The organism is Aquabacterium sp. (genome assembly GCF_044226965.1).
Lineage (GTDB): Bacteria > Pseudomonadota > Gammaproteobacteria > Burkholderiales > Burkholderiaceae_C > Pseudaquabacterium.
Genome location: NZ_JBGAGA010000051.1, coordinates 1 through 41,654, shown reverse-complemented (window position 1 = coordinate 41,654; position 41,654 = coordinate 1). Strand labels below are relative to the sequence as shown.

At 69.5% G+C, this 41,654-nt stretch carries 36 protein-coding genes and 2 pseudogenes; 19 read left to right on the top strand and 19 right to left on the bottom strand.

Going from position 1 to position 41,654, the window contains the following annotated elements:
* The 3 genes from ACILR4_RS20240 to ACILR4_RS20230 form a co-directional block, all read right to left on the bottom strand.
* A partial coding sequence (locus ACILR4_RS20240; protein ID WP_395702679.1) for a PAS domain S-box protein occupies positions 1–2,192 on the bottom strand: 2,192 nt, incomplete at its 3' end.
* Positions 2,193–2,198: 6 nt separating this feature from the next.
* Positions 2,199–2,957 (bottom strand): response regulator, encoded by a 759-nt coding sequence (locus ACILR4_RS20235; RefSeq protein ID WP_395702678.1) that lies wholly within the window; start codon positions 2,955–2,957, stop codon positions 2,199–2,201.
* 184 nt (positions 2,958–3,141) lie between these two features.
* Positions 3,142–3,408 carry a hypothetical protein gene (locus ACILR4_RS20230; protein ID WP_395702677.1) on the bottom strand — a complete coding sequence of 89 codons (267 nt, stop codon included), beginning with the start codon at positions 3,406–3,408 and terminating at the stop codon, positions 3,142–3,144.
* 238 nt (positions 3,409–3,646) lie between these two features.
* On the opposite strand from ACILR4_RS20230, the gene ACILR4_RS20225 reads away from it, so the two are divergent.
* On the top strand, positions 3,647–4,666 hold the full coding sequence (locus tag ACILR4_RS20225) for an AAA family ATPase (RefSeq protein ID WP_395702676.1): 1,020 nt from the start codon (positions 3,647–3,649) through the stop codon (positions 4,664–4,666).
* Positions 4,667–4,673: 7 nt separating this feature from the next.
* On the opposite strand, the gene ACILR4_RS20220 is transcribed toward ACILR4_RS20225, so the two are convergent.
* Both ACILR4_RS20220 and ACILR4_RS20215 read right to left on the bottom strand, forming a co-directional pair.
* Positions 4,674–5,201 (bottom strand): hypothetical protein, encoded by a 528-nt coding sequence (locus ACILR4_RS20220; protein WP_395702675.1) that lies wholly within the window; start codon positions 5,199–5,201, stop codon positions 4,674–4,676.
* Between the two features lie 23 nt (positions 5,202–5,224).
* Positions 5,225–6,145, bottom strand: a complete 921-nt coding sequence (locus ACILR4_RS20215; RefSeq protein ID WP_395702674.1) for a helix-turn-helix domain-containing protein — start codon at positions 6,143–6,145, stop codon at positions 5,225–5,227.
* 39 nt (positions 6,146–6,184) lie between these two features.
* Here ACILR4_RS20215 and ACILR4_RS20210 point away from each other — a divergent pair, with 39 nt between their 5' ends.
* The 4 genes from ACILR4_RS20210 to ACILR4_RS20195 all read left to right on the top strand — a co-directional run bounded on the left by ACILR4_RS20210 (position 6,185) and on the right by ACILR4_RS20195 (position 14,256).
* Complete coding sequence (locus ACILR4_RS20210) at positions 6,185–7,096, top strand: 5'-nucleotidase (RefSeq protein WP_395702673.1); 912 nt, start codon at positions 6,185–6,187, stop codon at positions 7,094–7,096.
* Between the two features lie 8 nt (positions 7,097–7,104).
* Positions 7,105–10,413 (top strand): S41 family peptidase, encoded by a 3,309-nt coding sequence (locus tag ACILR4_RS20205; RefSeq protein WP_395702672.1) that lies wholly within the window; start codon positions 7,105–7,107, stop codon positions 10,411–10,413.
* A gap of 166 nt (positions 10,414–10,579) precedes the next feature.
* Entirely contained in the window at positions 10,580–13,672 is a 3,093-nt protein-coding gene (locus ACILR4_RS20200) for an endonuclease/exonuclease/phosphatase family protein (protein WP_395702671.1), read from the top strand.
* A gap of 47 nt (positions 13,673–13,719) precedes the next feature.
* A complete protein-coding gene (locus ACILR4_RS20195) occupies positions 13,720–14,256 on the top strand; it encodes a PEP-CTERM sorting domain-containing protein (protein ID WP_395702670.1) in 537 nt (178 codons plus the stop codon).
* A gap of 15 nt (positions 14,257–14,271) precedes the next feature.
* Here the strand turns inward: ACILR4_RS20195 and ACILR4_RS20190 are convergent, their stop codons facing one another.
* The gene (locus ACILR4_RS20190; protein WP_395702669.1) at positions 14,272–14,985 is read right to left on the bottom strand and encodes a Crp/Fnr family transcriptional regulator; all 714 of its coding nucleotides are present in this window, start codon (positions 14,983–14,985) and stop codon (positions 14,272–14,274) included.
* Between the two features lie 110 nt (positions 14,986–15,095).
* Between ACILR4_RS20190 and ACILR4_RS20185 the strand changes: the two genes are divergently transcribed.
* The 9 genes and pseudogenes from ACILR4_RS20185 (at position 15,096) to ACILR4_RS20145 (ending at position 24,798) form a co-directional block, all read left to right on the top strand.
* Positions 15,096–17,042, top strand: a complete 1,947-nt coding sequence (locus tag ACILR4_RS20185; RefSeq protein WP_395702668.1) for an AMP-dependent synthetase/ligase — start codon at positions 15,096–15,098, stop codon at positions 17,040–17,042.
* Positions 17,039–17,905 (top strand): ABC transporter ATP-binding protein, encoded by an 867-nt coding sequence (locus ACILR4_RS20180; protein WP_395702667.1) that lies wholly within the window; start codon positions 17,039–17,041, stop codon positions 17,903–17,905. The genes ACILR4_RS20185 and ACILR4_RS20180 overlap by 4 nt, the downstream gene beginning before the upstream one ends.
* Before the next feature lie 18 nt (positions 17,906–17,923).
* A complete protein-coding gene (locus ACILR4_RS20175; RefSeq protein ID WP_395702666.1) occupies positions 17,924–18,853 on the top strand; it encodes a branched-chain amino acid ABC transporter permease in 930 nt (309 codons plus the stop codon).
* 18 nt (positions 18,854–18,871) lie between these two features.
* Positions 18,872–19,872, top strand: a pseudogene (locus ACILR4_RS20170) (branched-chain amino acid ABC transporter permease).
* A 61-nt stretch (positions 19,873–19,933) separates the two neighbouring features.
* Complete coding sequence (locus ACILR4_RS20165) at positions 19,934–21,265, top strand: ABC transporter substrate-binding protein (protein WP_395702665.1); 1,332 nt, start codon at positions 19,934–19,936, stop codon at positions 21,263–21,265.
* 103 nt (positions 21,266–21,368) lie between these two features.
* Entirely contained in the window at positions 21,369–22,175 is an 807-nt protein-coding gene (locus ACILR4_RS20160; RefSeq protein WP_395702664.1) for an ABC transporter ATP-binding protein, read from the top strand.
* A gap of 25 nt (positions 22,176–22,200) precedes the next feature.
* Complete coding sequence (locus tag ACILR4_RS20155; protein WP_395702663.1) at positions 22,201–22,500, top strand: hypothetical protein; 300 nt, start codon at positions 22,201–22,203, stop codon at positions 22,498–22,500.
* Positions 22,497–23,759: a phenylacetate--CoA ligase family protein gene (locus ACILR4_RS20150; protein WP_395702662.1), complete on the top strand. Its 1,263-nt coding sequence runs from the start codon at positions 22,497–22,499 to the stop codon at positions 23,757–23,759. The genes ACILR4_RS20155 and ACILR4_RS20150 overlap by 4 nt, the downstream gene beginning before the upstream one ends.
* A gap of 114 nt (positions 23,760–23,873) precedes the next feature.
* A pseudogene (locus ACILR4_RS20145) lies at positions 23,874–24,798 on the top strand (tripartite tricarboxylate transporter substrate-binding protein).
* 141 nt (positions 24,799–24,939) lie between these two features.
* Here the strand turns inward: ACILR4_RS20145 and dtd are convergent.
* The 4 genes from dtd to tyrS all read right to left on the bottom strand — a co-directional run bounded on the left by dtd (position 24,940) and on the right by tyrS (position 28,033).
* Positions 24,940–25,380 (bottom strand): D-aminoacyl-tRNA deacylase, encoded by a 441-nt coding sequence (gene dtd, locus ACILR4_RS20140; protein WP_395702661.1) that lies wholly within the window; start codon positions 25,378–25,380, stop codon positions 24,940–24,942.
* Entirely contained in the window at positions 25,377–26,267 is an 891-nt protein-coding gene (locus ACILR4_RS20135; RefSeq protein WP_395702660.1) for a cation diffusion facilitator family transporter, read from the bottom strand. The genes dtd and ACILR4_RS20135 overlap by 4 nt, the downstream gene beginning before the upstream one ends.
* A gap of 45 nt (positions 26,268–26,312) precedes the next feature.
* Entirely contained in the window at positions 26,313–26,714 is a 402-nt protein-coding gene (locus ACILR4_RS20130) for a DUF5329 family protein (protein ID WP_395702659.1), read from the bottom strand.
* A 71-nt stretch (positions 26,715–26,785) separates the two neighbouring features.
* Positions 26,786–28,033 (bottom strand): tyrosine--tRNA ligase, encoded by a 1,248-nt coding sequence (tyrS, locus tag ACILR4_RS20125; protein WP_395702658.1) that lies wholly within the window; start codon positions 28,031–28,033, stop codon positions 26,786–26,788.
* 285 nt (positions 28,034–28,318) lie between these two features.
* On the opposite strand from tyrS, the gene ACILR4_RS20120 reads away from it, so the two are divergent.
* Positions 28,319–29,611, top strand: coding sequence for a peptidoglycan DD-metalloendopeptidase family protein (locus tag ACILR4_RS20120; RefSeq protein ID WP_395702657.1), 1,293 nt, complete (start codon positions 28,319–28,321; stop codon positions 29,609–29,611).
* A 26-nt stretch (positions 29,612–29,637) separates the two neighbouring features.
* Complete coding sequence (locus tag ACILR4_RS20115) at positions 29,638–30,753, top strand: anhydro-N-acetylmuramic acid kinase (RefSeq protein ID WP_395702656.1); 1,116 nt, start codon at positions 29,638–29,640, stop codon at positions 30,751–30,753.
* 19 nt (positions 30,754–30,772) lie between these two features.
* Here ACILR4_RS20115 and erpA read toward each other — a convergent pair whose 3' ends face one another.
* From erpA to rplM, 5 genes are all read right to left on the bottom strand, one after another.
* Positions 30,773–31,147 (bottom strand): iron-sulfur cluster insertion protein ErpA, encoded by a 375-nt coding sequence (gene erpA, locus ACILR4_RS20110; RefSeq protein WP_395702655.1) that lies wholly within the window; start codon positions 31,145–31,147, stop codon positions 30,773–30,775.
* Between the two features lie 29 nt (positions 31,148–31,176).
* A complete protein-coding gene (locus ACILR4_RS20105) occupies positions 31,177–31,578 on the bottom strand; it encodes a polymer-forming cytoskeletal protein (protein ID WP_395702654.1) in 402 nt (133 codons plus the stop codon).
* A gap of 37 nt (positions 31,579–31,615) precedes the next feature.
* Positions 31,616–32,326 (bottom strand): DUF6776 family protein, encoded by a 711-nt coding sequence (locus ACILR4_RS20100; protein WP_395702653.1) that lies wholly within the window; start codon positions 32,324–32,326, stop codon positions 31,616–31,618.
* Positions 32,327–32,419: 93 nt separating this feature from the next.
* Positions 32,420–32,812, bottom strand: coding sequence for a 30S ribosomal protein S9 (gene rpsI, locus ACILR4_RS20095; RefSeq protein ID WP_395702652.1), 393 nt, complete (start codon positions 32,810–32,812; stop codon positions 32,420–32,422).
* 9 nt (positions 32,813–32,821) lie between these two features.
* Positions 32,822–33,250 (bottom strand): 50S ribosomal protein L13, encoded by a 429-nt coding sequence (rplM, locus tag ACILR4_RS20090; RefSeq protein WP_395702651.1) that lies wholly within the window; start codon positions 33,248–33,250, stop codon positions 32,822–32,824.
* A 340-nt stretch (positions 33,251–33,590) separates the two neighbouring features.
* Between rplM and ACILR4_RS20085 the strand changes: the two genes are divergently transcribed.
* From ACILR4_RS20085 to ACILR4_RS20075, 3 genes are all read left to right on the top strand, one after another.
* The gene (locus ACILR4_RS20085) at positions 33,591–34,286 is read left to right on the top strand and encodes a GNAT family N-acetyltransferase (protein ID WP_395702650.1); all 696 of its coding nucleotides are present in this window, start codon (positions 33,591–33,593) and stop codon (positions 34,284–34,286) included.
* Between the two features lie 179 nt (positions 34,287–34,465).
* Positions 34,466–35,215, top strand: a complete 750-nt coding sequence (locus ACILR4_RS20080) for a DUF2726 domain-containing protein (RefSeq protein ID WP_395702649.1) — start codon at positions 34,466–34,468, stop codon at positions 35,213–35,215.
* A complete protein-coding gene (locus ACILR4_RS20075; RefSeq protein WP_395702648.1) occupies positions 35,212–36,234 on the top strand; it encodes a serine/threonine protein kinase in 1,023 nt (340 codons plus the stop codon). Before ACILR4_RS20080 ends, ACILR4_RS20075 begins: the two co-directional genes overlap by 4 nt.
* A gap of 10 nt (positions 36,235–36,244) precedes the next feature.
* On the opposite strand, the gene htpG is transcribed toward ACILR4_RS20075, so the two are convergent.
* The 4 genes from htpG to ACILR4_RS20055 form a co-directional block, all read right to left on the bottom strand.
* Positions 36,245–38,131, bottom strand: coding sequence for a molecular chaperone HtpG (htpG, locus tag ACILR4_RS20070; RefSeq protein WP_395702647.1), 1,887 nt, complete (start codon positions 38,129–38,131; stop codon positions 36,245–36,247).
* A 110-nt stretch (positions 38,132–38,241) separates the two neighbouring features.
* Positions 38,242–40,596 carry a xanthine dehydrogenase family protein molybdopterin-binding subunit gene (locus ACILR4_RS20065; protein ID WP_395702646.1) on the bottom strand — a complete coding sequence of 785 codons (2,355 nt, stop codon included), beginning with the start codon at positions 40,594–40,596 and terminating at the stop codon, positions 38,242–38,244.
* On the bottom strand, positions 40,593–41,069 hold the full coding sequence (locus ACILR4_RS20060; RefSeq protein ID WP_395702645.1) for a (2Fe-2S)-binding protein: 477 nt from the start codon (positions 41,067–41,069) through the stop codon (positions 40,593–40,595). Before ACILR4_RS20060 ends, ACILR4_RS20065 begins: the two co-directional genes overlap by 4 nt.
* 255 nt (positions 41,070–41,324) lie before the next feature.
* Positions 41,325–41,654: hypothetical protein (locus ACILR4_RS20055; RefSeq protein WP_395702644.1), on the bottom strand; the 330-nt coding region annotated here is incomplete at its 5' end.

The window sequence follows — 41,654 nt, the reverse complement described above, 5'->3', positions numbered from 1 at the left end:
GACGAGGACAAGGCCTGTTGGGCATTGACCAGCAGGTTCAGCACCACCTGGCCGATCTGGTCGGCGTCGGCATTGACCTTGGGCAGGCCTTCGGCCAGTTGCAGCTCCAGCGCGATGCCGTGGCTGCGCCAGGTGTAGGCCAGCATTTCGGTGGCGGCTTGCACCATCTCGTTGAAGGCCACCGGCGTGCGCTGCGTGGGCTTGCTGCGCGCCATGTTCAGGAAGGTGCGCACGATGCGGCCGCAGCGGTCGGCGGCTTCGCGGATGCGCTGCGCGTCGGCGCGCAGGCCAGCCTGCTGCTCACGGCTCAGGCCCAGCGAATCGCACTTCTCTTCCAGCAGGCTGGCGCGGCCCAGCACGATGGCCAGCGGGTTGTTCAGCTCGTGCGCCACGCCGGCCAGCAGGCTGCCCATCGCGCTGAGCTTCTCGCTCTGGCGCAGCGCCTCGCGCTGGCGCTCGATTTCCAGCTGCGCGCTGCGGCGCTCCGACAGGTCGACCAGCGAGGCGGTGAAGTGCGCCTCGCCGGCCACGTCGGCACGCCACAGCAGCATCTCGACGGGGAACTCGACGCCGTCGGCGCGCAGGGCCTGCATCTCGACGCGCTTGCCGATCAGCCGGGCCGGCTCGCCCGCGCCGATGCGGCGCATGCCGGCCTCGTGCGCGGCGCGGTAGCGCTGCGGGATGATCACGTCCGACACCGGTCGACCCACCGCGGCCTGGCGTGCGACGCCGAACATCTGCTCGGCCGCCGGGTTGAACTCGACGATGCGGCCCTGCGCATCGGCCACCACCAGCGCGGCCAGGGCATGGTCGACGATGGCGGACTTGAAGGCCTCGCTGCGCCGCTCGGCCGCACGCGCGGCGCGCTGCTCGTCGAAGGTGCGCGTCACCACGCGGGCCCAGGGCCGCCAGCGCGGCGGCAGCTCGGGCTCGGGCGCGTGGCTGTCCTGCGACTTGGCATGCAGGTAACCCATCACGCTGAGCGCCGGCTCGATGATGCGCCGGCGCAGCAGCGACTGCGCCTGGAAGAACATGCCCAGCAGCGCCAGCGCGATCAGGCTGAAGGGCAGCAGACCGGGCAGCACCTGCGTGTTCAGCGCGCTGTCGGACAGCACCAGCACCAGGGTCCACGGCGCGTCGGCCACGTCGAGCGCCACCACGCGGTGTCCCGCCAGCGCCACCGCGCGGCCGGCCGAGCGCTGCGCCTGGCCCAGCGCCTGCGCATCCAGCCCCGCCGGCAGCGGGCGCGGCGTGGCGCGGGCGCCGTTGTCGCCGGCCATGCGTTCGGCCAGCACCTCGCCGTGGTCGTTGAGCACCCACCAGTAGGAGTCCTTCAGCTGGCCCACCGGCTGCGCGGCGGCGACCCGCGCGATGCTGGACAGCCGCAGCTCGGTGGCCACGACGCCACGGAAATCCTCGCCGTCGTACACCGGTGCGGCGTGGATCACGCGCGGGCCTTCGTCGCCGTCGCGCTGCACCGCGGTCCAGTACGAGCGCTGCTCGCCATTGGCCTGCGGCCGACCGCCCTGGAACGCCGGGGCGGCATAGGCCTTGTCCAGCGCCTGCGGCAGCTGGTTGCCCTGCAGGCCTTCGACCAGCGCCTGGCTCGGCAGCCAGGGGTAGCGCGCCATCCAGCGTTCGGGCCAAGCCAGAAACATCGAAGCCGCCAGGTCGGCATGGCGGCTGTGGGCAAGCTCGGTGCTGCGGGAAAACGACTGCGTCAGGGCCAGCACCCCGTCCGGCGGCGGTGCGCCGGCCTGCGGCCACAGCAGTTGGGCGCTGCCCGCATGCAGCAGCGGCGGCAGGTCGTCCAGCGCGTAGCCATCGGCCGCACCACCGGGCCCGCCGCTGCGGGCGCGCAGCGCATCGCGCAACGCGCGGTCGGGCGGCTGCAGCGGCGTGACGAGTTCGCGCTCGGTCAGCTGGCGCAGGTCGGCCACATGGTCGGCGGCCATGCGCGCGAGCGTCTGCAGCGCGGCATGCTGCTGCGTGGCCTGGCGCTCGAGCTCGGACACCACCGCCACGCGGGCCTGGAAGGCCTGCCACAGCGCCAGCACCAGCAGCAGCGCGAACAGCGGCGTGGCAATGACCCACAGCTGGCGCCGGTAGCGCTGCACCAGGCTGCCGGCCGAGAGCTCCGGCGCGACACGGTAGCGGCCGGTGTCGTCCGGCCCTACGGAATCCACTGACATCGCGCGTTAGCCGCGCGCCGGGACGAAGACATAGCCGACGTTGCGCACGGTCTTGATGACCTCGGGCTTGTCGGGGTTGCGCTCGATCTTGCGACGCAGCCGCATGATGCGCAGGTCGATCGAGCGGTCGAACACATCCCAGCCGCGGTTGTGCGCCTGCTCCATGATCTGGTCGCGGTTCAGTGGCCGGTTCGGGTGCCGCGCGAACAGCGCCAGCAGGTCGTACTCGGCCGCAGTGATCGCGATCTCGGCGCCATCGGCGCCGATCAGGCGGCGCTCGTCGATGTCCAGCCAGCAGCTGCCGAAGGCCACCCGCTTGCCGCCCGTCGCAGCGGGCGCGGCGGCCTCCTGCGCCGCCGCGGCGGCACCGGCGGTGGTGCCCATGCGGCGCAGCAGCGCGCGGGCGCGGGCCAGCAGCTCGCGGGTCTCGAAGGGCTTGGGCAGGTAGTCGTCGGCGCCCAGCTCAAGGCCGACGATGCGGTCGACCGCCTCGCCGGCGGTGGTCAGCATCACCAGGCCGACGCGCGGGTGCGTGTCGCGCAGCCAGCGCGCCAGCGACAGGCCGTTCTCGCCCGGCATGTTGACGTCGAGGATGGCCAGGTCGGGCAGGCCCTCGGCCACCAGGCGCCGGGCCACCGCGGCATCGGGCGCGGTACGCACGACGAAGCCATGACGGCCGAAGTACTCGGAGAGCAGCGCGCACAACTCGGACTCATCGTCCACCACCAGCAGTTGCGGCGCGGCTTCGGTCGGGGCCTGTGTCATCGATGGGATTCCTGGGACCGGCAGCGGGCGCGCGGGATGATAGCGGGCGGCCGTGGCGGTGATGGTGTGCATGGCGGTGGTGGTGGCGGCAGGGGACCGTGCGGAACGCGATGCTGCGAGGCCCGGGTTTCAGCGCGGCTGCGCCGCACGAACCCGCAGGTTTCAAATGTTTCAGCGCGCCGGGTCAGGCCAGGAGCAGCGCGCTGGGCACGCTGGCGGCCAGCGCCAGCGCCAGCGTGGCCAGGTACAGCGCCCCCGAACGCAGGCCGGCCGCGCGTTGCGCCGCGCGCGGGCGCCCCATGGGCGCCGGGCCTCGCCACAGCGGCTCGGCCGCGGGCAGGTCTTCGGCGAAGGCCTCGCTGCGGTACAGCCAGGCGGGCATGGCGAGCAGCTCGGCCGCCTCGTCGCGGTCCTGGGCAGCGGCGGGCGGCAAGGTCAGCGTGGCGGTCATGGCGGGCTCTCCTGGTGTTCTGTCGTGTCAGGCTGGCACTGTGCGCGCCGCCGGTTTCAGGCCGCCTTCAAGCGGCCGCCCGCCAGGTATCGTTTGTTGCGGGCCGCCCGGCCGCACGCGGGTCCGGCGCTTGCTAGTAAGCTTGCCAACTGCAGCCAGTTCATCACGCTATTCGGACGCTCGAGCGGCGCGATGTCTGCTGCAATGCAAGTGCAGGACTTCGTGGGAGCAGCAGCACATGGCCACCCTCGTCTCGGACTCGGTTTCGACTGAGCTGGTGCCCGTCACCCGACGCGGCAGCAGCATCCCGATCGCCAACATGCGGCACGTCTACCGCTGCGAGGAGGTGGAACGCCGCCTCACGAAGCTGCCGCCGAAGGAACACGAAAGCCTGCGCAGCACCTACGAGCGCATGCTGGAAAAAGGACCAGAGCGCTTCCAGGTCAAGCCTTCCGGGCTGCCGGCGATGGACCACCTGTACGACGAGCTGCCGAACTTCCACGAGGCGCTCGACGACATCCGGCGTCAGCTGGCGCTGTGCCACGACAGCCGCGACGCACTGGAAATCACGCCGATGCTGCTGCTGGGCCCGCCGGGCGTGGGCAAGACGCACTTCGCGCGCGAGGTGGCGCAGTTGCTGGGCACCGGCATGGGCTTCGTCTCGATGAGTTCGCTGACCGCGGGCTGGGTGCTGTCCGGCGCCTCTTCGCAATGGAAGGGTGCGCGGCCGGGCAAGGTGTTCGAGACCCTGGTCGACGGCCAGTACGCCAACCCGGTGATGGTGGTCGACGAGATCGACAAGGCCCGCGGCGAGCATGCCTACGACCCACTGGGCGCGCTGTACAGCCTGCTCGAGCACGACACCGCGCGCAGCTTCATCGACGAGTTCGCCGAGGTCGCGGTGGACGCCAGCCAGGTGATCTGGGTCGCCACCGCGAACGACGAGCGGGCCATTCCCGACCCGATCCTGAACCGCGTCAACGTCTACGAGGTGCAGATGCCCGATCGGGATGCGGCGCGCACCATCGCGTTGCGCCTGTACACCGGCATCCGCGGCCAGCACGACTGGGGCCGCCGCTTCACGCCCGATCCGGCCGAGGCGGTGCTGGAACGCCTGGCCGAGCTGGCGCCGCGCGAGATGCGCCGCGCCTGGATGACCGCCTTCGGCAATGCCCGGCTCGAGGGCCGTGACCAGATCGAGCTGCGCGACCTGCCCGAAGCGCACGGCAAGCGCGCACCGATGGGCTTCGTGCAGTAGATCCGCGCTACGGCGCCGTCCGCGGCCGGACGTAGCGGCCGTCAAACGCCACCGTCCACTGGCGGCCGCCGTCGGTCGACTGCTCCCACAGCTGGCGCACCGCGCCATCGGGCAGCGGCGTCCAGGTGATGCGCTCGAGCCGGCGCTGCGCGCCCTCGACCGACTCGCCGCTCAACACCATGCGCCCGTCCTGCCAGCCGCCGCTGAGCTGCAGCAGCGCACCGCTGGAATCCACCCACCACTGCTGCCAGCGCGCGCTGGCCGGGTCGTAGCGGTTCAGGCTGTGACCGGTGAAGCCGCCGCGGCCCTGCCAGTGCTCCAGCAGCGCGCAGCCGCCGGCCACCGCCTCGATGCGGTTGGCGCCGGCGCGCGAGCCATCGGGCAGGAACACGTCCCAGCGGCCGAGCCAGAAATCGAACTGGCGCGCGGGGGCGTCGCGGCACGGTGCAGCGGGGGCAGGCGCGGTCTGCGCGGACAGGGGTGTCGACATCAGGACGAGAGCCAGCGTGCTCGCCAGCAGCAGGGTTCGCTTCATCCACCGCAGGCTAAGCGCGGCGTTTAGTGGCCGGTGTGCGGATCTTGCGCAAATCGCTGCAGCGCACGCTGCAGGGCCCAGCGCGTGCCGAAGCCGCAGCGCTGTGCCACCGCCTCGCGGTCGCACTCGCCCGCGGCCAGCAGGCGCCGCGCCACCCGAGCGCGCTTGGCGCACAGCGCGGCATACGGCGGCAAGCCGTGCAGCTGCGCGAAGAAGCGCACGAAGTGGTAGCGCGACAGGCAGGCGGCGGCGGCCAGGTCGTCCAGCGTCAGCGGCTCGTCGTAGCGGGTCTCGATCAGGTCGGCCGCGCGCTGCAGCCGGCGCGCCAGCTCGCGTCGCGTCGACGCGCGCGCCGCCGCCAGCCGGCTGAAGCTCTGCTCGGCATCGGCCTCGTCATCAAGCATCGCGCCGGCCAGCAGCAGCAGGTGCTGCTCCAGCCAGTCCTCGCTGCGTTCGCCGGCCAGCACCTCGGTGCGCAGCCGCGCGAGCTGCCGCCCCAGCCGCGTGCACTGCGGGCGCAGGTGCTCGTTGAACGCGAACACCTCGGGCGCTTCGGCCAGCGGCCGGTCCAGCAGCGCGGCCGGCGTCTGCTGCCGCGCCGCTCGCACCTGGGCCAGCAGCCCGGGCCGGAAGAACACCGCAAAGCTCTCGGCCGGGTGCGGTCCCGGCTCCAGCCGGCTGCCGTAGCGGCGGCCCTGGTTCAGGATCAACAGGCTGTCGTCGTCGACGCGCAGCTCACGTTGCGGCAGCAGGTAGCGCTCGGCGCCGCCGCGCGCCATCTTGATCGACAGGCTCTGCGTGAAGGCGCTGTATTCGGCCCGCGCGGCGCGGCCGCAGACGATGGCGTTCTCGCGGCCCCAGCGCGCATAGAAGGCCTGGCGGAAGGCCGCGTTGGCTGCAGTCTCAGGCCGCGGCGGCAGGTCGGGCAGCTGGGTCAGGATCATCTAGGGCTTGTTCACACGACGCGTGCCTATCATGCGCCCATGCCCGCTGCCCTGGCCGACCGCCTGGTGATCGCGCTCTCGTCGCGCGCCTTGTTCGATTTCGAGGAAGAGAACCGCGTCTTCGAAGCGCGTGACGACCACGCGTACATGCAGCTGCAGCTGGCGCGGCTGGACCAGCCGGCGCGGCCGGGCGTGGCCTTCTCGCTGGTGCACAAGCTGTTGCGCTTCAACCGGCCGGGTTCTCCCCAGGTTGAAGTGGTGATCCTCTCGCGCAACGACCCGGTCTCGGGCCTGCGCGTGTTCCGCTCCTGCCAGCACTACGGCCTGGCCATCGAGCGCGGCGTGTTCACCCGCGGCGCCTCGCCCTGGCGCTACCTGCGGCCGCTGGCGGCACAACTGTTCCTGTCGACCAACGAGGCCGATGTGCGCTCGGCGCTGGACGCCGGCGTGCCCGCCGCGCGCGTGCTGCCGCACAGCGCCCGCGCGTCGGACGCGCATCCGGACGAGCTGCGCATCGCCTTCGATGGCGATGCCGTGCTGTTCTCCGACGAAGCCGAGCGCGTCTACCAGCGCGAGGGCCTGGCCGCCTTCCACGCGCACGAGAGCCACCGCGCGACGCGGCCGCTGCCGGCCGGGCCGTTCAAGCCGCTGCTGGCCGCGCTGCAGCAGCTGCAGCGTGCAGCCGACCCGGCGGGCATGCGCATCCGCACCGCGCTGGTCACCGCGCGCAGCGCGCCGGCGCACGAACGCGCGATCCGCACCCTGATGGACTGGCACATCGAAGTCGACGAGGCGATGTTCCTCGGCGGCCTGCCCAAGGGCGAGTTCCTGCGCGAGTTCGCGTGCGACTTCTTCTTCGACGACCAGACCCGCCATGTCGATGGCGCGGCGGCCCATGTGCCGGCCGGCCATGTGGCCGCCGGCATCGCCAACCCGACCCCCGAACCCTGACACCCGCCATGCCCGAACACCTGCTGCACCGATGGCTGCTGCGCGGCCTGCTGACCCTGTCGATGATCGTCCAGCTGCCGGCCACGGCCCAGCCGCTGAACGGCTTCTACCGCTTCCCGGCGCTGCACCAGCAGGGCGTGTGGTTCACCGCCGAGGGCGACCTGTGGCGCGTCGGGCTGGACGGCGGCCGCGCCGAGCGCATCACCACCCATCCCGGCTACGAGACGCACCCGGCGGTCTCGCCCGACGGCCGCTGGCTGGCCTTCGTCGGGGCCTACGAAGGCGCGCCCGATGCCTACGTGATGCCGGCTGCCGGCGGCACCCCGAAGCGCTTGAGCTGGTTCGGCCGCCAGGTGCAGGTGTGGGGCTGGACCCCGGGCGGCGAGGTGCTGGCCACCGGCCCGGCCGACAACGGCGCGCCGCAGACGCGGCTGTACGCCTTCGATCCGTCCACCGGGCGCCAGCGCACGCTGCCGCTGGGCCAGGCCAGCGACGGTGCCGTGAGCGCCGATGGCCGCACGCTGTACTTCACCCGCGGCGGGCTGCGCGGGGACAACGCGCGGCATTACCGCGGCGGCGCCACCGCGCGGCTGTGGCAGCTGAACCTGGCCGATAACACGGCAGAAGCGCGGCCACTGGTGGAACACGAGGCCAACCACCTGCGGCCGATGCCGTACGGCAGCGGCACGGCCGCGCGCATCGCCTTCCTCAGCGACCGCGACGGCCGGGTCAACCTGTGGTCGGTGAACGCCGCCGGCGGCGACCTGCGCCAGCACACCCGCCAGCGCGACTTCGACATCCGCTTTGCCGCCATCGACGGCAGCCGCGTCGTCTACGCACTGGGCGCGGACCTCTACCTGCACGACCTGGCCGACGACCGCGAGCGCAGGCTCGACATCGTGCTGGGCGGCGACTTCGATCACCAGCGCACGCGCTGGCTGGCCAAGCCGCAGGACTACCTCAGCGAAGTGGCGCTGGCACCGGACGGCGAACGCGTGGCCCTCACCGTGCGCGGCCGCGTCGCCACCGTGGGCCCGGCGGGGCTGCGCCGCGCCGAGGCCCCGCTGCCGCCCGAGGCGCGCTGCCGCGAGGGCCAGTTCAGCCACGACAGCCGCCATGTCTACGCGCTATGCGACCTGTCGCCGCAGCAGGAGGTGGAGGTGTGGCGCCTGCCGGCCAACGGCATCGGCACGCCGCTGCAGATCACCCGCGGCGCGACGACGCAGCGGCTGCGGCTGTGGCCCTCGCCCAATGGCCAATGGCTGGCGCACCTGGACAAGCTGGTCGACGGCAACGGCGGCCTGGACCGCGAGGCGACGGTCGTCTGGTCGCCCGACAGCCGGCTGCTGGCCTACGTGCGGTCGACGGCGCCCAACATCCACGACCAGCTCTACCTGCACCAGGTCGGCGCAGGCGATGCGCCCGGCCGCACCGAGCGGCTGACCAGCGACCGCTACGACGTGCGCGCGCCGGCCTTCACGCCCGACGGGCTGTGGCTGTACTTCATCTCCGACCGGCATTTCGAAGCCGCGGTGGGCCACCCCTGGGGCGACCGCGACATGGGCCCGTTCTTCGACAAGCGCGGGCGCGTCTATGCGCTGGCGCTACAGCCCGGTGCGCGCTTTCCGTTCCTGCCGCGCACCGAACTCGATGCCCCGGTGAAGGCCCCGCCGGCAGCCTCGGCGGCATCGGCGGCATCGGCGGCCGGCGCCGCCAAGCCGGTCGCCGGCGGCACCGCGACCAAGTCCACCGCAGCGCCGCCACCGGCGGTGGTGCTCGAGGGCCTGGCGCGCCGGCTCTACCAGGTGCCGCTGCCACCGGGCAACTACACCGCGTTGCGCACCGATGGCAAGCGCCTGTACCTGCTGGAGCGCGAGGGCCCGGGCGACAGCAAGACCAGCCTGCGCACGCTGGCGATCGAGAACACCGACCCCAAGCCCGAGCTGTTCGCCGCCGACGTCAAGGACTTCGCGCTGACGCCCGATGGCAAGAAGCTGCTGGTGCAGCGCGGCAATGGCGAGATCCTGCTGCTGGAGCCCGGCGCGCGCATGCCCGCCGACACGGCACGTGCCGTGGTGCGCTGGACCGACTGGCCGATCGCCGTCGAGCCGCGCGCCGAGTGGCGGCAAATGTTTGCCGACGCCTGGCGCCTGCACCGCGACCATGTCTACGACCCCCGGCTGCAGGGCGTCGACTGGGCCGCGATGCGCCACCGCTACGAGCCGCTGGTCGAACGCGTGACCGACCGCGCCGAGTTGAACGAGCTGCTGGCGCAGATGGTCGGCGAGGTCGGCCTGCTGCACAGCCAAGTCTACACGCCGGACCTGCGTGGCGGGCCCGACCGCATCGGCCTGGCCGGGCTGGGCGCACGCTTCGAGCCGGTGGCGCAAGGCCTGCGCGTGGCGTCCATCTACCGCGGCGACCCCGAGCTGCCGGACCAGGCCGCGCCGCTGGCCGCGCCGGGCGTGGACGTGCGCGTCGGCGACATCGTCACCGCGGTGGATGGGCGCAGCACGCAGGGGCAGCCGGCGATAGCGCCGATGTTGCGCGGCGTGGCCGGCCGCCAGGTGCTGCTGAGCCTGCTGCGCGCCGACGGCAGCACGCCGCAGGCGGTGGTCACGCCGGTGGACGCGCAACGCGAGGCGGCCCTGCGCTACGCCGACTGGGAGACGCGGCGCGGCGAGCGCACGCTGCAGGCCAGCCAGGGCCGCATCGGCTACCTGCACCTGCGCGCGATGCTGGGCCGTGACATCGCCAGCTTCGCGCGCGAGTTCTATGCCCACATCCAGCGCGAGGGCCTGATCATCGACGTGCGCGGCAACAACGGCGGCAACATCGACAGCTGGATCATCGAGAAGCTGCTGCGCCGCGTCTGGGCCTACTGGCAGCCGCGTTCGCCCGCCGGCGCCCCGCCTTACGGCAACATGCAGCAGACCTTCCGTGGCCAGCTGGTGGTGCTGGTGAACGAGCAGACCTATTCCGACGGCGAGACCTTCGCCGCCGGCGTGCAGCGCCTGAAGCTGGGCACGCTGATCGGCCGCCGCACCTCGGGCGCGGGCGTGTGGCTGAGCGACAGTAACCGGCTGCTCGACAACGGCCTGGCCCGTGCCGCCGAGACCGGGCAGTTCACGCCCGAGGGCGAGTGGCTGATCGAAGGCCGCGGCGTCAGCCCCGACATCGAGGTCGACGAACGGCCGCGGGCCAGCTTCGAGGGCACCGACGCGCAGCTCGAGGCGGCGATCGGCCACCTGATGCAGCGCATCACCGAAACACCGCTGAAGCCGCCCAGGCTGCCGGCCTATCCAGTGCTGCGCTGAGGCGCGCCACCACCCGATTCGGGGGGAAGGCCAAGGCACGGAACCTGCACACGCCGAGGTACACCGCACAGTCGGGTGCCTGCGGCGTCACAGCGCTTTCACGCACCCGCTCGACAGTGGTGGGTCCATCGCGGACCACCCACAAGCCCACACCGGAGGAACACCCATGGCCATCTCGCTGACCGGAACCCCCTACACCCAGAACTTCGACACCCTTGCCAGCAGCGGCACCAGCAGCAGCCTGCCCGGCGGCTGGGCCTTCGTCGAGACCGGCACCAATGCCAACGGCCTGTACACGGCCGGCACCGGCAGCGGCAACGCCGGCGACACCTACAGCTTCGGCGCCGCCGGCAGCACCGAGCGTGCGCTCGGCACGCTGCGTTCGGGCAGCGTGGTGCCGACCCTGGGCGCCAGCTTCACCAACGACAGCGGTGACACCATCACCTCGCTGACGATCTCGTACACCGGCGAGCAGTGGCGCCTGGGCGCCACCTCGCGCGTCACTGCCGACCGGCTCGACTTCCAGGCCAGCCTGGATGCCACCGCACTGAACAATGGCAGCTGGGCCGACGTCGACGCGCTCGACTTCAACGCGCCGATCACCAGCGGCACCATCGGTGCCCTCAACGGCAACGCCGCGGCCAACAGCGCCAGCGTCAGCACCACGCTGACCGGCCTGTCGATCGCCCCGGGCACGACCTTCTGGATCCGCTGGTCGGACGTCGACGTCTCCGGCGCCGACGACGGTCTGGCGATCGACAACTTCACGATCAGCACCGTCACGACGACGCCGGCCACCACGGTGAGCCTGTCGGTCAGCGCGGCCAATGCGCTGGAAGCCAGCGGCAATGTCATCACGGTCACCGCCACCGCCAGCGCGCCGGTGCTGAGCGACCAGACGGTGCAGCTGGCCGTCAGCGGCACCCACATCACCGCCGACGACTACGCGCTCTCGTCGACGACGATCACGATCCCGGCCGGCGCGACGGTGGGCACGGTCACCTTCCAGGCGCTGGACGATGGCGTCGTCGAAGGCAACGAGACCGCGCTGCTGACGATCTCGAACCCCTCGGACGGCCTGCAGCTGGGCACGCCGGTCACGCAGCAGATCGACATCGTCGACAACGCCATCGGCATCCGCATCGCCGCGATCCAGGGCGCCGGGCACATCTCGCCGCTGCTGGCCTCGGCCAGCGCCACCGCGCCGGTGCAGAACGTGCCCGGCATCGTCACCGCCGTCGCGCCGAACGGCTTCTACCTGCAGGACCCGACGCCGGATGCCAACCCGGCCACGTCCGAAGGCATCTTCGTGTTCACCAACAGCGCGCCCAGCGTCGCGGTGGGCGATGCGGTGCTGGTCTCGGGCACGGTGACGGAATTCCGCCCCGGTGGCGATGCGACGAGCCTGACGACCACCGAGATCGTCAACAACAACGCGGTGCAAGCGCTGAAGGTGGTGCCCTGGGTCGATGCGCCCGCCGGCGGCATCGCGCCGGTGGTGCTGGGCGTCGACCGCAGCGCACCGACCGAGGCGATCAACGACGACTTCGCGGTCGGCAGCAGCGGCAATGTCGAGACCGGTGGCGACTTCGACCCGGCCCACGAAGGCATCGACTTCTGGGAAAGCCTGGAGGGCATGCTGGTCAAGGCGCCGGACGCCGTGGCCGTCTCGCCCACCGCGCACTTCGGTGCCAACGAGGAGATCTGGGTGCTGCCCAACGGCGGCGCCGGTGCCACCGGCCTCACCGCGCGCGGCGGCATCGCCATCAGCCCGGGCGACAGCAACCCCGAGCGCCTGCAGCTGGACGACCTGAACAGCGGCACCGTGCTGCCCGAGGTGGATGTCGGCGCGCGGCTCGGCGACGTCTCCGGCGTGATCGGCTACTCCTTCGGCAACTACGAGCTGCTGCTGCCCGCCGCGCCGACCGACGTGACGCCTTCGACGCTGCAGCGCGAGACCACCGCGCTGGACGGCAGCGCCAATGCCCTGACGGTGGCCACCTTCAATGTCGAGAACCTCGACCCGGGCGACACCACCTTCGGCGCGCTGGGCGCCGCGATCGCCAACAACCTGCAGTCGCCCGACATCGTGTGCCTGGAGGAGATGCAGGACAACAACGGCCCCACCGACAACGGCGTGGTCGATGCCGACGTCACCTTCCAGAAGCTGATCGACGCGATCGTGGCCGCTGGCGGTCCGCGTTACGAGTACCGGCAGATCAACCCGGTCAATGACCAGGACGGCGGCGAGCCCGGCGGCAACATCCGCACCGGCTTCCTGTTCGACCCGACGCGCGTGAGCTTCGTCGAGGGCTCGCTGCAGCGCCTGACCGACACCAACCTGGCCGACGGCGATGCCTTCGCGTCCAGCCGCAAGCCGCTGGTGGGCGTCTTCAGCTTCAACGGCGAAGACGTCACCGTCATCGGCAATCACTTCAACTCCAAGGGCGGCGACCAGCCGCTGTACGGCGTGACGCAGCCGCCGGTGCTGTCCAGCGAGACGCAGCGCCTGCAGCAGGCCACCCTCGTGGCCGGCTACGTCGACAGCCTGCTCGATGGGAACGCCGCGGCCAAGGTCATCGTGCTCGGCGACCTGAACGACTTCCAGTTCTCGAACCCGGTGGGCGTGCTCGAGGGCGTTGGCCTGACCTCGCTGGTGACCACGCTCCCAGCCAACGAGCGCTACAGCTACGACTTCGAAGGCAACGCGCAGGTGCTCGACCACATCATGGTCAGCCCGGCGCTGCTGGCCGCGAATGCCGGTTTCGACGTGGTGCACATCAACTCCGAGTTCGCCGCGCAGCTGAGCGACCACGACCCCTCGGTGGCGCGCTTCGCGATTGCCGCGCCGCTGGTGCTGACCGGCACCGCCGGCATCGACACGCTGACCGGCGGCGCCGGCAAGGACACGCTCACCGGCCTGGGCGGCCGCGACCTGCTGACCGGCGGCGCCGATGCCGACCGCTTCGTCTACACCCGGACGCTGGACGCCGGTGACCGCATCATGGACTTCCAGCCCGGCCTGGACCGCCTGGACGTGGCGCAGCTGCTGGCCAGCATTGGCTACCACGGCAGCGACCCGCTGGCCGACGGCACGCTGTCGTTCGCGGTGCAGTCGGGCCGCACCTACGCGATGTTCGATGTCGACGGCTCGGCCGGCGCCGGCGTGGCCCGCCCGCTGGTGGAGCTGGTCGGCGTGTCGCTCGCGGCGCTGGCCGGCGTCACGGTGTTCGACACCGGCCTGCCGATCGGCCAGTGAGCACCGCGCCCCACCTTCCCCTCCACAAGAATCGAAAGCCCATCATGATGCCTTCCATCACCCCCCTGCTGCGCCGTGCCGGCGTGTTGTTCGCCGCCGTGGCCGCCTGTGCCGCGCTGCCGGCCCAGGCCACGCTGGTGAGCTACACGCTCGACCTGACGATCGACGCCGGCCCGCGCAGCGGCGAACACTACAGCGGCAACTTCAGCTTCGACGACGCCCAGGTGCCGGGCACCAACGCCTTCGGCGACACCACCTACGCGCTGAGCTCGTTCAACTTCAGCTTCGGCGGCCAGGGCTACTCGCTGGCCGACGTGGCGGCCGGCGGCGCGCTGCTGTGGACGATTCCGGCGCTGGGCGGCGTCTCGGCGCTGGACGGCGTGTTCGACCTGTTCGCCTTCGTGCTCGACACCGGCTTCGGCCCCTTCTTCAGCTACGACGAGGGCAACGGCAACGCCGGCACCGGCGCGCTGACCTACACGCCGCGGCAGGTGAACCCCGTGCCGGAGCCTGCCAGCCTGGCGCTGGCAGGGCTGGCGCTGGCCGGGCTGGTGGCGTCCCGCCGGCGCAGTGCCCGCGTCTGACGCTCATTCTTTGAGTTACTTGGTCGTGTAGCTGCGCAGGCCCGCCAGGTCCAGCACCCGCACGCCGCCGTACTCCACGCGGATCAGCCCCTGCGCCTGCAGCGCGCTGACCGCCTGGTTCACGCGCTGGCGCGACAGGCCCACCAAGTAGGCCAGCTCCTGCTGCGTGATGCGCAGCAGCTGGCCCACGCCGGGGTACAGCACCGGGTGGAACATCGCCGCCAGGTTGCGCGCCACGCGCGCGTCCGGCTGGCTTTGCCGGTCGATCTCCCGCGCGGCGATGAACTGGCCCAGGCGCTCGTTCAACTGGTTCATCACGAAGCGGTTGAACGGGATGCTGCGGTCCAACAGGCTCAGGAACTCGTCCACCGGCAGGCCCGCGACCACGCTCTTGCGCAAGGTCTCGATGTGGTAGCGGTAGGTCTCGCGCTTGAGCAGCGTGCCTTCGCCGAACCAGGCCCCCGGCGGAATGCCGGTGAAGGTGATCTGCGCACCGCCCTGGCTGTCGTCGTTGCTCATCTTCAGCATGCCCTCGATCACGCCGAACCAGTAGGTGGGCGCGCGGCCGACGCGGCAGATGCGGTCGCCCGGCTCGGCGCTGGCCACCACCAGCGAGCGCGTGGCGCGCGCACGGTCGTCGGCGGCCAGCACCTGCAGCCAGGGAATGGACGCCAGTTCGGCGGCCGTCGGCGCACGGGCGCGTTCGCGCAGCGGGGTGGGGGTGGGCATCGGCGACCGCGGGAAAGTCCGCTCGGGTACGACCCTAGGATTGTCGTCGTACCGACATCCTGGCGTCAAAGCAAGGCCTAGTATCCCGCTGCCCACTCGAAGGAGCCGCGGTGCAAACGACCTTCCCACGCTTGATGCTCGACCACGCGCGCCAGCGGCCCGATGCGCCGGCGCTGCGCGAGAAGAGCTATGGCATCTGGCAGACGCTGAGCTGGTCGGCGCTGGCCACGCTGGCGCGCCAGCTGGCCTGCGGCATGGCCGAGGCCGGCGTGCAGCGCGGCGAGCATGTGGTGGTGATCGGCGACAACCGGCCGCGGCTGTACGCGGCGATGCTGGCCGCGCAGTCGCTGGGGGCGATTCCGGTGCCGCTGTACCAGGACGCGGTGAGCGCCGAATTCGTCTACCCGATCAACAACGCCGAGGTGCGCCACGCGGTGGTGGAAGACCAGGAGCAGGTGGACAAGCTGCTGGACATCCGCGCGCAATGCCCGCAGCTGGCGAACCTCTGGTACGACGACCCGCGGGGCTTGCGCAAGTACGCCGAGCCCGGCCTCGAATCGCTGGACAGCCTGGCCGAACGCGGCCGCGCGCGCGACCAGCGCGACCCGGGCTTCTTCGACGCACAGGTGGCGGCCGCGCAGCCGCAGGACGTGGCGGCGATGTTCTTCACCTCCGGCACCACCGGCAACCCGAAGGGCGTGGTGCACACGCATTTCACCTTGCTCGACCGCGCCGCCGCCGGCGCGAAGTTCGACAAGCTCACCGCCAGCGAGGAAGTGCTGGCCTACATGCCGCCGGCCTGGATCGGCCAGAACATCTTCAGCTATGCGCAGTGGCTGGCCTGCGGCTACGTGGTGAACTGCCCCGAGTCGGCCGCCACGGTGACGATCGACCTGAAGGAAGTGGGCCCGACCTACTACTTCGCGCCGCCGCGCATCTTCGAAGGCCTGCTCACCAGCGTGATGATCCGCATGGAGGACGCCTCGCGCCTCAAGCGCTGGCTGTTCAAGACCTGCATGGCCGTGGCGCAGCGGGTCGGCCCGGCGCGCATGGACGGGCTGCCGGTGTCCGCCCTCGACCGGCTGAAGTGGCAGCTGGGCGACTGGCTGATCTACGGCCCGCTGCGCAACACGCTGGGTTTCTCGCGCGTGCGGGTGGCCTACACCGCGGGCGAGGCGATCGGACCCGACCTGTTCACCTTCTACCGATCGATCGGCATCAACCTGAAGCAGCTGTACGGCTCCACCGAGACCGCGGTGTTCGTCTGCCTGCAGCCCGACCACGAGGCCCGGGCCGACACCGTGGGCGTGCCGATCGAGGGCGTGCAGATCCAGCTGGCCGATACCGGCGAGATCCTCGTCAAGTCACCCGGCCTGCTGCAGGGCTACTACAAAAACGCAGCGGCCACCGCCGAGGTGCTGACGCCCGAGGGCTGGTACCACACCGGGGACGCCGGCTTCATCGACGCCAGCGGGCACCTGAAGATCATCGACCGCGCCAAGGACGTCGGCCGCATCGTCGGCGGCCCGAACGACGGCGCGATGTTCGCGCCCAAGTACGTCGAGAACAAGCTGAAGTTCTTCCCGCACATCAAGGAAGCAGTGGCCTTCGGCGACAAGCGCGACCGCGTCTGCGCCTTCATCAACATCGACTTCGAGGCGGTGGGCAACTGGGCCGAGCGCCGCAACCTGCCCTACGCCGGCTACACCGACCTGGCGGCCAAGCCCGAGGTCTACGAACTGGTGCGCGAATGCGTCGAGAAGGTCAATGCCGACCTGGCGCAGGACGACAAGCTCGCCGGCAGCCAGATCAGCCGTTTCCTGATCCTGCACAAGGAACTCGACGCCGATGATGGTGAACTCACCCGCACGCGCAAGGTGCGCCGCGGCACCATCGCCGACAAGTACCAGGTGCTGGTCGATGCGCTGTACGGCGGCAAGACCGAGCAGTACATCGAGACGGCAGTGAAGTTCGAAGACGGCCGCTCCGGCACCGTGGCGGCCACCCTGAAGATCGTCGACACCAAGACCTTCCCCAGCCTGCGGAGCGCCGCATGAGCAGTACCGCCTTCGCCACCCTGCCCGCGGCCGACGCCGCCGCGGCGCGCGAGTCCGACGCGCCGGCGGCGGCCCGCGCCACCGGCGACGTGATCCTGGACGTCAAGAACATCTCGCTGTCCTTCGGCGGCGTGAAGGCGCTGTCGGACATCAGCTTCAACGTACGCGAGCACGAGGTGCGGGCCATCATCGGCCCGAACGGCGCGGGCAAGAGCTCGATGCTGAACTGCATCAACGGCGTCTACACGCCGCAGCAGGGTTCGATCACCTTCCGCGGCCAGACCTTCAGCCACATGAACTCGCGCCAGGTGGCCGAGATGGGCGTGGCGCGCACCTTCCAGAACCTGGCGCTGTTCAAAGGCATGAGCGTCATCGACAACATCATGACCGGCCGCAACCTGAAGATGAAGAGCAACCTCTTCATGCAGGCGATCCGCAATCCCTTCGGCCTCGGCGGCGCCGACCGCGAGGAGATCGCGCACCGCGAGTTCGTCGAGCACATCATCGATTTCCTCGAGATCCAGGCCTACCGCAAGACGCCCGTCGGCCGCCTGCCCTACGGGCTGCAGAAGCGCGTCGACCTGGGCCGCGCGCTGGCGATGGAGCCGCAGGTGCTGCTGCTGGACGAGCCGATGGCCGGCATGAACGTCGAGGAGAAGCAGGACATGTGCCGCTTCGTGCTCGACGTCAACGACGAGTTCGGCACCACCATCGTGCTGATCGAGCACGACATGGGCGTGGTGATGGACATCTCCGACCGCGTGGTGGTGCTGGACTACGGCCGCAAGATCGGCGACGGCACGCCCGACGAGGTGCGCGTCAACCCCGAGGTGATCTCGGCCTACCTCGGCACCTCCCACTAGCGCCCGAAGGACACGGCCATGGGTTTCTTCCTCGAAACGCTGATCGGCGGCCTGATGTCGGGCATGCTGTATTCGCTGGTGGCACTGGGCTTCGTGCTGATCTTCAAGGCCTCCGGCGTGTTCAACTTCGCGCAGGGTGCGATGGTGCTGTTCGCGGCACTGGCGATGGCGCGCTTCGCCGAATGGCTGCCCAAGGTGTCGGGCATCGACGCCAAGCTGCTGGTGAACCTGCTGGCCTTCGGCGGCGCGATGCTGGTGATGGTGGCGGTGGCCTGGGTCATCGAGCGCTACGTGCTGGGCAAGCTGGTGAACCAGGAAGGCATCACCCTGCTGATGGCCACGCTGGGCATCGCCTACTTCCTCGACGGCTTCGGCCAGGCAATCTTCGGCAGCAACATCTACAAGATCGACGTCGGCCTGCCCAAGGACCCGCTCTTCCTGCTCGAGTCGATGTTCCAGGGCGGCGTGCTGGTGAACCAGGAAGACCTCGCCGCCGGCCTGATCGCCGCCGCGCTGGTGGCCGGGCTGGCGGCCTTCTTCCAGTACACCGCCACCGGCCGGGCGCTGCGCGCGGTGGCCGACGACCACCAGGCCGCGCAGTCGATCGGCATTCCACTCAACCGCATCTGGGTCATCGTCTGGAGCGTGGCCGGCTTCGTCGCGCTGGTGGCCGGCATCATCTGGGGCTCCAAGCTCGGCGTGCAGTTCTCGCTCTCGCTGGTGGCGCTGAAGGCGTTGCCGGTGGTCATCCTGGGCGGGCTCACCTCGGTGCCAGGCGCCATCATCGGCGGGCTGATCATCGGCACCGGCGAGAAGCTCTCGGAAGTGTTCATCGGGCCGCTGCTGGGCGGCGGCATCGAGATCTGGTTCGCCTACGTGCTGGCGCTGGTGTTCCTGCTGGTGCGGCCGCAAGGGCTGTTCGGCGAGAAGATCATCGACCGCGTCTAGTCAACAAAGAGAGCGGCCATGCTTTATCGCGAAAACGGTCAGTTCAAGACCTCCTACGGCGCCGACCAGCAGATCTTCCCGATCCTGCAGGACCGCGCGGTGATGCTGGCGCTGCTGGCGGTGGCCTTCGTTCGCTGGCGGCGCTCGGGCTCAACGTCCTGGTCGGCTACTGCGGGCAGATCTCGCTGGGCACCGGCGGCTTCATGGCGGTGGGCGCCTACATGGCCTACAACGCCTTCGTGCGGCTGGATGGCCTGCCGGTGATCCTGGCCATCCTGGTCGGTGGGCTGTGCGCCACGCTGATGGGCGTGCTGTTCGGCATTCCCTCGCTGCGCATCAAGGGCCTGTACCTCGCGGTCGCGACGCTGGCGGCGCAGTTCTTTGCCGACTGGGCCTTCCTGCGCATCAAGTGGTTCACGCACGATTCGCCCTCCGGCTCGGTCAGCGTCGCGGGCTTCTCGGTGCTCGGGCTTCCGATCGAGACGCCGGTCCAGAAGTACCTGTTCTGCCTGGCCTTCGTCTGCGTGTTCGCACTGCTGGCCAAGAACCTGGTGCGCAGCGCCATCGGCCGCGAGTGGATGGCCATCCGCGACATGGACGTGGCCGCCGCGGTGATCGGCATCCGGCCGGTCTACGCCAAGCTCACGGCCTTTGCGGTCAGCTCGTTCATCGTCGGCGTGGCCGGCGCGCTGTGGGGCTTCGTGCACCTGGGCTCGTGGGAACCGGCGGCGTTCTCGATCGACCGATCGTTCCAGCTGCTGTTCATGGTCATCATCGGCGGCCTGGGCTCGATCATGGGCAGCTTCTTCGGCGCCGCCTTCATCGTGGTGCTGCCGATCGTGCTGGACAACCTGCCTTACTGGTTCGGCATCCCGATCGACACCGCGCTGGCCTCGCACCTGACCTTCATGATCTTCGGCGCGCTGATCGTGTTCTTCCTGATCGTCGAGCCGCACGGCATCGCGCGCCTGTGGTCCACGGCCAAGGAGAAGCTGCGCCTGTGGCCCTTCCCGCACTGAGTTCCCAAGAGCACTGACGAGTGCATCGTTCGTTCGCAATACACCACCTCTGGAGGCAGACATGACTTTCAAATCACTCGCGTTGGCGGCCGGCATCGTGGCAGCTGGCATCGGTTCGATGCTCGCCGCGCCGTCGGCCTTCGCGCAGGCCAAGGAGCAGTTCTTCCCGCTGCTGGTCTACCGCACCGGTCCGTACGCGCCCAATGGCACACCCTGGGCCAACGGCAAGCAGGACTACATCAAGATGATCAACGCGCGGGACGGCGGCATCAACGGCGTGAAGCTCACGTTCGAGGAATGCGAGACCGGCTACGCCACCGACAAGGGCGTGGAGTGCTACGAGCGCCTGAAGGGCAAGACCAACACGCTGTTCGATCCGCAGGCCACCGGCATCACCTTCGCGCTGACCGACAAGGTGCCCAACGACAAGATCCCGCTGGTCACGCTGGGCTACGGCCTGGCCGCCTCGCAGGACGGCAACGTCTTCAAGTGGAACTTCCCGCTGATGGGCAGCTACTGGACCGCCGCCGACATCCTGATCCAGCACATCGGCAAGAAGGAAGGCGGGCTGGACAAGCTCAAGGGCAAGAAGATCGCGCTGGTCTACCACGACAGCCCCTTCGGCAAGGAACCGATGCCGCTGCTGGAAGAGCGTTCGCGCATGCACGGCTTCGAGCTGGTGAAGATCCCCGTCACCGCGCCGGGGGTGGAGCAGAAGTCGGCCTGGCTGCAGGTGCGCCAGCAGCGGCCCGACTACGTGCTGCTGTGGGGTTGGGGCGTGATGAACTCCACCGCACTGAAGGAGGCCCAGGCCACCGGCTATCCACGCGACAAGATGTACGGCGTGTGGTGGGCCGGCGCCGAGCCGGACGTGAAGGACGTTGGTGAAGGCGCCAAGGGCTACAACGCGCTGGCGCTGAACACCTCGGGCCAGCAGCCCAAGGTGATCCAGGACATCCTGAAGTTCGTGCACGACAAGGGCCAGGGCACCGGACCGAAGGACGAGGTCGGCTCGGTGCTCTACACCCGCGGCGTGATCATCCAGGCCATGGCCGTGGAAGCCGTGCGCCGCGCGCAGGAGCGCTTCGGCAAGGGCAAGGTGATGACCGGCGACCAGGTGCGCTGGGGCCTGGAAAACCTGGCGCTGGACGACAAGAAGCTCGCCGCGCTGGGCCTGACTGGCGTGATCCGGCCCGTGAGCACCTCGTGCCAGGACCACATGGGCTCGACCTGGGCGCGCATCCACACCTGGGACGGCGCGAAGTGGAACTTCAGCTCCGACTGGTACCAGGCCGACGAGCAGATCCTCAAGCCGATGGTGAGGGCGGCCGCCGACAAGTACGCGGCGGACAAGAAGCTGACGCGCCGCACGCCGCAGGACTGCCAGTCCTGACCCACCCCCCGGAGCGGCTCACGCCGCTCCCCCCTCGAGGGGGGCGACGCCGGCGGCCCGGCCGAGCCGGGTCCGCGGCGCCTACTTGGAAAGAGCCCTGCCAATGAACGAAGTCCTTCTCAACGTCAACGGCATCGAGGTCATCTACAACCACGTGATCCTGGTGCTCAAGGGCGTGTCCCTGCAGGTGCCCGAAGGCAAGGTGGTGGCGCTGCTGGGCGGCAATGGCGCCGGCAAGACCACCACCCTGCGCGCGGTCAGCAACCTGCTGGCCGGCGAACGCGGCGCGGTGACCAAGGGCGCGATCACGCTGCGCGGCGAGCGGATCGAGGCCTTGTCCACCGCCGACATGGTCGAGCGCGGCGTGGTGCAGGTGATGGAAGGCCGGCACTGCTTCGCGCACCTGACGATCGAGGAGAACCTGCTCACGGGCGCCTACACGCGGCGCGACGGCAAGGCCGCGGTCGCGCAGACGCTGGAGAAGGTCTACGCCTACTTCCCGCGCCTGAAGACGCGGCGCACATCGCAGGCCGCCTACACCTCGGGCGGCGAGCAGCAGATGTGCGCGATCGGCCGCGCGCTGATGGCCAACCCGAAGATGGTGCTGCTGGACGAGCCCTCGATGGGCCTGGCGCCGCAGATCGTCGAGGAGGTGTTCGAGATCGTGCGCGACCTCAACACCAAGGAGCGCGTGACCTTCCTGCTGGCCGAGCAGAACACCAACATCGCGCTGCGCTATGCCGACTACGGCTACATCCTCGAGAACGGCCGCATCGTGATGGACGGCAGCGCGAAGGACCTGCGCGAGAACGAGGACGTCAAGGAGTTCTACCTGGGCATGGGCGGCGGCGACCGCAAGAGCTTCCGCGACGTGAAGAGCTACAAGCGCCGCAAGCGGTGGTTGGCATGACCCACGCCGGCTGGGAGAGCGAGCGATGAGTGACGACTTCTTTGCCCTGCCGGCCTTCAAGCCGGACGAGGCACTGCAGCAACTGAAGCGCACGCTGCGCGACCTGCGCGTGCTGACCGAGCGCGGCAACGGCTTCGAGCTGAAGGGTGCGAGCGTGGTCGCGCTGGTGGTGGACGGCGCGGCGATCAACGCGAAGCTGGCGAAGCGCCCTTCGCGCAGCAGCGCGGAGTGGGATGCCTTCACGCTGTCCGCCAGCCCCGAGGTGCGCAAGTTCAGCGACGAAGTGAAGCGGCGGCTGGCCCGCTGGACCGAGGAAGAACGATGAGCGAGTTCTACGATGCGCTGGAATGCCGCGACCCGCAGGTGCGCGAGGCAGCGCTGATGGCCGCGCTGCCGCGCCAGGTGGCGCAGGCGCAGCGCGGCAGCACGGCAATGGCCGAGCTGCTGGCCGACGTCGACGCGCGCGACATCGCCTCACGCGTGGCACTGGCCCAGCTGCCGGTGCTGCGCAAGCACGAATTGCTGGAGCGCCAGAAGGCGCGCCGCGCGGACGATCCTTTCGGTGGTTATTCGGCCATTGGCTGGCGCGGCGTCGCCGGCGGCCGGGGCGCGCGCCGGGTGTTCCAGTCGCCGGGCCCGATCTACGAACCCGAGGGTCTGGGCAGCGATCCCTGGCGCATGGCGCGGGCGATCTACGCCGCGGGCTTCCGCGCCGGCGATCTGGCGCACTGCAGCTTCAGCTACCACCTGACGCCCGCCGGGGCGATGATGGAAAGCGGCGCCCATGCCATCGGCTGCACCACCTTTGCCGGCGGCATCGGCAACACCGAGCTGCAGTTGCAGGCGGTGGTCGACCTGCGGCCGCATGGCTACATCGGCACCCCCAGCTTCTTGAAGATCCTGGTGGAGAAGGCCGCCGAGACGGGGACACCCATCGGCTCGATGCACAAGGCGATGGTCGGCGGCGAGGCCTTTCCGCCCTCGCTGCGCGACTGGCTGCGCGAGCGCGGCATCGAGGCCTACCAGAGCTACGCCACCGCCGATGCCGGGCTCATCGCCTACGAAACGCCCGCACGCGAAGGCCTGGTGCTGGACGAGTCGGTGATCCTCGAGATCGTGCGCCCCGGCACACGCGATCCGGTGCCCGATGGCGAGGTGGGCGAGGTGGTGGTGACGGTGCTGAACCCGGATTACCCGCTGGTGCGCTTCGGCACCGGGGACCTGTCGGCCATCCTGCCCGGCGCCTGCCCCACCGGGCGCAGCAACCGCCGCATCCGCGGCTGGCTGGGCCGCGCCGACCAGACGGCCAAGGTACGCGGCATGTTCGTGCACCCCAGCCAGGTGGCCGACATCGTGCGCCGCCATCCGGAGGTGGCGCGCGCGCGCCTGGTCGTCAGCGGCGAAATGGCCAACGACCAGATGACCCTGCAGGTGGAAGTGGCGGGGCCGCCGGACGGCCTGGCGGTGGCGATTGCCGGCAGCATCCGCGACGTGACCAAGCTGCGCGGTGAGGTGCAGCTGCTCCCGCCCGGCAGCCTGCCGAACGACGGCAAGGTGATCGAGGACGCGCGCAGCTACCGTTGACCTCGCGCAAACCCGGATCCGCAGGGTAGGTAGTTCCCGTCACGGCGGCTCTGGCGTGCCTCGCTAGCATCAGGTCTTGCTGTTGTCGAGCCTTTCGTGCCGAAGGAGACCCTGATGAAGAAACTGTTGCTGAGCGCGCTGCTGGCCACGCTGGCCGCTGGCGCCATGGCCGAGTATCCGGAGAAGCCCGTCACCATCGTGGTGCCGTTTGCGGCCGGCGGCCCCACCGACAAGGTGGCCCGTGACCTGGGCGTGGTGATGAGCCAGAAACTGGGCCAGTCGGTGATCATCGAGAACGTCGGCGGCGCCGGCGGCACCCTGGGCGCCGCCAAGGTGGCCAAGGCTGCACCGGACGGCTACACGGTGCTGCTGCACCACATCGGCATGGCGACCTCGCCCGCGCTGTACCGCAAGCTGCCGTACAACACGCTGGAAGACTTCGAGTACGTCGGCATGATCAACGAAGTGCCGATGACCGTGGTCGGCCGCCCGACGCTGCCGGCGAACAACTTCGCCGAGCTGCACAAGTGGCTGGAGCAGAACAAGGGCAAGATCAACCTGGCCAATGCCGGGCTGGGCGCCGCCTCGCACCTGTGCGGCCTGCTGCTGCAGCAGAGCCTGAAGATCGACATGACCACCGTGCCCTACAAGGGCACCGCACCGGCGATGAACGACCTGCTCGGCGGCCAGGTGGACGTGATGTGCGACCAGACCACCAACACCACGCCGCAGATCGAAGGCGGCAAGATCAAGGCCTTCGCGGTGACCACGGCCAAGCGCCTGTCGACGCCCGCGCTGGCCAAGCTGCCGACGATGCAGGAAGCCGGCGTGAAGGACTTCAACGTGACGATCTGGCACGGCCTGTACGCGCCCAAGGGCACGCCGAAGGCGACGCGAGTTCATCAAGCGTGAAGAGTCGCTGGGTGCGGTCGTCGTCACCGACAACCGGTTGGCGCCGGCCGAACACAAGAAGTTCGTCGAGGCCGAGATCAACAAGTGGGGCCCCATCATCAAGGCCGCCGGTCAGTATGCTGACTAGTTGACCCCGGCCGCCTAGCGGCCGCCCCCGAGGGGCTGATTCAACCCGACCGGGAAACCCGGATCGGGTTGAACGGCTTCGAGGGTAAGCGCGCTCCCCTGACCGCTTCGCGGTCTGTCCCCTCCGGGGGAATGCGCATGCTCACGCGATGCGCAGTGGGATGGTCACTGGGCCTTCGTTGACGAGGCCGACTTTCATGTCGGCACCGAAGATGCCGGACGCCACCTGCGGGTGGCGTTCGCGCGCCAGGGCCAGCACCCTTTCGTAGAGCGCGCGGCCCTGCTCCGGGCCGGCGGCGCCGGTGAAGCTGGGGCGGTTGCCGCCCGAGACATCGGCGGCCAGCGTGAACTGGCTGACGATCAACAGCCCGCCCTGCACGTCGACCACGCTGCGATTCATCTTGCCGGCCGCGTCGCTGAAGATGCGCAGCTTCAGCAGCTTGTCGACGAACTTCTGCGCCTGCGCCTCGCCGTCAGCCGGCTCGGCACACACCAGCACCAGCAGGCCGGGGCCGATGGCGCCGACGGTCTCGCCGGCCACGCTGACGCGGGCCTCGCTCACGCGCTGCACCAAGCCGATCACATCAGGTCCTTCGGGTCGTCGAAATGCGCCTCCACGTCGGAGGGCAGGAGCTGGATCGAGGCGCGCAGCCCGGGCACCGCGCTCATCAGCGCCTGCTCGACCGAAGCGCGCAGCGCGGCCGCCCGGCCCAGGGTCCAGCCGGCGGGCATGTGCATGTGCAGGTCGACGAAGCGGCGCTGGCCGGCGCGGCGCGTCACCACGTGGTCGAAGCGGATGGTCGGGTGCGCGAATCCGGCCAGCGTGCGCTCGATGTCGGCACGCACCTCCGGTTCGAGCGCCAGGTCCATCAGGCCCTCGGCCGAGGCCCAGACCAGGTGGAGACCCTCGCGCGCAATGTGAGCGGCCATGACGATGGCGATCACCGGATCGAGCCAGGCCCAGCCGGTGAGATGCACCGCACCGAGGCCCAGCACCACGCCGAGCGAGGTCCAGACATCGGTGAACAGGTGCCGTGCATCGGCCTCCAGCGCCATCGATCGCAGTTCGCGCGACTTGCGGCGCATCGCGATCGCCAGCGCGGCGTTGATCACCGTGCTCAGCAGCGACAGCAGCAGGCCCGGGCCCAGCGGCTGCAGCGGCTGCGGCGCGAACAGGCGCGACACCGCCGCCCACAGGATGCCGACGGCCGCCGCCAGGATCAGCCCGCCTTCGAAGCCGGACGAGAAGTACTCCGCCTTGTGGTGCCCGTAGGGATGGTCCTCGTCCGGCGGCTGCGTCGCGATGGTCACCATCAGCAGCCCGAAGCCGGCGCCGGCCAGGTTGACCAGCGACTCCAGCGCGTCGGACAACAGGCCGACCGAATCGGTCAGCCACCAGGCGCCCGTCTTGAGCACGATCGTGGCCGTGGCCACGACGATCGAGAGTTTGAGGTAGCCGCTGGCTTGCATGCGGCAGATTGTCGCTGCGGCACGGCGCGCGCCGGCCGACGCGGATCAACGTGCCGGACGCTCCAGCCGGACCAGCTCGAGGCGCAGGAATTCGCCGGCCAGCACGTCCTTGCCATCGGACAGCCGCACCAGGTACGGCTGGCCGGAACTCGACGAACGCGAGGCGATGCGATCGATGAACTCTTCGGCGGTCTTCACGTCGTCGCCCATCGCCGCGAGCTTGCGGCGCAGGAAGGTGACGGCCGTTTCACAGTCGTAGGCCGTGCCGTTGCGGATCATCCGCAGGTCGCGCCGCGCGCCGAGCGAGTTCAGCAGCTTCTCGATGCGGCCCATCTCGGCCGGCAACGGGGCGGCGTGGGCGGCCCGGCCAAGACCGGACAGCGCGAGGCCCATCACACACACGAGCGTGCGGCGCGAGACCCGGCCGCAGGGTTCGATGGCAGGCATAAGTCGATTTTGCCGGACGGTCCGCCGCCGGGATCGACGGAACAGCGCGGGGTTTCCCTGCGTGGGGCGGGTCAGGCCGAGAGGGTGACGCGAGCGAACTTGCGCTTGCCAACCTGCACGACACAGGTGCCGGCGGCCACCTTGAGGGCGCGATCGCTGACCACCGCGCCGTCAATGCGCACACCGCCCTGTTCGATCAGGCGCAGCGCCTCGCTGGTCGAGGGTGCCAGGCCGGCCTGCTTGAGCAGCGCGCCAATGGCCAGCGGCGCACCGGCCAGTTGCACTTCGGCGATGTCGTCCGGGATGCCGCCCTTGGCGCGGTTCTGGAAGTCCGCCTCGGCCGCGTCGGCCGCGCGCGCGTCGTGGAAGCGGGTGACGATCTCGCGCGCCAGCATCACCTTGGCGTCCTTCGGGTTGCGGCCGGCGTCGACCTCGGCCTTCAGCGCCGCCACCTCGGCCTCGGGCCGGAAACTCAGCAGCGTGAAGTAGCGCCACATCAGCACGTCGCTGATCGACAGCAGCTTGGCGAACATCGTGTTCGCGTCCTCGGTGATCGCGATGTAGTTGTTCTTGCTCTTCGACATCTTCTCGACGCCGTCGAGCCCCTCCAGCAGCGGCATCGTCAGGATGCACTGCGGCTCCTGGCCGTATTCCTGCTGCAGGTGGCGGCCCATCAGCAGGTTGAACTTCTGGTCGGTGCCGCCCAGTTCGAGGTCGGCCTTCAGCGCCACCGAGTCGTAGCCCTGCATCAGCGGGTACAGGAACTCGTGCACGCTGATCGGCGTGTTGGACTGGAAACGCTTGTGGAAGTCGTCGCGCTCCATCATCCGGGCCACCGTGTACTTGGCGGCCAGCTGGATCATGCCGCGCGCGCCCAGCGGGTCACTCCACTCGCTGTTGTAGCGGATCTCGGTGCGCTGCGGGTCCAGCACGCGGGCGGCCTGGTCGTAGTAGGTCTGCGCATTGGCCTCGATCTGCTCGCGCGTCAGCGGCGGGCGGGTGCTGTTGCGGCCGGAGGGGTCGCCGATCATCGAGGTGAAGTCGCCCACCAGGAAGATCACCTGGTGTCCCAGGTCCTGCAGCGCGCGCATCTTGTTCAGCACCACGGTGTGGCCCAGGTGCAGATCGGGCGCCGTCGGGTCGAGGCCGAGCTTGATGCGCAAGGGCTTGCCGGTGGCCTCGGCCCGCGCCAGCTTCTTCAGCCAGTCAGCCTGCGGCAGCAGTTCCTCGCAACCGCGCAACGACACGGCCAGGGCCTGCTCGACGCGCTCGGTCACCGGAAATTCTGCGGACGGCATCGGCTTTTCGGGGATTGACATGGCGGGTTTTGTACGGGCTTCTACGTGTTTGGCCCGAAAAGTCGGTTGCTATACTGCCGCCTCGTCTGCGGGATGGAGGACCACCGGCCGGTGCCGCCGGTCACCTCTGTCGAGCGCGGCCCACGATTCTAGTGGACGCCCCCGCAGCCCCCGGATCACTGCTCGGGCTCGCCAGGGCGCGATAGGGAAGCGCTGTTGTTGGAATTCGAACTCAAGTCAATTGCGCGGCGGCTGGCACGCTTGCATGCGGCGGCACATCGGCACCCGCGCCGGATCGTCGCCACGGTGTGTGCACTGCTCGGCGGCTTTGGTGTCACGGCCTTCGGCATTGCGCCGCTGGCGCCGGATGCCGCCCAGCTGCCCCAGCGCCTGGTCACCGAAAGCGTGCCCCTCAGCGGCCTGGAACAGCAGCTGGATGAGCTGTCGCAGTACACCTTGACGCTGTCCCGCAGCGACGTCACTCGCGCCAGCGACAGTGCCGACAGCCTGCTGCGCCGCCTGGGCGTGGTCGACCCGGCAGCGGCGACGTTCATCCGCCGCGACCGCGATGCGCGCCGCCTGATCGAAGGCCGTGCGGGCAAGATGGTGCAGGTGGTCACGCAACAGGACGGTTCGCTGCAGCGTCTGGTGGCGCGCTTTCCGGCATTGGACAGCGCCCAGCTGCAGACGCACTTCACCCGCCTGACGCTGCAGCGTGTGAACGGGCAGTTGGAGAGCAGGCTCGAGACCGCGCCGCTGGTGGGTCAGGTGCGGCTGGGCAGCGGCACGATCCGCAGCTCTCTGTTCGCCGCGACGGACGAAGCCCGGCTGCCCGACGCCATCGCCACCCAGATGGTCGACATCTTCTCGGCCGACCTCGATTTCCATCGTCAGCTGCGCAAGGGTGACACCTTCAGCGTGGTGTTCGAGGCGCTGACCGCCGACGACGAACCGATCACCTGGAACGACGGCACCGGCCGCATCCTGGCGGCTGAGTTCACGAACAACGGCAAGACGCTGCAGGCGATGTGGTTCGCCGATGCCAGCGGGCGCGGCGCCTACTTCGGCTTCGACGGCCAGAGCCGCAAGCGGGCTTTCCTGGCCAGCCCGATGGAGTTCTCGCGCATCACCTCCGGCTTCGCGATGCGCCTGCACCCGATCCTCAACACCTGGCGCGCCCACCATGGCGTGGACTACGGCGCGCCCAAGGGCACGCCAGTGCGCACGGTGGGTGACGGCGTCGTCGAGTTCGCGGGCTGGCAGAACGGCTACGGCAACGTCATCCAGATCAAGCATGGCGGCGACAAGAGCACCGTCTATGCACACCTCAGCCACATCGACGTGGCCCGGGGCCAGCGGGTCGAGCAAGGCCAGCGCATCGGCCAGGTCGGCAGCACCGGCTGGGCCACGGGGCCGCACCTGCACTTCGAGTTCCGCGTGAAGGGCCAGTTCGAGGATCCGCTCAAGGTCGCGCGGGCCGCTGACAACGTGGTCGTCGATGCAGCGTCGAGGCCGCGCTTCCAGCTGGCCGCTGCGGCCGCCCATGCGCAGCTCGAGGCCGCAGAGTCGCTCTCCGGCTACCGCGGCGACGCCGAGTAGGCGCTGCCCGTTTGCTGGGGCAGCGCATGACGCCGCTGTACATTGGCCTGATGTCCGGCACCTCGCTGGACGGCGTGGATGCGGTGGCGGCACGCTTTCCGACCGGAGCGCCGCTGCAGGTTCTGGCCCACCACCACATGCCGATGCCCGAAGGCCTGCGGCACGATCTGCTGGCGCTGAACAGCCCTGGCGACAACGAACTCCACCGTGGGGCCCTGGCCGGCAATGCCCTGGCGCTGCTGTACGACCGAGCGATACAGGCCCTGCTGCAGGCCGCGGGTCTCGAGGCGAACGCCATCCGGGCCGTGGGCGCCCACGGCCAGACCGTTCGCCATCGGCCCCAGGAGTTCGACGGCACCGGCTATACGCTGCAGTTGCTCAACGGGGCGCTGCTCGCCGAGCGCTGCGGGCTCGACGTAATCTGCGACTTTCGCAGCCGTGACCTGGCTGCCGGTGGTCAGGGTGCGCCGCTGGTACCGGCCTTCCATGCCGCGTGCTTCGCACGGGCGGGTGAAGGCGTGGCCGTGCTGAACCTCGGGGGCATTGGCAACCTCAGCCTGCTGTCCGCCGATGGTGCGGTGCACGGCTTCGACTGCGGGCCCGGCAATGTCCTGCTCGACCTCTGGTGCCAGCGCCACACGGGGCAAAGCTTCGATGCCGACGGCGCCTGGGCAAGCACCGGCCGCGTGGTGCCGACGCTGCTGGCCGATTGGCTGGGCGAGCCATTCTTCGCCCGCCAGCCGCCCAAGAGCACCGGCCGCGACCTCTTCCATGCTGGCTGGCTCGATGCCAGCCTGTTGCGGCATCCACCGCTCCCGGCCGCCGACGTCCAGGCGACACTGGCCGAGCTGACGGTGCAGGCCGCCGTCATTGCCCTGCGGCGCTACGCGCCCGGCACGCAGCAACTTCTGTTATGCGGTGGTGGCGCGCTGAACGGCCACCTGATGCGAAGGCTGGGTGCACTGCTGCCCGGCGTGGCGGTGCAGTCGACCGCGGAAGCGGGACTGCCGCCGCTGCAGGTGGAAGCCACCGCCTTCGCCTGGCTTGCGCAGTGCTTCATCGAGCGCCGTGCCGGAAGCTTGCCCACCGTCACCGGAGCCCGCGTGCCGCGGGTGCTGGGCGCGCTGTATCCCCGCGGCTAGTTCGGCGGACGCCGAACGATCACGCCGAGAAGCTGGACCCGCAACCGCAGGTGGTCGTCGCGTTCGGGTTCTTGATGACGAACTGGGCGCCCTGCAGATCTTCCTTGTAGTCGATTTCGGCACCGACCAGGTACTGCAGGCTCATCGCGTCGATCAGCAAGGTGACGCCATTCTTGGCCATCTGCGTGTCGTCGTCGTTCACCACTTCATCGAAGGTGAATCCGTACTGGAAGCCCGAGCAACCACCGCCCTGCACGAAGACGCGAAGCTTCAACTCGGGATTACCTTCCTCGGCCACCAGGTCAGCCACCTTGGCGGCAGCGCTGTCGGTGAAGATCAGCGGCGCCGGCATGGCATCGGCGGCGGGAGCAAGGGTTTCGGCAACGGCGTTCATGACGGGACTCCAGACAAAGAAACAAGAATTCAGGCGTTGTTCGAGGCCGCCAGCTTAAGGGCCGGGCGATCCGGCGACTTGAGGGGCCGCAATTCGCCTTCGATCAAGGCACCCGGGTGCATTTCGAGCAACTCATACCGCACATCACCGACGATGCGGGCCTTGGGCTGCAATTCAAGCAGTTCCAGAGCCTCCACCGGTCCGACGACTTCGCCGTTGATGATCACATGGCCGGCCTTGACCTTGCCATGCACCCGGGCTTTTTCGCTGATCACGAGCAGGCTGCCGGCCTCGTTGTCGGCCACCACATCGCCCTGCACTTCGCCATCGATGCGCAGTCCGTCCCGGAATCGCAGTTCGCCTTGCAGTCGGGTACCTTCACCCACCAGCGAACGAATCGGCGGCTGGGCCTTCTTGCTGCTGAACCACATTGCTGGGATCTCCTCCGGACTGGCACGGGGCTGCGGGTTACAGCCTGGCCATGTGGGTGGCGCGGATGGCGCCGGAGTCGTCGGTCACCTTGACCTGCACGGTTTTTACCACGGCCGCCGCCGGGTACTGCAGCCGCCCTTCCACGCGCAGGTATTGGCGCAGCTTCAAGGCCTGGGCGGCGTCCGACAGCGTCAGGGTCCAGGGCCTGCCGTCCAAGGTGCCCGCCAGCGTGAATTCGGCGCGGCCACTGAACTCCGGCGCACTCTTGCGGTTCTGCATCAGCAGCAGTTGGTAGCGCAATGCGCCTGGCACCTGGGGTTCGATCTGCAGTCCGCGCACGGCCAGGCCTTCGGACGGACCGGCCGGCAGCAGGCGCTCAAAGAAGCCCAGGTCGGCCTGCAGCGCCATGTTGCTGGCTTCCAGCTGACGCACCTGCTGCGCAAGTTTCTCCTGCGCGACGCGCTCGGCCTTGAGCAGACTGTCGGCGCTGTGGGCGATCGACTGGGCGCGATCGCGCTCCTCGCGCAGCGAGACCACCTCGAGCCGCAGGCGCGCCAGTTCCTCCTTGGCATCACGGTCGAGGCCGGCAATGTTCTTGCCGAATTCGAAAGCCCACAACGCGATGGCGGCCGAGAAACCCAGCACCAGTGCGGCCATGGCCCAGCGCAAGGGCCAGGGCAGGTGCCTCCGCACGATGACCCGTGGAGCACTGACCGAGAAGCGGCGACGCAGCAGTTTCCAGCGCATGGGTGGGCAGCGAAGCGGTACCGGCCCGGAAAGGCAAAGGGCCGCGCGATGGCGGCCCTGGCTGTGGCAGTGTCGGGGGTTGAACCCGCTCGTTCAGCGCTTGCTGAACTGCTTGCGGCGGCGAGCGCCGTGCAAACCGACCTTCTTGCGTTCGACTTCGCGCGCGTCGCGGGTCACGAAACCGGCGCGGCTGAGTTCGCCCTTCAGCGCCGCGTCATAGTCGATCAGCGCGCGGGTGATGCCATGGCGCACGGCACCAGCCTGGCCGGACTCGCCACCACCATGAACGTTGACCTTGACGTCGAACGCGGTCTCGTTGTTCGTCAGCATCAGCGGCTGCTTGACGATCATGATCGAGGTCTGGCGGCCGAAGTACTCCTGCACCGGCTTGCCATTGACGACGATCTGGCCGTCGCCCTTCTTGATGAACACGCGCGCCACCGAAGACTTGCGGCGGCCGGTGCCATAGTTCCAATTGCCGATCATCACCGCTCCTTAGATTTCCAGCGCCTTGGGCTGCTGGGCAGTGTGCGGGTGAGTGCCACCGGCGTACACCTTCAGCTTCTTGATCATCGCGTAGCCCAGCGGCCCCTTGGGCAGCATGCCCTTGACGGCCTTCTCGAGCGCACGGCCCGGATGCTTCGCTTGCATGTCCTTGAACTTGGTGGCGTAGATGCCGCCCGGGAAGCCCGAATGGCGGTAGTACACCTTGCTCTCGGACTTGGTGCCCGTGACGCGGATCTTGTCCGCATTGACGACGACGATGAAATCACCGGTGTCGACGTGAGGCGTGTAAATGGCCTTGTGCTTGCCGCGCAAACGGAGTGCCACTTCGCTGGCGACACGTCCGAGCACCTTGTCGGTGGCATCAAGCACAAACCACTCGTGCTTCACTTCGGCCGGCTTGGCGCTGAAGGTCTTCATGAGGGTCTTTCTGATAAGGTCTGGCGGAATTGCCCGAAGCATTGACCGCATCGACCGGACAATCGGCTGAGTTGGGATACGGCGAGCCCTCGGAATTGCTTATCAAGGCAACCTCTCGGACCTGCACCCTGCCCCGGCCGAATTCAGGGCAGCCAAAGATTGTAGCCTGAAAGCAGTTCCGGCAAGCGAGCGCTGTTGGCCGGGCTTCGCCAGTGCGAGAGGCGGTCGCGAGGGGAGTGGGTTAGTATCAGGGTAATTACTTATTCGGAGTCTCGCCATGATGACTTCCATCGAGGGCGGCAGCGGACCGCCGCCCACGGACCCCGAACGCGACCAGGCCTTGGCCAGCGCCTTGCCGCCCGATGACGTCCACCGGCCGGAGAAACTGGCCTGGATCCCGATCCGTTCGCTCGGGCCGGCCCACCGGCCACGCATCCTCAGCCATCTGTTGACACTGTCCGAGCACGACCGCTACCTGCGATTCGGCTACCCCGCCACGGACGGCCAGATCGAACGTTACGTCAATGGCCTGGACTTCGAGCGGGACGAGGTGTTCGGGGTGTTCAACCGCCGCCTGCAACTGGTCGCACTGGCGCATCTGGCCTACCCGCCGGAGGCGGCCGAGCAGCCACAGCTCGGCAGTGGCCAGGCCCATGCGGCCGAGTTCGGGGGATCGGTGGCCGCCCATTTGCGGGGGCGCGGCTTCGGAGCACGCCTGTTTGAACACGCCATGCTGCACGCCCGCAACCGGGGCATCGACACGCTCTTCATCCACGCCCTGAGTGAAAACACCGCCATGCTGCGCATTGCCCGCAAGGCCGGCGCCAGCGTGCAGCGCGCCGGCAGCGAAGCCGATGCCTACCTGCAACTGCCGCCCGAGACTCTGGCTTCGCACATGGAGCAGCTGGTGGGCGAAGGCGCCGCCGCACTGGACTACCAGTTCAAGCAGCAGGCGCGGATGGTGGACGCCTTGATCGACGCTGTCGCCGAAGTGCGAACCAACATCGGCCGCAGCTCGGGGCCGGGTCGAAGCTAGGCCACCCCGATCCCGAGGGGATGTCGGCGCAGGCGCCCAGGGTAAGATGACTTCAGCAGGAGTGTCACAGGCGCTACACGGTAGAGAGGCTGGGTAGCGCCGCCGGTCAGGGCGGCACTCTGCCCTGCAGGCCCATGCAGCAAACCCTTCCGTGGATCATCGCCCTGGTCGCCGTTGCCGTGCTGGCGCCGGCCGCCGTGTGGTTCGCGCTGCGGCCCCGCAAGGCGGCCAAGCCCAAGCCGCTGCCCACGGAATGGAGCCTGACGGCGCGCCCGGTGTTCAGCACCGATGAGCGCCGGGTCTATCGCCAGCTGCGCGAGGCCTTGCCGCATCACATCGTGCTGTCGAAGCTGCCGCTCGTGCGCTTCTGCCAGCCGAACGATCCGCAGCAAGTGCGGTACTGGTACGACATGCTGGGCTCGATTCATGTCACCTTCGCGGTCTGCAGCGCCAACGGCCGCGTGCTCGCTGCGATCGACCTGGTCAGCGAGCGCAGCGCGCAGAGCCGCTCGATGCAGATCAAGCAGGCCGTGCTGGGGGCCTGCCGCGTGCGCTATCTGCGGTGCCCGATCGACCACCTGCCCTCCATCCCCGAACTGCAGCTGTTGGTGCCGCAAAGCGCCGCGGCGTCGCGCGGGCCCCAGCCGGCCCCGGCGGTATACCGGGCCCGCGATTCGCTGGCGACCGCGGTGGCCTCGCGCAGGCGCGAGCGCACCACGCTGTGGCAGGACTCCGGTTTCTTCCACGACTCCTTCTTCGCGCCAGACAGTCGCGGTGATGCGACCAACAGCGAGCTCGGGGCCCTGGGTGCGAGCAGCCGATCGGCGCCGCTGGCAGCCAGCAGCGAGGGCCCGCCGACCGAGCCGCCCGACACGGCGGGCGACGACCCCTTGGCCGCTGCCCGCTTCCCTTCGCAGGTCCGGCATTGAGCCAAGCCGATGCCGGGGTGCGGCATCCGTACGACCGGCTGACCCCGCAAGCGGTGCTCGAAGCGCTGGACGCCGTGGGCCAGCGCGGTGACGGCCGCCTGCTGCAGCTGAACAGCTACGAGAACCGTGTGTTCCAGGTCTTCCTGGAAGACGGCAGCGCCGTGGTCGCGAAGTTCTATCGGCCGGGACGCTGGACCGACGCACAGATCCTCGAAGAGCATGCCTTCGCATGGGAACTGGCCGATGCCGAGGTGCCGGTCGTCGCGCCGCTGCGCCTGCCCGATGGCCGGACGCTCGCGCAGGCGCAGATCGACGGCCAGCCTTTCCGATACGCGGTGTACCCGCGCTGTGCCGGCCATGGTCCCGAACTGGACGATCCCGAGACCCTGCGCTGGCTCGGCCGCTTCCTTGGCCGCCTGCATGCGGTGGGTGCCCAGGCGCCGTTCCTGCACCGCCGCCGCCTCGATGCCGAGACCTTCGGCCATGCCGCGCGGCGCCGCCTGCTGGCGCTGGACCTCATTCCGCCGGCGCAGCTCGATGGCTGGCGCCGCGCCTGCGAGCGGGCGCTGGCCGCGATCGACGTCGCCTTTTCTAACTCGCGAGAGACGCGGCAGATTCGCATCCACGGCGACTGCCACCCCGGCAACATCCTGTGGCGTGCCGAGGGCCCGCACATCGTCGACCTCGACGACGCCTGCACCGGACCGGCGATCCAGGACCTGTGGATGCTGCTGTCCGGCACGCGCGAAGCGATGCGCGGACAACTCGCGACCGTGCTGGAAGGCTACCGCCAGTTCGCGCGCCTCGACCTGCGAGAGCTGGCGCTGATCGAGCCGCTGCGCACGCTGCGCATGATCCACCACAGCGCCTGGCTGGCCGAGCGCTGGAGCGACCCGGCCTTCCCGGCGGCCTTTCCGTGGTTCGGCACGCCGGGCTACTGGGGCCAGCAGACCACGCAGCTGAACGAGCAGCTCGAGGCGATGGCCGAAGAGCCGCTGGCCCTGTCTGCGTGGGACTGATCCCGCCGCGTCAGGCCGACAGCAAGCGCGTGACGCGCTGCACGTAGCTGGCCGGCTCCTCGAGCTGGCCGCCCTCGGCCAGCAGCGCCTGGTCGAACAGGATGTGGGCCAGGTCGTCGAAGCGCGCCTCGTCGGCGGCCAGGCGCTTGACCAGCTGGTGCTCGGGATTCACCTCGAGGATGGGCTGACTCTTCGGCGCGTTCTGGCCGGCCTGCTTCAGCATGCGGGCCAGGTGCGAGCTCATGTCGCCCTCCTCCACCACCAGGCAGGCCGGCGAGTCGACCAGCCGCATCGTCACCCGCACGTCTTTCGCCCGATCCTTGAGCGCGGCCTTCAGCTTTTCCAGCGTCGGCTTGAAATTCTCGGCAGCGGCCTCGGCCTGCTTCTTCTCGTCCTCGTCCTGCAGCTTGCCGAGGTCCACCGCGCCCTTGGCCACGCTCTGCAGCGGATGCCCTTCGAACTCGTACAGGTGGCTCAGCATCCACTCGTCGACGCGGTCGACCAGCAGCAGCACCTCGATGCCCTTCTTGCGGAAGATCTCCAGCTGCGGGCTGGACTTGGCCGCCGCCAGGTTGTCGGCCGCGATGACGTAGATGGCCTCCTGGCCTTCCTTCATGCGCGACACGTAGGCGGCGAACGAGACGCCTTCGTCGGCATGCGTCGACGCGAAGCGGAACAGCTTGGCCAGCCGCTCGCGGTTCTGGAAGTCTTCGCCGATGCCTTCCTTGAGCACCGCGCCGAACTCGTTCCAGAATTTCTGGTACCTGGCCTTGTCCTCGGCCGACTCGCTGTCGGCCAGCGCCTCCAGCATGCCCAGCACGCGCTTGGTCGAGCCCTCGCGGATCGCCTTCACGTCGCGGCTTTCCTGCAACAGCTCGCGGCTGACGTTCAGCGGCAGGTCCGCCGAGTCGATCACGCCCTTGACGAAGCGCAGGTACACCGGCATCAGCGCCTCGGCGTCGTCCATGATGAACACGCGCTTGACGTAGAGCTTCACGCCGCCGCGCTTGTCGCGGTTCCACAGGTCGAACGGCGCCTTGGCCGGCACGTACAGCAGCTGCGTGTACTCGCTGCGACCCTCGACGCGGTTGTGCGTGTAGGTCAGCGGCGGCTCGGTGTCGTAGCTGATCTGCTGGTAGAAGGCCTGGTACTCGGCATCGGTGATGTCGCTCTTGCTGCGCGCCCACAGCGCGGCGGCCTTGTTCACCGTTTCCCACTCGTCCTTGAGCACCTGCTGGCTCTTCTCGGCGTCCCACTCCTCCTTGCGCATCAGGATGGGCAGCGAGATGTGATCGGAATACTTCCCGATGATGGACTTCAGACGCCAGGTCTTCAGGAAGTCGTCGGCCTCCTCGGCACGCAGATGCAGGATGACGTCCGTACCGCGCTCGGCGCGCGTGAGGGTCTCGAGCTCGAACTCGCCGGTGCCCTCGCTGCTCCAGCGCACACCCTGCTCGGGCGGCAGCCCGGCACGCCGGGTCTCGACCGTGATGCGATCGGCCACGATGAAGCCCGAATAGAAGCCGACGCCGAACTGGCCGATCAGGTTGGCGTCCTTTTTCTGGTCGCCTTCGAGCTTGGCCATGAACTCGCGCGTGCCGCTTTTGGCGATGGTGCCCAGGTGCGAAGCGGCTTCCTCGGCACTCATGCCGATGCCGTTGTCGCGGATTGTCAGCGTCTTGGCCTCGGCGTCGAAGAACACCCGCACCTCGAGGTTCGGCGCATCCTCGTACAGCGCGGCATTGTCCAGCGCCTCGAAGCGCAGCTTGTCGCAGGCGTCGGAGGCGTTCGACACCAGCTCGCGCAGGAAGATCTCCTTGTTCGAGTACAGCGAGTGGGTCACGAGGTGCAGGATCTGCTTGACCTCGGCCTGGAAGGCATGGGTTTGTTTGCTCATGGTGCGATCGGGTGAACAGGCCGTGTTCGAAGAGGCAGCGCGCCGCACGGCCCCCTCGCCGGCGCGCGGCGAGGATTTTGGGCCGGTTCAGGCGGATTCAAGCCCGGGGTTCAGCCCCGGTAGGGCGAGGGGTCGACCTGCCTCAAGTGCAGCGCGCGCCAGACGCGCTCGGCCGTCAGCGGCATCTGCAGGCCTTCGCCCAGCGCGCCGAGGCCGGCCCCCTCCAGCGCGTCGATCACCGCGTTGACGACGGCCGGCGTGGCGCCGATGGTGCCCAGTTCGCCGACGCCCTTCACGCCCAGCACGTTGGTCGTGCACGGCACCGAGGTGTCGAACTGCGTCTTGAAGCCGAGGAAGCCATCGGCATGCGGCATCGCGTAGTCCATGAAGCTCGCGCTCTGCAGCTGGCCGGTCTCGCGGTCGTAGGCCACCGCCTCGCACAGCGCCTGGCCAATGCCCTGTACCGCGCCGCCTTCGATCTGGCCGCGCACGATGGTCGGGCTGACCACCCGGCCGATGTCGTTGACCGAGGCATAACCCACGATCTGCACGGCCCCGGTCTCAGGATCGATCTCGACCTCGCAGACATGGCAGCCGTTGGGCCAGCTCGGCGCGCCGGCCGTGGCCTTGGCGCTGACGACGATGTGCCCGCCCTCCTGCTTGCCGGCCAGCTCGAACAGGCCGATGCCGAGGTCGGTGCCACCAACCGTGAAGCGGCCGGCCCGGTACTCGATGTCGGCCGCCGGCGCTTCCAGCGCTTCGGCGGCCAGCGTCTTGGCATGGTCCACCGTCTTGCGCGAGGCGACGTCCACCGCGCCCCCGCCGGTGAACAGCGAGCGCGAGCCGGCGCTGCCGAAGCCGTTGGCCCGGTCGGTGTCGCCCTGCAGCACGCGGATGCGCTCGATCGGCACGCCGAACACGTCCACCGCCAGTTGGGCATAGCTGGTCGCGATGCCCTGGCCCATGGCCTGCGTCGCCGAAATCAACTCGATGAAACCATCGGCGGTGACCGTGACGGTCACCTGCTCTTCGAGCGCATTACCGCCGGTCCATTCGAGGAAGGTGGCGATGCCGCGCCCGCGCAGCTTGCCCCGCTGGCGCGAGGCCTCGCGCCGTGCCGGGTAGCCGTTCCACTCGGCCAGCGCCAGGCCCTGGTCGAGGATCTTCTCGAACTGCCCGACGTCGTACACCTGCGCCATCGGGTTGGTGTAGGGCATCTGCTCGGGGCGGATCATGTTGCGCCGGCGCAGCTCGGCCGGGTCCAGGCCCAGCCTGCGGGCGGCCGCGTCCATCAGCCGCTCGGTCAGGTAGATCGCCTCGGGCCGGCCGGCGCCGCGGTAGGCGCCGGTGGTGGCGGTGTTGGTCATCACCGCGGTGAAGTCCAGGTCGATCAGCGGGATGTCGTAGATGCTGGTCGAAACCCACGGGCCGACCAGCACCTGGATGGCGACGCCGGTGCCGGTGGCATAGGCGCCCACGTTGGCCACGCCGCGCACCCGCAGCGCCAGCGCCTTGCCCTGCGCGTCCAGCGCCAGCTCGGCCCGGCTGGTGACGTCGCGGCCGTGCACGGCGGACAGGAACTCCTCCAGCCGCTCGGCGCGCCACTTCACCGGTGCCTTCAGCTGCCACGCGGCATAGCCGACGACGATGTCCTCCGGGTAGGCGCCGGTCTTCATGCCGAAGCCACCGCCCACGTCACCCACCTGCACCCGCACCAGGTCGGGATTCAGGCCGGGGATGGCGTCGGCCAGCGTCATGCGCACGGCGGTCGGCATCTGGCTGCTGAGCTGGACGCTCAAGCGGCCGTCATCGGCGATGCTGGCCAGCACGCAGCGCGGCTCGATCGGGCTCGGCGCCAGACGCTGGTTGTGGATGTCCAGCGACACGACATGCGCAGCCGACGCAAACGCCGCGGCCACCGCCTCCGGCTTGCCGTGGCGCATGCGCGCCGCGACGTTGTCCGCGGCCTGCTCGCACAGCTGCGGCGCGCCAGGCTGCATCGCCGCGAAGGCGTCGGTCACCGCCGGCAGTTCCTCGCAGTCGACCCACACGCTCTCTGCCGCAGCGCGCGCCTCGGGCAGCGAACGCGCGACCACAGCCGCCACCGCTTCGCCGACGAAGCGCACCCGCTCATGCGCCAGCCCGCGCCGCGGCGCCGACACCGCCGGCGAGCCGTCGGCCCGCACGAAGCCCACCGGCCCGGCCATCGGCTTGACGCCAGCGGCGGCCAGCTCGGCCCCGGTGTAGACCGCCACGACCCCGGGCATCTCGCGCGCGGCCGCGACATCGACGCTGCGGATCAGCGCGTGCGCATAGGTCGAGCGCACGAACACCAGGTGCAGCTGGCCCGGCAGGTTCAGGTCATCGGTGTAGCGGCCCTGGCCGGCCACCAGCGCCGGGTCTTCGACACGGTTCACCGCGCGGCCGCTGCCAAAGCGGGCGGCTTCCAGCACCGGCGCGTTCATGCGGCCTCCTGCTGGCCGGCCTGCGCCGCCTGGCGCACCGCGGCCACGATGTTCACGTAGCCGGTGCAGCGGCACAGGTTGCCTTCGAGCGCATGGACGATCTCGGCGTCACTCGGCTGCGGGGTCTTCTGCAGCAGGCAGGCCGCCGTCATCATCATCCCGGGGGTGCAGAAGCCGCACTGCAGGCCATGGCAGGCTATGAAGGCCTGCTGCACCGGATGCAATTGCCCCTCACGCGCCAGCCCCTCGACCGTCGTCACCGAGCGGCCGTTGGCCTGCACCGCCAACACGCTGCAGCTCTTCACGGCCTCGCCGTCCAGGTGCACGGTGCAGGCGCCGCACTGCGCGGTGTCGCAGCCCTGGTGCGTGCCGGTCAGGCCCAGCGGGCCGCGCAGCAGGTCGATCAGCAAGGTGGCGGGTTCGACGTCGGCGCCAGCGGCGCGGCCGTTGACTTGCAGTTTCACGTTCACCATCGGAGGCCCTTCGTTCTTCGGTTGTCTGCCACGGCCCACAACGCAAGGCCGATCCGAACGATGGTAGCGCGAGGGCTGCATCCGACGATGACGTCGGGCCATCAGCGCGCCAAAGGGGCAGGATCCAGGCTGTCCGGCCAACGAGGCTGCCGGCGAGCCCAGGGTCGGGCTGGGCCCGCGCGGGCCGCCACCAGGGCCCCGATCAGTGCATCCTGTCCAGCCCTGCCGGAGCCACTCCAGCCTTCGCCGCCCGGCTCAGCGCTTGCCGCGCGGGCGACGGGTGGGGATCAGCGCGTCGTCGGTGGTCGGCGCCTGGCCGGCCAGGCGATGGCGTCGGCCATGGCCGTGCGTTCCGCGCGAGAAGGAAATGGCAACAGCCAGCCCGACCGCGGCAAGCGCGACAGCCAAGAGCCATCGACGGTATTCGCGCAACAGGCCGATGACCGACGTCAGGCGGGCCAGCAGGCCGCCCGCGGCCGCCTCGTCTCGGCCGCGCGCCCCATCCGCGGCAGACCGGCCATCTGCCACCGCCTGCAGGGTTTCCGGCTCGGCTTCCGCAATCGCTTGCTCTGCCGCTGTGCGAAC

Excerpts from the sequence above, each read along its gene's own strand:
- erpA (WP_395702655.1), bottom strand. The coding sequence starts at position 31,147 with ATGAACGCCGTTGCCGAAACCCTTGCTCCCGCCGCCGATGCCATGCCG.
- ACILR4_RS20130 (WP_395702659.1), bottom strand. The coding sequence starts at position 26,714 with ATGCCTGCCATCGAACCCTGCGGCCGGGTCTCGCGCCGCACGCTCGTG.
- ACILR4_RS20180 (WP_395702667.1), top strand. The coding sequence starts at position 17,039 with ATGAGCAGTACCGCCTTCGCCACCCTGCCCGCGGCCGACGCCGCCGCG.
- rplM (WP_395702651.1), bottom strand. The coding sequence starts at position 33,250 with ATGAAGACCTTCAGCGCCAAGCCGGCCGAAGTGAAGCACGAGTGGTTT.
- ACILR4_RS20235 (WP_395702678.1), bottom strand. The coding sequence starts at position 2,957 with ATGACACAGGCCCCGACCGAAGCCGCGCCGCAACTGCTGGTGGTGGAC.
- ACILR4_RS20100 (WP_395702653.1), bottom strand. The coding sequence starts at position 32,326 with ATGCGCTGGAAACTGCTGCGTCGCCGCTTCTCGGTCAGTGCTCCACGG.
- ACILR4_RS20105 (WP_395702654.1), bottom strand. The coding sequence starts at position 31,578 with ATGTGGTTCAGCAGCAAGAAGGCCCAGCCGCCGATTCGTTCGCTGGTG.
- ACILR4_RS20155 (WP_395702663.1), top strand. The coding sequence starts at position 22,201 with ATGAGTGACGACTTCTTTGCCCTGCCGGCCTTCAAGCCGGACGAGGCA.
- ACILR4_RS20200 (WP_395702671.1), top strand. The coding sequence starts at position 10,580 with ATGGCCATCTCGCTGACCGGAACCCCCTACACCCAGAACTTCGACACC.
- ACILR4_RS20195 (WP_395702670.1), top strand. The coding sequence starts at position 13,720 with ATGCCTTCCATCACCCCCCTGCTGCGCCGTGCCGGCGTGTTGTTCGCC.
- ACILR4_RS20165 (WP_395702665.1), top strand. The coding sequence starts at position 19,934 with ATGACTTTCAAATCACTCGCGTTGGCGGCCGGCATCGTGGCAGCTGGC.
- ACILR4_RS20190 (WP_395702669.1), bottom strand. The coding sequence starts at position 14,985 with ATGCCCACCCCCACCCCGCTGCGCGAACGCGCCCGTGCGCCGACGGCC.
- ACILR4_RS20205 (WP_395702672.1), top strand. The coding sequence starts at position 7,105 with ATGCCCGAACACCTGCTGCACCGATGGCTGCTGCGCGGCCTGCTGACC.
- ACILR4_RS20225 (WP_395702676.1), top strand. The coding sequence starts at position 3,647 with ATGGCCACCCTCGTCTCGGACTCGGTTTCGACTGAGCTGGTGCCCGTC.
- ACILR4_RS20150 (WP_395702662.1), top strand. The coding sequence starts at position 22,497 with ATGAGCGAGTTCTACGATGCGCTGGAATGCCGCGACCCGCAGGTGCGC.
- ACILR4_RS20135 (WP_395702660.1), bottom strand. The coding sequence starts at position 26,267 with ATGCAAGCCAGCGGCTACCTCAAACTCTCGATCGTCGTGGCCACGGCC.
- ACILR4_RS20115 (WP_395702656.1), top strand. The coding sequence starts at position 29,638 with ATGACGCCGCTGTACATTGGCCTGATGTCCGGCACCTCGCTGGACGGC.
- tyrS (WP_395702658.1), bottom strand. The coding sequence starts at position 28,033 with ATGTCAATCCCCGAAAAGCCGATGCCGTCCGCAGAATTTCCGGTGACC.
- htpG (WP_395702647.1), bottom strand. The coding sequence starts at position 38,131 with ATGAGCAAACAAACCCATGCCTTCCAGGCCGAGGTCAAGCAGATCCTG.
- ACILR4_RS20220 (WP_395702675.1), bottom strand. The coding sequence starts at position 5,201 with ATGAAGCGAACCCTGCTGCTGGCGAGCACGCTGGCTCTCGTCCTGATG.
- rpsI (WP_395702652.1), bottom strand. The coding sequence starts at position 32,812 with ATGATCGGCAATTGGAACTATGGCACCGGCCGCCGCAAGTCTTCGGTG.
- ACILR4_RS20215 (WP_395702674.1), bottom strand. The coding sequence starts at position 6,145 with ATGATCCTGACCCAGCTGCCCGACCTGCCGCCGCGGCCTGAGACTGCA.
- ACILR4_RS20230 (WP_395702677.1), bottom strand. The coding sequence starts at position 3,408 with ATGACCGCCACGCTGACCTTGCCGCCCGCCGCTGCCCAGGACCGCGAC.
- ACILR4_RS20160 (WP_395702664.1), top strand. The coding sequence starts at position 21,369 with ATGAACGAAGTCCTTCTCAACGTCAACGGCATCGAGGTCATCTACAAC.
- ACILR4_RS20060 (WP_395702645.1), bottom strand. The coding sequence starts at position 41,069 with ATGGTGAACGTGAAACTGCAAGTCAACGGCCGCGCCGCTGGCGCCGAC.
- ACILR4_RS20065 (WP_395702646.1), bottom strand. The coding sequence starts at position 40,596 with ATGAACGCGCCGGTGCTGGAAGCCGCCCGCTTTGGCAGCGGCCGCGCG.
- ACILR4_RS20210 (WP_395702673.1), top strand. The coding sequence starts at position 6,185 with ATGCCCGCTGCCCTGGCCGACCGCCTGGTGATCGCGCTCTCGTCGCGC.
- ACILR4_RS20175 (WP_395702666.1), top strand. The coding sequence starts at position 17,924 with ATGGGTTTCTTCCTCGAAACGCTGATCGGCGGCCTGATGTCGGGCATG.